Raw genomic sequence first — 56,676 nt, 5'->3', positions numbered from 1 at the left:
TCGGCCGACGCGAGCGACGCCTCGGCCGACCGGGGCGACGTCTCGGCGGGCGCTGGGGGAGCTGGTCTATGCGCGGTCCGGGGACAAGGGTGGCGATGCCAACCTCGGGCTCTGGGTTCCGCAAGGGAAGCCGGACGCGGCGGTCGAGTGGCTGCTGGACACCGTGAACCCGGAGTGGGTGCGGAAGCTGATCCCCGAGGCCGAAGAGCTCGCCATCGACATCACCCCGCTGCCGCACCTGCGCGGCGTGAACATCGTCATCCACGACCTGCTCGGGGAGGGCGTGGCCGCCTCGACGCGGTTCGACCCGCAGGCCAAGGGGCTGGGCGAGTGGGCGCGGAGCCGATTTGTCGACATGCCGACCGACTTCGTCCGGGAAGGACATCAGTGAGCAACGACCTTTTCGAGCTGGGCGCCGAGTTCGCCCGCCGTGAGGTCTTCCCCGACCTGCAGGTCTGGGAGGACAACCAGGAGATCCCGCGAGAGGTCCACAAGGCGGCCGCCAAGCAGGGCCTGCTCGGGATCGGGTTCCCGGAGGAGGCCGGCGGCGAGGGCGGCGGACTGGCCGACACGGTCGCGGTGACCGAGGGGATGATGTCCGAGGGCGCCTCGTCCGGCCTGCTCGCGGGCCTGTTCACCCACGGGATCGCGCTGCCGCACATCGCCAAGCACGGCTCGCCCCACCTCATCGAGACCTACGTGAAGCCCACCCTGGCCGGTGAGAAGATCGGCAGCCTCGCGATCACCGAGCCCGACGGCGGCTCCGACGTCTCCCACCTGCGCACCACCGCGGTCCGCGACGGCGACGAGTTCGTGGTCAACGGCGCCAAGACGTTCATCACCAGCGGCGTACGCGCCGACTTCGTCACCACTGCCGTCCGCACGGGCGGGAAGGGCGCCGGCGGCATCAGCCTGCTCGTGATCGACAAGGACACCCCCGGCTTCACGGTCACCCGCAAGCTGGCCAAGATGGGCTGGCACTGCTCCGACACCGCGGAGCTCGCCTTCGAGGATGTACGCGTCCCCGCCGCCAACCTCGTCGGCGACGAGAACGCCGGGTTCATCTACATCGCCGAGGCGTTCGTGACCGAGCGGATCGCGCTGGCCGTGCAGGGCTACGGCACCGCCGCCCGCTGCCTGGCGCTCACCGCCGACTTCTGCCGCCAGCGCGAGACCTTCGGTGAGCCCCTGATCAAGCGTCAGGTCGTACGTCACAAGCTGGTCGAGATGCACCGGCAGGTCGAGGTGGCCAAGGCCTACACCCACGCCGTGGTCGCGCGCTACGACCGCGAAGGGTCCACCCAGGCCACGATCGCCGAGGCGGCGCTGGCCAAGCAGACAGCGGTCGAGGCCTGCACCTGGGTCGTCGACCAGGCCGTCCAGCTTCACGGCGGGACGGGATACATGCACGGGACCGAGGTCGAGCGGCACTACCGCGACGCCCGGATCCTGCCGATCGGAGGAGGAGCCACCGAAGTGATGACGGACCTGGCCGCCAAGCTGTTGGGACTGGACCGATGAGCAACAGAGAAGCCCTCCTCGAGAAGATCGAGGCCCTGGACGCCGAGCACGCGAAGGCGGCGGCCGGCGGCGGCGAGAAGTACGTCGCCCGCCACAAGGCGCGCGGCAAGCTGCTCGCCCGCGAGCGGATCGAGCTGCTGCTGGACGAGGGCAGCCCGTTCCTGGAGACCCAGCCGCTGATCGGCTGGGGCAGCGACTTCCCGGTCGGTGGCTCGATCATCACCGGCATCGGTGTGGTCGAGGGCGTCGAGTGCATGATCGTCGCCAACGACCCAACGGTGAAGGGCGGGGCGCTCAACCCCTACTCCCTCAAGCGCTCCTTCCGGGCTGCGGAGATCGCGGAGAAGAACGGTCTCCCGACGATCAACCTGACCGAGTCCGGCGGTGCCGACCTGCCGACCCAGAAGGACATCTTCATCCCCGGCGGCAAGGGGTTCCGCGACCTGACACGTGCCTCCGCCCGCAAGCAGCCGACCATCTCGGTGGTCTTCGGCAACTCCACGGCCGGGGGTGCGTACGTCCCGGGCATGAGCGACTACGTGATCATGGTCAAGGAGGGCGCGAAGGTCTTCCTGGCCGGCCCGCCGCTGGTGAAGATGGCCACCGGCGAGGACACCGACGACGAGTCGCTGGGCGGTGCCGAGATGCACTCGCGCATCTCCGGCTCCTCCGACTTCCTCGCGGTCGACGAGCACGACGCCATCCGGCAGGCGCGACGCGTCGTGGCCCGGCTCAACTGGCGCAAGCGCGGTCCCGAGCCGAAGGCGAGCTACGAGCCCGAGCTCGACCCCGACGGCCTGCTCGACCTGATCCCGACCGACCTCAAGGAGCCCTTCGACCCGCGCGAGGCGATCCTGCGGATCGTGGACGGGACCGGCCCCGACAACGAGGTGGCCTTCGACGAGTTCAAGCCGCTCTACGGATCGAGCCTCTGCGTCGGCTGGGCGCGGCTGCACGGCTACGAGATCGGCATCCTCGCCAACGCCCGCGGCGTCCTGATGTCGGAAGAGGCCCAGAAGGCGGCGCAGTTCATCCAGCTCGCCAACCAGAAGGACACCCCGCTGCTGTTCCTGCACAACACGACCGGATACATGGTCGGCACGGAGTACGAGCAGGGCGGCATCATCAAGCACGGCGCCCTGATGATCAACGCGGTCTCCAACTCCACCGTCCCGCACCTGACCGTGATCATGGGTGCGAGCTACGGCGCGGGCAACTACGGCATGAACGGCCGTGCGTACGACCCCCGCTTCCTGTTCACGTGGCCCTCTGCCAAGTCCGCGGTCATGGGGCCGGCCCAGCTCGCCGGGGTGATGGAGATCGTCGCCCGCGAGTCGGCCGAGAAGAAGGGCGAGGTCTTCGACGCCGACGGGTTCAAGGGCGTCAAGGAGATGGTCGAGGGGATGGTCGAGGAGCAGTCGCTGCCGATGTTCCTCTCCGGCCTCGGCTACGACGACGGGGTCATCGACCCGCGCGACACCCGCACCGTCCTCGGCCTCTGCCTCTCTGCCATCGCCACCCGACCGATCGAGGGCGCCATGAACTTCGGCGTCTTCAGGATGTGAGTGCCATGACCATCAGTCGAATCCTCGTCGCCAATCGCGCCGAGATCGCCTCGCGCGTCTTCCGCACCGCCCGCAAGCTCGGCATCGAGACCGTGGCGGTGCACTCCGACGCCGACGCGGACCTGCCGTTCGTGGCGGAGGCGGATCATGCCGTACGCCTCCCGGGCAACGCCCCGGCCGAGACCTATCTCCGCGCCGACCTCGTCATCGAGGCGGCCAAGGTGGCCGGCGCCGACGCGATCCACCCGGGCTACGGGTTCCTGTCGGAGAACGCCGACTTCGCCCGCGCCGTCGAGGCGGCCGGTCTGGTCTGGATCGGGCCCGCGCCCGAGTCGATCGAGCAGATGGGCTCCAAGATCGAGGCCAAGAAGATCATGGCCGCCGCCGGGGTCCCGGTGCTGGAGGCGCCGGCCTCGCCGGTCGAGTCCGACCTGCCGCTGCTGGTCAAGGCCTCCGCCGGCGGGGGCGGCCGCGGGATGCGGATCGTCCGCTCGCTCGACGCTCTCGGCGCCGAGATCGCCAAGGCCGAGGCCGAGGCCGCGTCCGCCTTCGGGGACGGGACCGTCTTCGTGGAGCCGTACGTCGAGGCCGGCCGCCACGTCGAGGTCCAGGTCGTCGGCGACGGGTCCGGCAATGTGGCGGTCTTCGGTGAGCGCGACTGCTCGGTGCAGCGTCGCCACCAGAAGGTCGTCGAGGAGTCGCCGGCTCCGATGCTCCCGGACACCGTCCGGTCGGCGCTCCACGAGGCCGCCCGGAACGCCGCCGCGGCGATCGACTACCGCGGCGCCGGGACCGTCGAGTTCCTCTACGACGCCGCCTCGGAGCGGTTCTGGTTCCTGGAGATGAACACGCGCCTGCAGGTCGAGCACCCGGTGACCGAGCTGGTTCATGGGGTGGATCTGGTGGAGCTGCAGATCGCGGTGGCCGAGGGAGTTTCGGGGGTCTCGACAAGCTCGACCACCGATGTGACTGGGCATGCGGTGGAGGTACGGCTCTACGCCGAGGATCCGGCAGCGGACTATCAGCCGCAGTCGGGGACCCTGACGACGCTCGAGTTCCCCGGGGATGCGCGCGTCGATGCCGGCTACACGTCGGGCTCGGAGGTCAGCACCTTCTACGACGCGATGCTGGCGAAGGTGATCGTCCACGCCCCGACGCGTGATGCGGCGATCCGGCGGCTCGTCGGGGTGCTGCGTACGGCCAAGATCCATGGCCTGGTGACCAACCGGGAGCAGCTGATCGGGATCCTCGGGTCGGAGGCGTTCCGGTCCGGTGAGGTCAGCACCTCTCTTCTCGCGGAAGAAAAATTCCTTCCACGCGCGGAGGACCCCGGTGCCGCGGTCGCGGCAGCGGTCGCGTTGGCCGAGGCGACCCGCCGCCCGGGGCTCCCGGTCGCCTGGCGCAACGTCACGAGCCAGCCGCAGCGGACGGTCTTCGAGGATGACTCCGAGGATGGCCTCGTCGTGGAGTGGTACGGCACCCGTGATGGCTATCGCATCGACGGCTTCGAGGTCATCGATGCAGGTCAGAGCCGGGTTGTGCTGGAGCGGGACGGCCTGCGGACGGCGTACGAGATCGCCGTCGTCGGGGACCGGATCGACGTCGACTCCTCGTTCGGCCACACCGCGCTGCGGAAGCGTCCGAGGTTCACCGACCCCGCGACCCAGACCCAGCCCGGAAGCCTGCTGGCGCCGATGCCGGGATCGGTCATCAGCGTGCTCGCCGAGACCGGCAGTGACGTCACCGAGGGCCAGCCGCTGCTGGTTCTGGAGGCGATGAAGATGCAGCACACGGTGACCGCGCCCACCGACGGCGTACTCGCTCAGATCAACGTCAAACCAGGAACTCAGGTCGCCGCCGGTGAGGTGCTGGCCGTCGTAGAGGAGACAGCATGACCACCACTGCAACTGTGCCCAATCCGTTCGGCGAGCCCGAGGAGCGGATCGCGCTGCGGGAAGCGGTGGCGAAGCTGGCCGGCAAGTACGGTCACGACTTCGTCGCCAAGCAGGCCCGCGAGGGCGGCAAGATGACCGAGATGTGGCTCGAGATGGGCCGCAACGGGTTCCTCGGCGTGAACATCGCCGAGGAGTACGGCGGTGGTGGCGGTGGCATGAGCGACCTGGCCGCCGTGCTCGAGGAGGCTGCGACCGCCGGCGCTCCGCTGCTGATGATGGTCGTCAGCCCAGCGATCTGCGGCAGCATCATCGGCCGCTGCGGCACCGACGAGCAGAAGAAGCGCTGGCTGCCGGCGATCGCCGACGGCTCGCATCTGATGGCCTTCGGGATCACCGAGGCCGACGCCGGCTCGAACTCCCACAAGATCACGACGACGGCGAAGCGCGACGGCGACAGCTGGGTGCTCAACGGTCAGAAGACCTTCATCTCCGGTGTCGACGAGGCCCACTCGGTCCTCATCGTCGCGCGGACGGAGGACGCCAAGACCGGCAAGCTCAAGCCCGCCCTCTTCGTGGTCCCGACCGACTCCGAGGGCTTCACCAAGCAGGTCATCCCGATGGCCTGGGAGGCGCCGGAGAAGCAGTTCACCCTCTTCATCGACGACGTGCGTCTCCCCGCCGACGCGCTCGTCGGCGACGAGGACGGCGGCATCTGGCAGCTCTTCGCGGGCCTCAACCCCGAGCGGATCATGGGCGCCGCCCTCTCCTGCGGGATGGCGCGCTACGCGCTCGCCAAGGCGGTCGAGTACGCCGGTTCGAGGTCGGTCTGGAAGGACGCCCCGATCGGCTCCCACCAGGGCATCGCGCACCCGCTCGCGAAGGTCAAGATCGAGCTGGAGCAGGCCCGCCTGCTGTGGCAGAAGGCCGCCGCGCTCTACGACGCCGGCGACGACGCCGGTGCCGGGGAGTACGCCAACATGGCCAAGTACGCCGCCGGCGAGGTCGCCTGCAACGCCACCGATGCCGCGGTCCACACCCACGGTGGCAACGGCCTGACGGTCGAGTACGGCCTGGCCAACCAGCTCGTCGCCGCCCGGCTGGGCCGGATCGCCCCGGTCAGCCGGGAGATGATCCTCAACTACATCGCCATGCACACCCTGGGGCTCCCGAAGTCCTACTGATCACGGCGAAATGAGTACAGGGCCGGTCGCGTGAGCGACCGGCCCTGATGCGTACGTCTGTCTCTACTTCTTCGGCTCGATGATCACGATCGTGCTGAGGATCTTGTCGGCGAAGGTCTGACGCTTGTCGTCCCACAGCGGCCACAGGTAGCCGATGTAGCAGGCGAGCTGGTCGAGGTAGTGGACGAAGAAGCGCCCGATCGAGAACCAGGTGCCGAGGACCTGACCGTCGGCCTCCTTGACGACCTTGATGCCGAGGACGCCCTTGCCGATCGTGTAGCCCGTCTTGCCCTGCTTCAGGCCGTAGTTCCAGAACAGGAAGGCAAGGGACACGAGGAAGCCGATGAACATGAGCAGCCCGCCGATGGCCATGAGGGCCCCGTTGGGCTCGCCGGCGGATGTGTACATGCCGGTGTTCGGGTCGTACTCCGAGACACCGCCCGCGGCGGCGCCGCCGATGAGCAGGCCATAGCCGATCCAGAACGGGATCATGGCCACCGCGCCGACGAGTCCGTCGATGATGAAGGCACCCGCGCGTGCGCCCCAAGAGGCGTACGGCGGGGTCGGGGCCCCATAGCCGTACCCGGCCGGGGCGGCGCCGTAGCCGGGTGCGGCCGGAGCGGCGCCGTAGCCCGGCGCGGGCGGAGGCGGCGGAGCGCTGGGCTGACCGTAGGCCGGTGCGGGCGGCGGAGTCGGCGGCAGGGGCTGGCCGGAGGGGTCCTGCGGGGCGCCAGGAGGCGGGCCGTAGTTAGACATGCGCCGAGTATGGCCACATCTCTACGCAATTGTCAGCGCACACGCCTGAGCCCGCTGTGGCTATGACCGAGGCTCCACCACGACCAGCGTGCTGACGATCTTGTCGGCGAAGGTCTGCCGCTTGTCGTCCCACAGCGGCCACAGGTAGCCGATGAAGCAGAACGCGTCGAGGACGTGGAGCAGCTGCCGCCCCAGCGCCATCGGGACGCCGGTCGTCGCCTGTGACCCGGTGCGGACCAGCTTGATCCCGACGACGCTCTTGCCGATGGTGTGGCCGGTGCGGCCCTGCTTGAGGACGTGGTTCCAGACGGCGAAGCCGATGAACCCCAGCCAGCCGACCAGGGTGACCAGCAGGCCGAAGATGGTGACGAAGAAGCCGGACTCCTGCGACAACCCGCCTCCGACGCCGGCGACCAGATAGAACGGCACCAGCAGCGCCGCGTCGATCAGCGCACCGCCGGCGCGGCGACCCCAGGTCGCCAGCGGCGGGCCGGCGGGGACGTACGACTGCTGTGCCCACGGCGGGGCCTGGGGCTGCTCGCCCGGTCCATGAGTGGGGCCCTGCGGTGCGCCTGGCGGTGGCCCGGGCGGCGGGCCGAAGTTCGACATCTGGTGGGTCATCTCCTCGAGTGTGCTGGCCTGCTGACCTGACCGACGTTCAATCTATCGGGTCATACAGGGGTTAGCCTGACCCTTATGGCTGGAGCGGCGACGGCAATGGATCGGGCTCAGCGCCGGTTTCCGCCGGTCGCGTTCCCGCTGGCCGTCCTGTACAAGTTCTGGGACGACCAGGGCAACAACCTCGCCGCGATCATCACCTACTACGCCTTCGTGGCCGTCTTCCCGATCCTGCTGCTGGCCTCCTCGATCCTCGGCTTCGTGCTGGAGGGCAATCCGGGCCTGCAGGAGGCGGTGCTCGACACGGCGCTGGCGCAGTTCCCGATCATCGGTGACCAGCTCGGCCGCAAGGAGCTCACCGGCTCGTCCAGCGCGATCGTCATCGGTGGTCTCACCGCCCTCTACGGTGCGCTCGGCCTGGGCCTCTCGTTGCAGAACGCGGTCAACACAGCCTGGTCGGTGCCGCGCAACAGCCGCCCCAACCCGATCCTGCTGAGGGTGCGGTCGCTGCTCATGCTCGCCGCCGGGGGTCTGGCCATCCTCTCGGTGACCGCGCTGTCGCTGGTGCTGAGCCGCACCGACTTCCTCGGGTTCAAGGCGGTCGACATCGGCTACTGGCTGGTGATCCTCGGCACCGTCGTGATCGTCACCGGCATGCTCTGCGTCGTCTTCCGGATGGCCACCACGCGCGACCACGCCCTCGCCCACGCTCTCCCCGGAGCGCTCACCTTCGCGATGCTGTGGCAGGTGCTGCAGTACTTCGGTGCGGAGTTCGTCCAGCACGTGCTCGCCGCCACCCGTGGCATGAACCAGACCTTCGCGCTGGTCCTCGGTCTCGTCGGCTTCCTCTACATCGCGGCGCTGATGGTGGTGCTCTCGATCGAGGTCAACGTCGTCTACGCCCGTCACCTGTGGCCGCGCGCGCTGCTGACTCTCTTCACCGACGACGTCGAGCTGACCGAGGCCGACCGCCGCGCCTACGCGAGCTATGCCCTGATGCAGCGTCACAAGGGCTTCGAGACGGTCGCGGTCACGTTCGACGGCCCCGACGGCGACACCCACGAGATCGTCATGGACCCCTCCTGGCTCCGCAAGACCGCGAGGCGGATCCGTCGCCACGACGAGTTCAGCCGGCCGCTGCCGCCGACCAAGCCACCACCCCCGGTCCCGCCGGGCCAGCTGCGCGCGGTGCCGCATCCCGACGAGGGCGAGCCGGAGCAGCGTACGAGCTCCTAGGGCTTCCTCCGCAGCGGCACGAAGCGATACCAGCCGTGGCTGCTCAGTCGCGCCACGCCCGTCTCGTTCCGCTCCACCAGCATCATCAGCCCGGCCACCGGGACCACCATCCGCCCGGGCGAGGCGAGCTGGTCCATCAGCTCGCGCGGCAGAGCCTCGGCCTCGGCGGAGACGAGGATGCGATCGTACGCAGCCTGCCGAGGCCACCCGAGGACCCCGGGCTTCGCCTTCTCGATGCGGGCCCACGGCTGGTCGGTCGCGGCCAGGTTCCGGCGCCCGAACCGGACCAGCGCGGGCTCCAGCTCGACCCCGATGACGCTGCCCTCCGGGCCGGTCAGGTGGGCGAGCAGCGCGGTGGTCCAGCCCGACCCGGAGCCGACGTCGAGCACCTTGTCACCCGGTGCGACCTCGAGAAGGCGGAGCATGTCGGCCACCGTCCGCGGCTGCGAGTTGGTCTGTCCGTGGCCGATCGGAAGCGGCTCGTCGAAGGCCGCGAAGTCGCGCTCCTCGGGCGGGAGAAAGCCCTCCCGGGGGATGGCGGAGAATGCATGGCGGACCGGGTCCACACCTCCAGTCAAGCACCGTAAGGTCTGCCCCATGACTGAGTCGCCTGAAACCAACGCTGAGCTCGTCCACCTCGACGTCGCCGAGGGTGTCGCCACCATCACCCTCGACTCGCCGGCCAACCGCAACGCGCTCTCGCGCCAGCTGGTCACCGAGCTGTTCGAGGCGCTGCACGCGGCCGACAAGGACACCTCCGTCAAGGCCGTCGTGCTGCAGGCCACGGGCACCGTCTTCTGCTCCGGCGCCGACCTCTCCGAGGCCGCGACTGTGCCGATGGAGGAGGGCACCCGCGGGATCGTACGTCTCCAGCGCACCATCGTCGCCCTCACCAAGCCCGTCGTGGCGAAGGTCCAGGGACCGGTGCGGGCCGGTGGTCTCGGGCTCGTCGCTGCCGCAGACATCGCGATCGCCGCCGACACCGTCTCGTTCGCACTCACCGAGGTCCGGCTCGGCCTGGCCCCCGCCGCGATCTCCCTCTCGATCCTGCCCCGGATCGACGCCCGCGCCGCCTCCCGCTACTTCCTCACCGGCGACAAGTTCGACGCCGCCGAGGCGGCCCGCATCGGCATCCTGACCGCCGCCGTCCCCGCCGCCTCGCTCGACGACGAGGTCGCCGCCATCACCTCCTCCCTGCTGCAGGGCTCCCCCCAGGGACTGCGCGAGACCAAGCGCCTCATGGTCCGCGGCCTGGTCGAGCACATCGACGCCGGCGGCGAGGAGATGGCCGCCCTCTCCGCCCGCCTCTTCGGCTCCGACGAGGCCCGCGAGGCGATGACCGCGTTCCTGTCCCGCAAGCGGTAGCCGACTGGTGGCACCCGTGCTCGCATAACACCACGTCGGGGGTAGAGTTATCTCCTTGCCGTGCGCCATGGGGGGCGCACGGCGGGTGTGGATCTTTGTGACGGGGGAACATCCAGTTGAACGACAAGCTGGCTGAGCGCGAGATCGCTCAGGAGCAGGGGTTCGTAGATCGTGTCTACCTCCAGCTGGGAGAGTCGGCGCGCGCTGCGCAGGAGCTGGCCGCCGAGGGCCGCGACCGTGGGCGCCTGGGCCATGAAGGTGGTCTGGTCGAGCGCGACGCGTTCGCCTTCCAGGCGGCGCGACGCATCGCGCAGCTCGATGCCGCTCACGAGGGGCTGGTCTTCGGTCGCCTCGACCTCGACCCGTCGGTCGACCCCGAGCCGCGCTACGTCGGCCGGATCGGTCTGCGCGACGCGCAGCGTGACTCGCTGCTGATCGACTGGCGGGCGCCGGCGGCTGCGGTGTTCTACCAGGCCACGGCGGTCGAGCCCCGGTCGGTGATCCGGCGGCGGGTGCTCCGCTCCGAGGGGCAGAGCGTGATCGGTGTCGAGGACGAGCTGCTCGACGCCGAGGCGCTGGAGCGCTCCGGTGCCGACCTGCCGATCGTCGGCGAGGGCGCGCTGATCGCCCAGCTCAGCCGTGCCCGCGACCGCACGATGCACTCCATCGTCGCGACCATCCAGGCCGAGCAGGACAAGGCGATCCGCGCGCCTGGCAAGGGCGTCACGACCATCTCTGGCGGTCCGGGCGTGGGCAAGACCGTGGTGGCTCTCCACCGGGCCGCCTACCTGCTCTACACCGAGCGCCGCCGCTACGAGTCGGGCGGCGTGCTCATCGTCGGGCCGTCGGGCGTCTTCATGCGCTACATCGAACGCGTCCTGCCGAGCCTCGGTGAGACCGCGGTGGCGCTGCGCTCCCTGGGTGAGGTCGTGGACGGCGTACGCGCCACGTGGCACAACGACCCCGCCGTCGCCGACGTGAAGGGCTCGGTCCGGATGGCCGAGGTGCTGCGCCGCGCCTCACGCCAGCAGGCGCCGGGCTCCCCGCGCGAGTTCAAGGTCTTCTACCGCGACGACTCGCTGCGGCTGGACGGCAAGCGGCTCGGTGAGCTGCGGCGTCAGCTGATGAGCCAGGGCCGGCGCAACCAGCAGCTGCGTCGCGTACCTCAGATGCTTCTCGACATCCTCTGGCGGCAGGTACGCGGCGAGCGCGGCCGCGAGCGTGGTCGCGAGGTCTTCAACGACGAGATGCTCGACAACCCCGCCTTCCTCGAGTTCGCGGCCGCCTGGTGGCCGGCGCTGGAGGCGCGCGAGGTGCTCGGCTGGCTCCGCGAGCCGGAGTTCCTCGCCCGCGTCTCCGAGGGAATCCTGACGCACGACGAGCAGCAGCTGCTCCTCAAGTCGTGGGCCGGGCGCGGCCTGACCGACGCCGACCTGGCCATCGAGGACATCCCGCTGCTCGACGAGCTCCGCTACGCGATCGGCGACATCCCCGAGCAGGTCGCCGACGAGCGCGACGCCGACCAGAGCGGCATCGACATCGCCGAGCTGATGACCGCCTCCGACCGCGAGTTCGCCTCGGGTCGTGGCTGGCGCCCGCCGACGTATCGGATCGACGACGACCCGTTCGCTCACATCCTCATCGACGAGGCCCAGGACCTGACCCCGATGCAGTGGCGGATGGTCGGTCGCCGAGGACGTACGGCCTCGTGGACCATCGTCGGCGACCCCGCCCAGTCCTCGTGGCCGGTGGCGGAGGAGGCCGAGGCCGCCCGGGCCAAGGCGCTCGAGGGCAAGCCGGTCCACGCGTTCCACCTGTCCACGAACTACCGCAACTCGGCCGAGATCTACGACTTCGCCGCGGCCTACGCCGAGCGGGTCGGGCTCAACGCCGACCTGCCGACCGCGGTGCGCTCCACCGGTGTCGAGCCGCGGGTCATCGAGCACTCGGTCGACCTGGAGAATGCCACCCGGGAGGCGGTCGCCGAGATCGCGTCGCAGGTCGGGGGCACCGTCGGCATCGTGGTCCCGGTCGCGCGCCGCTCCGAGGTCAACTCGTGGCTCGCGTCCTGGTCGGAGTTCGCGGCCGACGCTCCTTCGGCTGCAGTGTCTGCCGCCGACCCGACGTCGGTGCCCTCCGGCGAGGACCGCATCGTCGTCCTCACCGGTCTGGACACCAAGGGCCTGGAGTTCGACGGCATCGTCGTGGTCGGCCCCGACGAGATCGAACGCGAGTCGGCCACCGGCCGCGCCACGCTCTACGTCGTCCTCACCCGCGCGACCCAGCTGCTGACCACCGTCTCCTAAAGGGCGGCGATCCAGGGGTGGTCTGGAAGGGTCTGCTCGAGCGCGCGCCGCAGCCAGCGACGCCGACGGTCGTCGAGCAGCGGCACGGTGTTGTCGAAGTCGAGACGATCCTTCGAGCGGAGCCCTGGGGCCTTGTAGAGGAGCTGGATCTCGGGCTGGAGGTAGCGGATCCCGTCGCGCTCCCAGACCGCCTCGGACATCGGCATCCGGATCGACTCCTCACGCCGGTAGACCCACTCATCGGCGGTGCCGGGGTTGAGCAGCAGGTCGTACTCCCAGGGATCCTGAGCGCTCCGCCGCGTCCAGACCTGACCCTCGGTCTCCCAGAGGAGATCGTCCGGGTCGCCATCGGGATCGTCGTCCGGAAGTAGCGGACGCAGCGCAGCGGTGCCGGCCGCCCATACGTCGAAGCGCCCCGCCAGATGTTTGCGCAGCACGGCGAGCTCGCTGCGGAGTACACAGGTGTCGGTGTCCTCGTGCTCACGACGTACGCCGGTGAACGCCTCGATCGCCCATCCGCCCGCGATCCACCAGGTGCCGGGATAGCCCTCGAAGAGCGCGGCCACGTCGGCCGGGGTGTGCGTTGCCCAGGGCCCGTAGAGGCGCTCGAACTCGTCGTTGCTCAGCTCGTTGACGCCCACCCACGCAGCCTAGCCGCGTGGGTGGGCGTCGGGAGGAGGGTCAGCCGACGGAAGGCTTGGCGTCGGCGGTGACCTCGACGCCCTCGGCGAACTCGACGAGCTGTTCGTCGGTGAGGTGGATGGTGTTCCACATCTGGATGACGACGGTGAAGTCGCGGTAGGCGTACTTGAGCATCGTCGCGCCGTCGGGGGTGGTGACGAGGGTGGCAGGCTGGCCGTCGACGGTGGTGTCGGTGGCGCCCTCGGCGGGCGACGAGGCTGACTCGAGGGTCACCACGATCTTGTCCCGGAAGTCGCTGATGGAGGACTTGTCGTCGGGGCGAGCGACGGCGAGGACGTACTGGTCGGATCCCTGCAGCACGAACCCCTCGGGCACCTTCGCCACGGTGTAACCGGGCATCTGGGCGCCGTCGTAGTCGACCAAGCGTACGTTGTCGGCGGCCTGGGAAATCGGTGCGACCTCGTCGCCGGAGGTCAGCGCGATCCCGCTGAAGGCGCCACCGACCGCGAGGGTCAGCGCGGCGCCGCCGAGCGCGGCGCGCTTGATCCGGCGCCGGGAGAGCGCCCGGTGGCCGCGGCGCAGGTCGGCGGTGGCGTCCTCGGTCGCCGCGGCGGACGGGGACGGGGTCAGGCGGGCGAGGCGGTCGATCACGTCGTTCATCGGGAGTCTCCTGTCAGTTGGGTGGGGGTGAGCAGCGCCCGGAGCTTGTCCAGGCCGCGTGCGGTCTGGGACTTCACGGTTCCGGTCGAGCAGCTGAGCGCGTCGGCGACCTCCTCGACCGAGAGGTCGTGGACATGGCGGAGCACGACGGCCGCGCGCTGCCGTGGCGGCAGCTCGGCCAGCGCTGCGACCAGCTCGGGATCGACCATCGCCGGATCCTCGACCGGTGCCTCGGGGAGCGTGACCGCGCCCTGCTCCCGCCGGAAGAACGGGCGCCTGCGGTGGTCGGTCAGGCAGTTGACCAGGGTCCGGCGAGCGTACGCAGCGGGGTGCTGGGACGCTCGCCCCCAGGCCAGGTAGACCTTGACCAGGGTCGACTGGACCAGATCCTCGGCCAGGTGGGCGTCGCCGGCGGTCAGCAGCCGTGCAGTGCCGACGAGCGGCGCTCGGTGGCGGCGTACGAAGGCCTCGAATTCGGCGTCTTGGGAACGTCTCACGCACTGTCAACGGATTCGGGGCACCGCGGGGTTGCACGGCCCACCATCCGAATCGAATGGGTCACGCGTCAGCGCGCGGATTAGGCTCATCCCATGACGACCAACAGCCCTGCCAAGACCGCGATCGAGGAGATCACGGGGCACGAGGCGTGGGCGATCATCCGGCGCTCCTCGCGGGCGGGTGACCGCGACACGGTCGGCATGCTGGCAGGCACGCGGTCCGTGGTCGAGTCGCTGCTCGACGTACCGCTCGAGGAAGGCACCCCGGAGCCGGGGAAGGTGGCAGACCGGCTGCTCGCGGTGCCGTTCCGGCAGGTCAGTGAGCGGGGCTTCGAGGCTCACGACGACGGCACCCCGCTGGTGGTCGTCGACGTGGAGCGCGAGTGGGAGTTCTCCGTCGCGGAGGTGATCGAGGCGCTCCCGGACGTGCCCGTCGAGTTCACCGACCGCGGTGGGTTCGACGTGGACGACGACACCTATGCCGACTTGGTCAAGACCGTCATCGAGGACGAGATCGGCCAGGGCGAGGGCGCCAACTTCGTGATCGGCCGCCACTACCGCGCCCAGCTCGACGACTGGAACCACGACCGCGCGCTCACCGTGCTGCGTCGTCTTCTGGAGCGCGAGCGCGGGGCGTACTGGACCTACTGCTTCTTCACCGGCGACCGCTACCTCATCGGCGCCTCGCCCGAGCGGCACGTGAGCGTCCACGGCGGCGACGTCCGGATGAACCCGATCTCCGGCACCTTCCGGCTGCCGCGCGACCTCGAGGGCAGCCCGGAGAAGATCGCCCACGACCTCAAGGGCCAGCTGACCGACTTCCTGAACGATCAGAAGGAGGTCTACGAGCTCTTCATGGTGGTCGACGAGGAGCTCAAGATGATGTGCGACATCTGCGACCAGGGCGGCCAGGTGCTCGGGCCGTTCCTGAAGCCGATGTCGCGGCTGATCCACACCGAGTATCTGCTGGCCGGCCGTTCGGCCCGCGACCCGCGCGAGATCCTGCGCGACACGATGTACGCAGCCACCGTCACCGGCTCTCCGGTGGAGAACGCCTGCCGGCTGATCAAGAAGTACGAGCCGGAGGGCCGTGGCTACTACGGCGCCGCCCTCGCGCTGCTCGGCCGTGACGAGTCCGGTGCCCCGACGGTCGATTCGCCGATCGTGATCCGCACCGCGGACGTGTCGCTCTCGGGTGAGCTCAAGGTGAGCGCCGGCGCGACGCTGGTGCGCGACTCCGACCCGACGTACGAGGTCGCCGAGACGCACGCCAAGGCCGGCGGGATCCTGTCGGCCTTTGGGCTGGTGCCGGCGGCGCCCGCGCTCGCCCAGGACGTCTCCGAGCTGGTCAACGACGAGGACCTGCTGCTGACCCTGGCCGCCCGCAACCGGCGGCTGTCGTCGTTCTGGCTCACCGACCAGGGCGACGAGGAGCCCTCGGCCCACCTCGCCGGCAAGCACGCGGTGATCCTTGATGGCGAGGACGATTTCGTACGCATGCTGCGCCACGTCCTGCGGGTGCTCGGCATGACCTCGTCGGTCGTGCGGCACGAGGACTACGAGGACGGCGCCTTCGCGGGTGCTGATCTCGTCATCGTCGGGCCCGGCCCGGGCGACCCGCGCGATGGCACCGATCCGAAGATGGCCAAGCTTCGCGCCGCCGTGGCATCGCTGCTCGAGACCGAGCAGCCGTTCCTGGCGGTCTGCCTCGGCCACCAGGCGCTGTGCCACCAGCTCGGGATCGGGCTGCACTACAAGGACATCGTCTTCCAGGGCACCCAGACCCGCGTCGGTCTCGGGTTCGGCGGACGGCCGCGTCGTGAGCGGGTCGGCTTCTACAACACGTTCGTCGGACGGGTGGGGTCGACGGAGCTGCCCGCTGGGGTGTCGGTGGATGCCGATCCGGAGACGGGCGACATCCATGCCATCTCCGGTCCGCACTACGCCGGGATCCAGTTCCACGCGGAGTCGGTCCTCACCGAGCGCGGCTACGACCTCATCCACGACGTCGTCAGCGATCTGCTCGCCCAATGACCAGAGTCGTCGTGGTCGACCACCACGACTCCTACGTGTGGAGCCTCGTCCACATGGTCGCGCAGGTCACCGGGGCTCTTCCGGATGTCGTGGAGCACGACGAGGTGAAGTTCGGCGACCTCGCCGGCTACACCCATGTGGTCCTCTCGCCCGGGCCCGGCCACCCGGCCGATCCGGCGGACTTCGCGGTAGGGCGGGACGTACTCCTGGACGCGGGGCGGCCCGTCCTCGGTGTCTGTCTGGGGATGCAGGGGCTGGTGACCGCCTACGGCGGTGTCGTCGACCGGATCGAGCCTGCCCACGGCGAGGTGGCCCGGGTGACTCATGACGGTCGCGGGGTCTTCGCGGGCATCCCGTCGCCGCTCGAGGCCGTCCGCTACCACTCCCTGGCGGCCGTCTCGGTCCCCGATGTCCTGGAGGTGACGGCCCGTTCCGAAGACGGGGTCGTGATGGGCGTACGGCACAGGGATCTGCCGCTGGAGGGCGTCCAGTTCCACCCGGAGTCGGTGCTCTCCCAGCACGGCGCGGCGATGGTCGCGAACTTCTTGAACCAGCAGAGCCTGGGCCGACCGGGGCCACGGTGAGCGTCGAGGACCTCTTCGCCGAGGTCGCCGCCGCGCACCCGCGCTGCGTCTGGCTCGATGGCGGTGGGGCGCGCGAGTGGTCCGGTACGCGGTCCCTGATCGGCTGGCTCGAGGACGACGACGTCTCGCTGACCTACTCCGCCGCTCGCCGCGAGGTGCTGCGCCACACCGGCGGGCGCTCCGAGGTCGTCGGGGACGACATCTGGCACGTCCTGGAGCGGGAGATCGGCGCCGGGGAGCAGTGGTTCGGCTACTTCGGCTACGCCTGCCGCGCGGACCTCCCGGCGACCCCGTCGGCGGACGTACCCGACGCCGTCTGGATGCGCCCGTCGCATGTGCGGATGTTCGACCATGTCGGGGTAGTCCGGGAGCGAACTGCCCCTATACCGGCGAGTAATAGGCAGTTCGCCCCCGGACTACCCCGAGATGCCGCCTACGCCGCCGCCTTCGACCAGGTCCAGGAGGCCCTTCGGGCCGGCGACACCTACGAGGCGAACCTGACCTACCGGACCACGGTCCACGCCGAGGCCGACCCCGTGGAGACCTACCTGCGGCTGAGGAGCATCAACCCCGCGCCGTACGCCGGGTTCCTCCAGCACGACGTGGCCGACCACGCGGCGTGGCTGCTGAGCTCGAGCCCGGAGCGGTACGCCCTGATCGACGCCGACCGCGTGATCGAGACGAGGCCGATCAAGGGCACGACCCCGAGGGGCGCGAACGCCGCGGAGGACGCGGCCCACGCGGAGCTGCTGCGTACCGATCCCAAGCTCCGCAGCGAGAACCTGATGATCACCGACCTGCTCCGCAACGACCTGGCGATGGTCTGCGAGCCGGGGACGGTGGAGGTGCCCGGCCTGATGCAGGTGGAGTCGTACGAGACCGTGCACCAGCTCGTCACGACGGTCAGGGGACACCTCAGCGACGGGATCTCCACGATCGAGGCGCTGCGCCGGCTCTTCCCCGCCGGATCGATGACCGGTGCGCCCAAGCTGCGCACGATGGAGGTCATCGAGCGGGCCGAGCGCGACCTGGGCGGGCCGAGGGCGGCGTACGCCGGCGCTTTCGGCTGGATCTCCGGCGACGGGCCGGCCGATCTGGGCGTCATCATCCGCACGCTGACGACCCATGACACCCGCACCTGGCAGATCGGCACGGGCGGCGGGATCACGGTCAGATCCGACGTCGCCGAGGAGGCCGCTGAGGCGCGGCTGAAGGCCGATCGGGTGCGCGCTTCCCTCGCCAGATGATCAAACAGGTGAAAAGACGGCGACACGTTGAGACGGCGGCCGTTGTCTATTGGATCGTTCATAAAACGGGGACTACCGTGGACTCATCATGGCGACCATCGACGACAAAGCCCTGCCACATGTGATCGTGCTCTTCGGTGCGACCGGTGATTTGGCGCGCCGCAAACTCCTGCCTGGCCTGCTCAGACTCAACGAGGCCGGGCTGATGACGGATGCTCAGATCGTCGGCACATCGCTGGAGGATCTGTCCGACGAGCAGTTCATCGAGTTCGCTCGCGAGGCGTGCGAGGAGTTCGGAAAGGGCGACATCACCGACGAGCGCTGGGCGGCGTTCGGGGGGATGCTCTCCTACGTCTCGACCAAGGAGGGCCCGCACGCGCTCGCCGACGCGGTGAAGCTGGCCGAGAAGAAGCTCCAGGGGCTCGGCAGCGACGTGCGCCGCCTCCACTACCTCAGCGTCCCGCCCAAGGCCGCTCAGGACGTGATCCGTCAGCTCGAGGAGGCCGACCTCGTCGAGCGAGCCCGGATCATCATGGAGAAGCCCTTCGGCACCGACCTCGAGTCGGCCAAGGAGCTCAACGCGAAGATCCACGAGGTCTTCAGCGAGGAGCAGATCTTCCGGATCGACCACTTCCTCGGCAAGGAGGCCGCGCAGAACATCCTGGCCTTCCGCTTCGCCAACGGACTCTTCGAGCCGATCTGGAACCGCAACTTCATCGATCACGTCCAGATCGACATCCCCGAGACGCTGGGCCTGGAGGGACGCACCGCGTTCTACGAGAGCACCGGCGCCTACCGCGACATGGTCGTGACCCACCTGATGCAGGTGCTGGCTTTCATGGCGATGGAGCCGCCGACCTCGCTCGCCCCCGACCCGATCGGCGAGGAGAAGAACAAGGTCTTCCGCTCGATCCGGCCGTTGGACCCGCGCAACGTGGTCCGTGGTCAATACTCCGGCTACCGCGGCAAGAACGAGGTCGCCGACGACTCCGACACCGAGACCTTCATCGCGATGAAGGTGATCATCGACAACTGGCGCTGGGCGGGCGTTCCGTTCTTCCTGCGCACCGGCAAGAAGCTGGCCGAGGGCGCGCGGATCATCTCGATCGCGTTCAAGGAGCCGCCGCTGACGATGTTCCCGGCCAACTCCGGCGCCGGCACCCAGGGTCCCGACCACCTGACGTTCGACCTCGCCGACCAGTCGAAGATGTCGCTGTCGTTCTACGGCAAGCGCCCCGGGCCCGGCATGAAGCTGGAGAAGCTCTCCATGCAGTTCGCCACCCAGGAGACGAGCTCATCGACCGGCGTCCTCGAGGCGTACGAACGCCTCATCCACGACGCCATGCGTGGCGACCACACGCTCTTCACCACCGCCGAGGGCATCGAGACGCTCTGGGAGATCTCCCAGCCGCTCCTCGACAACCCTCCGCCTGTACGCCTCTACGCCCCCGGCTCCTGGGGTCCCAACTCGATCCACCAGCTGATCGCTCCGCACGCCTGGCGTCTCCCCTTCGAGCGCTCCTGGCGCGAGACGAAGAAGCACTAGCCGAGACGGCGCGTACGTCGGCCGAGTCGGCACGAGCGTGACGTGTCGATCGATGCGGGTGACGTCTCGGTTATGGGGCGTTCGCGCTGAGCTGCTCGAGGAGGGCCTGGGCGGCGCGGTCCATGGCGTCGCCGTCGTACGGCTCCAGGTCGACGGAGTTGAAGCTCTGGATCAGGGTGCCGTTCTGGACGAAGCCGGTGACGGCGTACGAGCTGACGCCCTGCTGCTTGACCAGCCGAGCGTCCTCAGCGCCCTCGATCGCGGGCTCGCTGACGTCCCCGGACTTCACGTCCATGGTCTTCCACGCCTCTGCGAGGGTGCCCTTGAAGGGCAGGTAGTTCAGCTCGTACGCAGTTCCGCCCGACTTCTCGGGAAGCAACGCGCAGCGGGGTGCTTTCGAGGTGCCCTTCTCGACGCGGAGCTGGGCGCCGAGAGCCTTCTCCACGGGGGAGATGTCGAGCCCGTCGCACGGGTTGAACGTCTCCTTGGAGGCATGCTCCGGAGATGATGCGGAGGCGGAGGCCGACGAATCGGAAGGCTCCTCGGATCCGCAGGCAGCGACGGAGAGCAGCGCCACCAGACTGGGCGCCAGGACGGCGTATCTCAATGCTTCAACCCTCAATTGTTCAGCACCGCCGTGGGCGGTTCGGTCGGCCGGGGAGACGTCGAGCCGGGCAGGCGCATGGTCATCCGTGCGCCACCGTGCGGCGAGCGGGCCGCGGAGACCGACCCGCCGGTACGCTCGGCGACCTGCCGGACGATGGCGAGGCCGAGCCCCGACCCAGGCATCGAGCGGGCCTCGGTGGAGCGGTAGAACCGGTCGAAGACGTACGGGATGTCGTCCTCGGCGATGCCCGGCCCCTCGTCGTCGACGTTGAGCACGCCGTCGCGGAGCGAGATGTGGACCGTGCCCGACTCCGGCGACCACTTGGCGGCATTGTCGAGCAGGTTGGTGACCGCGCGCTCCAACGAGCTGGCGTCGCCCATGACCCACCACGGCGTCATCTCCTCGGTGAAGGTCACCGACGGCGCGCGCAGACGCACTCGGGAGAGCGCCCGGTCCGCCACCTCGGAGAGGTCCACGGTCTCCAGCGTCGGCTCGGCCGGCGCATCGCGGGCCAGCTCGACGAGGTCTCCGATCAGGTTGGTGAGCTCCTCGATCTGGGCGCGGATGTCGCCGAGCAGCTCGGCTCGCTGCTCGCCGGAGATCGAGGCGTCGGCCTGGGTGAGGAGCTCGACGTTGGTGCGGAGCGAGGTCAGCGGCGTACGCAGCTCGTGCGAGGCGTCCGCCACCAGCTGTCGCTGCCGATCCCGGGAGGCGGAGACGGCGGACAGCATCCGGTTGAACGACGTGGCCAGCCGCGCGATCTCGTCGTCGCCCTCGACCGGGAGCGGGGTGAGGTCCTCGGTGGTCGCGATCCGGTCGACCGACGCGGTCAACCGCCTCACCGGCCGCAGCCCGCCTGCCGCCACCACCCAACCGGCGAACGCCGCGGCGACGACGCCGGCCGCGCCGAAGAAGAGCACCACGAGCCCGAGCCGTTTGTACATCGCCTGCTGTGGCTCCAGCGACTGCGCCAGCATCAGCGCCTCGTCCGTGCCCGAGACCGGCACCGTGGCTGCGCGGAACACCTCGCCTTTGTCGGTGGTGATCGTGCGCACGGCGTAAGACGTCTTTCCCTGGGCTACTAACGCCTCCGGTGCGCCAGGAATCGGGAAGTCATCATCGGCCCGCTTCTGAGGATTCCAGTAGTCGCCGTTCTGGCTGACCGACATGAGCGCGATGTCGCCAGCGTTCAGAGCGAAGACCGGGAAATAGCTGCCATCCCGGGCATCGTGGATGTACTGCGGATTCGATGCAGCGGCGTGCGCCCGCTTCAGCAGTGACTCGTCCATGTTGGCCTGCAGTTGGATGCGTACGACGAAGTAGAGCCCGATCGCGATCAGCGCGATCGAGCCGGCGACCGCGAGGGTCGTCAGCATGGTGACCCGGCCCGCCAGAGAGCCGCGGTAGCGCGAGCTGGTTGCCGGCGTGGTCACGACGCTGCTCACGGCTCCTTCAGGACGTAGCCGATGCCGCGTACGGTGTGGATCAGCCGGGCCTCACCCTCTGCCTCGGTCTTGCGCCGCAGATAGCCGACGTAGACCTCCAGCGAGTTGGCCGTCGTCGGGAAGTCGTAGCCCCACACCTCTTCGAGGATGAAGGACCGATCGAGTACGCGGCGGGGCCGGCGCAGGAACATTTCCAGGAGCGTGAACTCGGTGCGGGTGAGCTCGATCGCGCGCTCGCCCCGGGTCACCTCGCGGGTGGTGGTGTTCATGGTCAGATCCGCGAAGTGCAACGTCTCCTCGTCGTCCTCTCCGACCGGGGCCGCGCGGCGCAGCAGCGCGCGCAGCCGGGCCAGCAGCTCCTCGAGGGCGAACGGCTTGGTGAGGTAGTCGTCGGCCCCGGCGTCCAGGCCGTCGACCCGGTCGCCGACGGCGTCGCGGGCGGTCAGCACCAGGATCGGCACGTCGTTGCCGGCGGCGCGGAGGGCCTTGGTGGCCTCGATGCCGTCGAGGCGGGGCATCATCACGTCCATCACGACCACGTCGGGGTCGTGGTTGGCGATGCCGGCCAGCGCCTCGGCGCCGTCGCCGGCCAGGGCGACCACGTAGCCGTTGAACTCCAACGACCGGCGCAGCGACTCACGCACGGCCTTGTCGTCGTCGACGACCAGCACGTGCGGCTTGTCGCCGGTGCTGTCGCTCGGGGTGGCAGGGCTGTTCACACTCCTACCTTGCCACCCGTCGCTGAGTCACCGCTGAGAGGACGCTGGTGTTTCCGCTAGATCGGCCGGGGTGCAGGGATATCCGGTTAACCGGGTATTCCTGCACTTCTCAGGCATTGCAACACCCGAGAAGTGCAGGAAACACCGGAGAAGTCAGGCGTTCTCCTTGCGGAACGTAGAGATGCCCCACCAGACCGCGAGACCGAACAGGGCGACGGTCCAGCCGAGGCCCCAGCCGATGTCGGCCATCCCGAGGTCACCGAAGAACGAGGCTCGCACCGCGTCGACGACGTGCTTGGTCGGGATGACGTCGGCCAGCGCCTCGAGCCACTGGGCGCCGAAGCTCATCGGCAGGAAGATGCCCGAGAGCAGCAGGATCGGCATCAGCAGCATGTTGGTCACCGGCGCCATCACGTCCTCGCTCTTGACGAGCAGCGCGAACGCGTTGGAGGCGGCGGCTCCGGCGCCACCGATCATGACGGTGATCGCGATCCCGACGAGGATCCCCACCGGCCTGAAGTCCATGCCCATCACCAAACCGAGAGCGACCAGGATGATCGCCTGCACCAGGATCTGCAGCAGGTCACGGTAGAGGCGGCCGAACAGCAGCGCGCCGCGCGAGGCCGGGGTGACCCGCTCCGCCTCGATGACGCCCTCGCGCCACTCGCCGATCAGCGAGAAGCCGGCGAACATGGCACCGAAGATGCCGAGCTGGACGAGCATGCCGGGGACGAACCAGTTGTAGGCGTTGCCGCCGAGCTCCTCGATGAGAGGCTCGAGCAGCGGGCCGAAGAGCACCAGGTAGAGGATCGGCTGCATCACGCCGATCAGCACCCAGGCAGGGTTGCGGAGGTTCATCCGCAGCTGGCGGTTGAAGACGACCATCGACTCCCGGAAGAAGCCGGACTTGAGGACGGGCTGCTGGAACTCGGTCATCACTTGGCCTCCTGGTTCTCTTCGTCGCCCTCGGGGGCACCTGCGTCGGCATCGCGCAGCGATCGTCCGGTCAGCGTCAGGAAGACGTCGTCCAGCGTGGGACGGGCGACCTCGATCGACTCGAGCGAGACGCCGTTGGACTCCAGGTCGCGCAGCAGGCCGGGGACGGCCTTCCCGGCCCGCGGCACCCGGCCGCTGACCAGTCGCTCGTCGACCTCGATGGTCTCCGAGATCGAGCTGAGCTTGTCACGGGCGATCGCCACCTGCTCGTCGGTGGCGACCTCCAGGGAGACCAGGTCGCCGGAGACGGCGGCCTTGAGGTTCTCCGGGGTGTCGTTGGCGACGATGCGGCCCTGGTCGATGACCATGACCCGGTCGGCGAGGGTGTCGGCCTCGTCGAGGTAGTGGGTGGTCAGGAAGACCGTGGCCCCATGGTCCGTACGCAGCGAGGCGATGTGGTCCCACAGGTTGGCCCGCGCCTGCGGGTCGAGGCCGGTGGTCGGCTCGTCGAGGAAGACCAGCTTGGGGGCGTGGATCAGCGCCATCGCGATGTCGAGGCGGCGCTTCTGCCCGCCGGACATGTTGCGGGGCTTGCGGCGCCACAGCCCTTCGAGTTGAAGCCTCTCGAAGAGCGCCTGGCCGTGCGCGACCGCGTCCTTCTTGGACATCCCGTAGAGCATCCCGTGGTCGACGACCTCGTCACCGGCGTACGCACCCGAGAAGGTCGACCCGACCTGGGAGCAGTAGCCGATGCTTCGCCGGACGTCGACGGACTGCTTGGCCACGTCGAAGCCCGCCACCGTGGCGGTGCCTGCCGTGGGCTTGAGGAGGGTGGTGAGGATGCGCAGGGTGGTCGTCTTGCCGGCGCCGTTCGGGCCCAGGAAGCCGACCACCTCGCCCTCTTCGACGTCGAGGTCGACTCCGTCGACCGCGACGACTTCTTTCTTCTGCTTGCCATGACCGGAGGCGAAGGTGTGCCTCAGGCCGCGTGCGTGAATCATGTGTCACTCCCTTGTGCGTGCAAGTCCCAGACAAGCACGGACGACCGACGACAATCACCCGATTTACCCGGGTGTTCAAACTTGAATATCCTGAGTGTTCAATTTTGATCCCGAGATGTCAAACCGATTCGAGCGAGATCCGCGTCGGCTCAGCCGCGCAGCATCTCCCGGTAGCGCTTCCGGTCGGCGTCCATCTGCCAGCCCGGGTCGTCCTCGGCCGGTGTCCAGCCGGGAGCCTCGCCGGCGAAGGCGAGCTTGCCGCTGCGTACGTCGTCCAGGAGCTCCACCAGCCACGCCCGCTCGGAGCGGAGCTTGTCGAGCTGGAGGCGCAGCGCGGCACCGGTGTGGGGCGGCGCGACGTGGGTGTTGGCCCGGATCGCGGCGTCGAGCTCCTTGTCGGTGCGCTCCAGGGCCTGCAGGCGGACGCTCAGCTGCTGGATGACGGCGGGGCGCTCCAGCAGAGGCGCCAGCGAGAACGCGGCGTAGAAGGAGACGCCGTTGTAGACGTCGACGACCTGCAGCGAGCGGGTGATCAGGCGCTCCAGCTCGGCCCGGCCACTGGCGCTGATCTCGTAGACCGCGACCGTACGCCCGTTGTCGACCAGATCGTGCCTGGTCAGATGGCCCTTCTCGGTCAGCGAGCTGAGCGCGTGGTAGATCGAGCCCGGGTTGATGTTGGCCCACAGGTCGACCTGCCACGACATCAGCTCGCGCCGGATCTGGTAGCCGTTGACGGGCTCGAACAGCGCCACTGCTCCCAGCAGCAGCATCCGTGTGTCGTCTCCGGCCATGGGGAGATTCTAGGGGCGGCACGACCGGACCTCAGCGGGACGTCAGCTGCCACAGGTGCCCGTCCGGGTCCGCGACGACCGCACGGTATTCACCCCACGGGGCCGACTCCGGCTCGATCATGCCGCGGCCGAGAGCCGTCGCGGCCGCATAGCGCGCGTCGACATCGTCGCGCGAGCCGAGCTCGATGGTGACCAGGCACTGCCTCGGGCCCTCCGGGAGGCTCGCCGCGTCCATCGGCTCGTCCGCGAGCTGGCCGGTGACCCATTTGAACCCGCCGGTGGGGATCATCATCACCTCGCAGGAGTCCGACAGCGTCGCGCGAAGCGGTTCGGGGACCCCGTCGTCGGCGAGCTCGCCGGGGGTCTCGAGGCCGAGGCCGTCGCGGAGGAAGACATGGGACCGCGAGCGGTCTCGGGTGGGCAGGGCGATCGTCGTACGCATCCGGAGCTCCTCAGTGACAGCAGTGGTCGGCGGTGGGGGCGGTGTCGGATCCGAGGTCGTCGTCGCGTCCGGCTGCGAGCCGCGACCACTGCGCCGTCGGGCGACCGCTCACGCCGGCGCGGTGGTTGGTCGTCGGCGACTCCTCGCTGCGGAACTGGCTGCCGTCGATGCCGGTGCGCCGCGGCCAGCCCTCGGGTGAGTCCTCCCAGGTCTCCTGCCGTCCGAAGACGGTCATGTCCAGGATCCCGTACGACGGCGACATCGGCTCCACGCCACGTCCGGTGGTGCGGTAGGTCTCGAAGACGCGATCGCCGTCGCGCAGATAGCAGACCTTGCCGCCGAAGAACCCGCGGGCGTCGAGGACGTCCCACGACTCCTCGGGCACGGAGTACCACGGCATCTCCCACCCCATGAAGTCCCGGTAGCGAGAGCTCTCCGGGTAGGGCCCCTGGCAGAAGACCGCGTACGTCACCCCGCGCGAGTGCAGGTAGCCGAGCTCGCTCACGCCGCCGCTGAAGAACGTGCACCCCTCGCACTGGTCGGCGGCGGCATGGCCGGTGTGCCACATGTGGTAGCTCGCGAAGAGCTGCGTACGCCCCTCGAAGGCATCCAGCAGGCTGACCCGCCCGGCGCTGCCGACGAGCGGTGCGGCCGCGTCGACCTCGGTCATCGGGAGCCGTCGGCGGGCCGCGGCGAGGGCATCGCCCGCGCGGGTGTGCTCCTTCTCGCGGTCGAGGAGCGCGTCGCGCTCGTGCAGATAGGTCGTCCGGTCGACGACGGGCGGCAGTGGGGTCGTGGTCATGATGACTACGTTAAACATAGTTGATACTCTTGTGAAGAGAGTTTGGAGGATCGATGCCGAAGAAGCAGACGTACGCCGACCTGGGTGATGCCTGCGCGACCGCGCACGCCATGGATGTCATCGGTGACCGGTGGAGCATGGTGATCGCGCGCGAGCTGGTGCTCGGTCCGCGCCGGTTCGCCGACCTGGCCTCGGCCGTCGTCGGGATCACGCCCGCTGTGCTCACCTCCAGGCTGAAGGCGCTGCGGGACAGCGGCGTCGTCGAGCAGGCCCAGCTCGACGACCTCGGACGGACCCGCGTCTACCGGCTCACCGAGTGGGGGCAGGGGCTGGAGGACGTGATGCGGTCGCTCGGTCACTGGGCGCAGCGCTCGCCCGGCTTCCCGGTGGCGGAGGGGAGCATGACCCCCGACGGGGTGATCGTGGCGATGCGCACCATGGCCCCCTACGCGACGATGGCCGACTGGGGCGACGGCCCCGTCCGGATCGCGATCGAGCTGCACGACGAGCGGCGTCCCGCCGCGGGCGTACGCCGCTACCGGCTGCACTGGAACCAGGACCGTTTCGAGCTGACCGAAGGTGCGGACGAAGAGCCCGCGACGACGGTCTCCGGCGACTCGTCGGCCTGGGCGGACGTCGTCTTCGCCGGGAGTCCGGTCGGCTCGATGGCCGTCGCAGGCGACCGGCGAGCGGTGGAGCGGGTGGCTGCTGCGTACGCCGCGATCGGGTAGCGCCCCGTCATCGGGGTCGGCATTTCGACGGCACGCCGGGACCTCTGGCACTGACGACCCGTAGTTCGGGCTCACTACGCTCGATGGGATCGAATGACTCGGAGAGGATCGACGTGACCCTGAACCTGACATACGGGGACCTGGGAGACGCGTGTGCGGCCGCGCACGCACTGGACCTGATCGGCGACCGGTGGAGCCTGATCGTGGTGCGCGAGCTGATGTTCGGACCGCGTACGGCACGTGATCTGGAGTCCTCCGTGATCGGGGTCAGCACCGACGAGCTCAAGGATCGGCTGCAGTTCCTCGAGCACGCCGGCGTCGTGGTCGAGACCGAGCTCGGCTACATCACCAAGACGACGGCCTACGCCCTCACCCCGTGGGGCCGCGAGCTCGAGACGATCCTCGGGGCGCTCGGACGCTGGGCCCACGGCTCGACCCGCTTCCCGATCATGTCCGCCGGGATGACGCCCAGCGGCGTGATGGTGGCGATGCGCACCATGGTGCCCGCCGGCAGCGCGACGACCCCCGAGCCGATCAGCGTCGCCTGGGAGCTGACCGACGCCCGCCGTCCGGATGCCGACCCGCAGCAGTTCCGGCTCGTGTGGAAGGGCAACCAGTTCGACCTCGCCGAGGGCACGCTCGAGGACGCCGACGTGACCATCGCGGGCGACTCGACGGCGTGGACCGGTGTCGTGTTCATGGGCTTCCCCGTGGACGCCGCGATCGCCGAGGCCGGGCTGAAGGTCGAGGGTGACCGGGCCGCGCTGGACCGCGTGCTCGGGCTCTTCGCGAGCACGCTCGCCGAGGCCAGCTGAGGTACGTCGCTCGGCTCCGCCTCCGCTAGGAGGCGGGGTCGGCGCAGAAGGCGATCAGCTCGCCGCGCGCCTTGCCCTGCTCGATCCGCTGGCCGACGTCGAGCGGGACGTGCTTCAGCTCGCCGAGCGGGGAGCGGATGATGGCGCTCTGCCGGCGCCAGGGCGCGATCGTCGGAGGAGCCACGCAGTGGTGCTGCTCGAGCATCGCGGCGAGCTCGGGCTGCTCCCGCTTCGCCAGCGACCGGGGCTCGGACGGCGTGGTGATGGCAACCAGACAGAAGGCCGCCAGCGCGGTCAGCGCGCATACCTTCATGGCGACGACGACCAGCGTCAGATGTCGCGGAGTGTCCGAGTGCACGTCCTTCACAACGACGGATGGGGCCGACGGTGACGGCTGCGTCGGGCACTATGACGAATGTCCCACCCGGACACCGGGAGCAGACCAGGAGCAGAGTCGCTAGTGTCGCGTCATGCCTTCGCGTACGTCTTCCTGGTTCTCCTCGCCCGCCGAGGCCGTCACCCGTATGGGAGACGTCGGCTACCTCGCGGACGACTCGACCGCGCTGACGACCTACCTCGCGGGGGCGCTGGAGAAGCCGGTGCTCGTCGAAGGACCGGCCGGTGTGGGCAAGACCGAGCTGGCCAAGGCGATCACCCGCGCGACCGGGGCCGAGCTGGTCAGGCTGCAGTGCTACGAGGGCCTGGACGAGGCCAGGGCGCTGTACGAGTGGAACTACAAGAAGCAGCTGCTCCGCATCCAGGCCGCCAACGACGGCCAGGCGTGGGAGGAGACCCACGACGACATCTTCTCCGAAGAGTTCCTGCTGACCCGGCCGCTGCTGACCGCGATCCGCCGTGAGGAGCCGACGGTGCTGCTCATCGACGAGGTCGACAAGACCGACGTCGAGGTCGAGGGGCTGCTGCTCGAGGTGCTCTCCGACTTCCAGGTGACCATCCCCGAGCTCGGCACGATGGCCTCGACCCGCCGTCCGCTGGTCGTGCTCACCTCCAACGCCACCCGCGAGCTCTCCGAGGCTCTCAAGCGACGCTGCCTCTACCTCCACCTCGACTACCCCGACGCCGACCGGGAGCGCGAGATCGTGCTCTCCCAGGTGCCCGGGCTCGACGGCAAGGTGGCGCGTCAGCTCGTCTCCGTGGTCGGCCGGCTGCGCGAGCTGGAGCTCAAGAAGTCGCCCTCGATCGCCGAGTCGGTCGACTGGGCGCGCACCCTGATCGCGCTGGAGATCACCGACCTCTCCGACAAGGCCGTCTCCGACACCCTTGGCGTCGTCCTCAAGCACTCCTCCGACGTCGACCGTGCGGTCCGAGAGCTGCGGTTGAAGAGGTGACTCTCCTCGACCGGCACATCGAGTTCCTCGAAGCGCTTCGGGGAGCCGGGCTGCCGGTGTCGCTCTCCGAAGGTCTCGACGCGGTCACCGCCCTCGGCCTGATCGGGTGGAACGACCGTCAGCAGGTCAAGGAGACGTACGCCGCGACCCTGGTCAAGCGCGCCAACCAGCGAGCCACCTTCGACGGGCTCTTCGAGCTCTACTTCCCGCGGATGGTCGGCTCGGGGATGGACGCCGAGGCCGAGGCCGCCGGTGTGGCGAAGGACGGGCCCGAGGCGCTCTCCGAGTTCACCTCGCGGCTGAGCGAGGCGCTCGAGGCCGACGACGTCGAGATGCTCCGGCAGCTGGCCGCCGAGGCGGTGGCGCGCTTCGGCGCGATGCCCGGTCGTGGGCCCGGGCTGAGCTCGTGGTCGTCCTACACCGCGCTACGCCGCCTCTCGACCGACGAGCTCACCTCGAGGCTCATCGAGGGACTCCAGCAGGGCGGCTGGACCGAGGAGGAGGCGGCACGCGTCGGGACCCGGCGCGTGGATCGGTTCAGCGGGCTCGTCGAGGCCGACGCCCGCCGCCGGATCGCGGAGGAGAAGGGCCCCGAGCAGATCGCCAAGATCGCCGTACGCCCCACCATCGAGAAGCTCGACTTCCTGCACGCGCGGCGGGCCGACCTCGAGGCGCTCCGACGCGAGATCTACCCGCTGGCGCGGCGGCTGGCGACGCGGCTCACCCAGGAGCATCACGCGCGCCGGCGAGGAGCGGTGGATCTGCGGCGTACGCTCCGGTCCTCGATGTCCACCGGCGGGGTCCCCGTCGACCTGCGCTTCCGGCCCAAGCGGCCGCACCGCACCGAGCTGGTGATCCTGTGCGACGTGTCGGGGTCGGTGTCCAACTTCGCGACCTTCACGCTGATGCTCGTCTTCGCGCTGCGCGAGCAGTTCGGCAAGGTGCGCGCGTTCACCTTCGTCGACGAGATCCACGAGGTCACGTCCTACTTCAAGCCCGGCGCCGACCTGGTCGACACGATGACCGAGCTGACGAAGGCGACCGAGCACGCGGCCCGGATGGGGCGCACCAACTACGGCCGGGCCTTCTCCCTCTTCCAGGAGCGGCACGCCGACGCGCTCAACCCCAAGTCGTCGCTGCTGATCCTCGGCGACGCCCGGTCCAACTACTCCGACCTCGCCGTCGACTCGCTGCGCGCGATGGCCGACGCGAGCAGACACGCCCACTGGCTCAACCCCGAGGTCCGTACGCAGTGGGACACCGGTGACTCCGAGGCGACGCGCTACGGCTCGATCATCGAGATGCGGGAGTGCCGCAACCTCACCCAGCTCTCCGAGTTCGTCCACGACCTGGCCTGAGGTCGGGCCATTTTCGGGGCCGGGCTCACTGCAGCTTGAGGTCGAGCCCGTAGACGATCCGGTCGGCGACGCCGACGGAGTCGGTCACGCACACGACCCGGTCGTCGGCGAGGAACCGGCGTCGGTCGGAGAGGACCGGGGTGCCGTCGGGGATCTGCAGGTCGAAGGTCTCCTGCGGCGTCGGCATCCGCGACTCGATGTCCATCGCCACCGTGGTGACCTTCACGCCGACCGTGGCAAGCAGGTCCGTGATCGGAGGCTGCGGCCACTCGTCGGACGGGGTGGCCAGCGGGGTGTCGATGACCAGCGGATAGGGGATGTAGGCCGTGGTGCGGTATTCGGCGGTGTCGTCGCCGCTGATGTAGAAGGTGAAGGTGGTGCTGAGCAGCTCGCTCCGGGGATCGATCTCGAAGGCCGCTCCCAGCTTCTCCCCGGCCGCGATCACCTCGTAGCTGTGCTCGACCGCGAGGCCGTCGTCCGGGCCGCGCGGAGGCTGGTTGTAGGCCGCGTCCGGCTTCGCCGGGTGGCTCCTGTCCGTGATCAGCATGCTCATCAGGTCGTAGCGGGTCTTGGTGGCGTCGCGTACGAAGACACCACGGCCCTGCTCGCTGGTGATCAGGCCTTCGTTGCGCAACACCGCCAGGCCCCGCCGGATCGTGGCGCGGTCGTAGGGGAAGGTGTCCATCAGCTCGGGCTCGGTCGGTAGACGCTCGCCGGGCTGGTAGGTGCCGTCGTCGATCTGGGCCCGCAGATAGTCGGCCACGTGAAGGTATTTCGGCAGGCCGCGCGGACGGGGGTTACTCATGGGAGAACACGTTACTGAGGCGTACAGATCCCGAATAGCCGCATAGCCCCACCCTTTCCGCCTTGACCCGTTGCAATGAGTGGACATATGGTCGAACGCGTCTCGGGGCGTTGGGCGGCATGGCCCAGCTGTGACACCGGCGTCTCGAGGCACTCAACGACGAGAACCATCGACATTCCTTGGGGGGAATTCGTGTTCGTAGACGACAGACTCAGCATGGGGCCCAGCGAGAGGCCGCCGGTCCTGTCCAAGGACCCGCTGGTCTACCGGACCGACCGTGGGAGCTTCTGGCACCTTCGCTCGGGCAAGAGGAGCAACGGGTACGTCATGACCGTGTGCGGCCGGCGGCTGGGGACGTGGCACGTGCTGCCGCCACGCAGGCTCAGCAAGGTCGCGCCCAACCAGGTCTGCGTCGGGTGCCTGCGCAAGACGCCGATCGGTGAGGTGAAGCGCCCGAGAGGGTCAGGCGACCTCGAGCAGGCTGAGGTCGGTGAGCCACTCGACCGGCGCGACGTCATCGGTGTAGACCGTCCCGCCCCGGATGCCCGGCTCGAGCCGGGCGGCGGAGTCGGTGAGGGTGTCGGCGAGGTCGGCGGGCTGCGACTCGGCGGTGGCGGTGAGGTTGGCGGCCGGATCGGCTTCCGGATCGACGGTCGCGATCAGGTGGGTGTTGGTCGGGCCGGAGTCCGACCGCCACACGGCCTCGCCGAACGAGGTCCGCAGCGTTGCGGTGAGGACCTTCTCCAGCGCTGTCGAGCCCTCCGGGTGGGCTGAGTTCACGACGAGCACCCCGCCCGGGTTCAGGTGGGACTTCGCCAACGCGAAGAACTCCTTCGTGGTCAGGTAGAACGGGATGTAGGGCTGGTGGTAGGCGTCGACCATGATCGCGTCGTACTTCCGGGTCTGCTTCTGCAGCCACGGGCGGGCGTCGGCGGTGTGGAGGTGGAGGTTCGGCTGGTCCTCGAGGTCGAAGAGCTTCTGGCCGACCTCGGTGATGTCCTCGTCGATCTCGACGGCGTCCACCCGGGTCTCGGGGGCGAAGTGACCGAACTGGCGCGCGGTCGTCCCGGCGGCCGAGCCCAGGATCGCCACCGACTTCGGGGCCTCCGCGCCGGCGTACGACAGCGAGAGCATCTCGTCCCAGTAGGCGCCGGTGAGCCACTCGCCCTTGTTGTAGACGGAGTGCACGGCGTGGCCCTCGTTGAGCTCGAGGTAGCGGCTGCCGTCGTCGTACTCGACCACGCGGGCGTACTGGTATTCCGTCTCCTTCTCCCAGATCACCTCGCCGCCGTTGCTGGTCAGCGTCTTGATCGAGCCGGTCGGCAGGGCGATCAGGGCGAGGATCACCGCCGGCACGACTGCGGCCGGCAGCCGGCGCTTGACCAGGTGCGGGATCGCGCAGATCGCCATCAGGAGAGCGAAGATCAGGAACGTACGCCGCGTCCCGACGACCGGAATGAGCAGCAGCGAGGCGGCGAAGGTGCCGACCAGGGAGCCGACCGTCGAGATCGCGTAGAGGCGCCCAGCAGCGTGGCCGGCGTCCTCGACGGCTTCGACGGTCAGCCGGACGGCGTACGGGCTGACGATGCCGAGCAGGAAGAGCGGGATCGCGAGCAGCACGCCGACCCCGACCAGCGAGCCGGCGAACGTCGCGATGCTGAGCTGGTCGACCGCCTTGACCGCGAGCGGGAGGAACGGGTCGGCGATGAACGGCACCGCGGCCAGCAGGGCGGCGGCCACGAGCACGATCTTGGCCAGGCCGGAGGGGTGCGGGTTCCGGTCGGCGATCCGGCCGCCGACGGAGTAGCCGATCGCGAGCGCGACCAGCACTGTGGCGATCGTGTTGGCCCACACGATGGTCGAGTCGCCGAACCACGGAGCGAGCAGCCGAGCCGCGGCCATCTCAGACCCCAAGGTGCCGGCACCGACGGTGAAGACGAGAAGCTCAAGCGCACGCGCACGCAGTTTCATGGAGGTGAACCTATCCGGCTGCTCCAACGTCTGCACACGAGGCCGGTTCTGGCCCGCGTCGGGCCTTGATCCGGTCGAGCACGGCGGGCTGTCCGAGGAGTACGCCACCGAGCACCAACGCCATCCCGAGCCCGCTGATCGGGGTGAGGTGTTCGCCCGCGAAGGCGAGTCCGATCAGGATCCCGGCGACCGGGTTGAGCAGCCCGGCCAGCGACACCGCGGCGGCGGGAAGGCGTCGGGCGCCGCGGAACCAGACGGCGTACGCGACGACCGTGCCGGCGATGCCGATGTAGGCGTAGCCCCCGACCGCCGGCAGGTCGATCGGCGGGGGCGGGCCCTCGACGAGGAGGGCCACCGGGGCGAGCGCGAGACCACCCAGGACGAGCTGCCAGGCGGTGAAGGTGAGCAGTCCGACCGGCGGCTGCCAGACCTTGACGAGGATGAAGCCGGTGGAGAAGACGGCGACCGAGGCGAAGGCGGCCAGGACGCCGATCAGGTCGAGGCTCGCGCCGCCACGGAGCACCAGCAGGGCCACGCCGATGGCGCCGACGACGCCGGCCGCGAGCGATCCGGCCCGCGGCCGCTCTCCGGCGAAGGCCCAGGCCAGCAGCATCACCACGATCGGCGAGACCGCGGTCAGGGTGGCGGCGAGGCCGCCGGGAAGCCGGTAGGCGGCGACGAAGACGAGGGCGAAGAACGCCCCGAAGTTGAGCAGCCCGAGTGCTGCCGTACGCCACCACCAGGAGCCATGGAGCAGGCCCGGCCGGAGCGCCAGGAGCAGCAGGCCGAAGGGCAGGGCCCGGACCACGGCTCCGAACAGCGGCCGGTCCGGCGGCAGGAACGTCGCGGTGACGAAGTAGCCCGACCCCCATGCCACCGGGGCGATCGCGGTCAGCGCGAGCGTCACGAATCTACTTTCCACGGAAGGAATAATGTCTTCCTCGTCAGATATATTCCACTGTCATGGCAGACCACGTCTCGACCGTGATGGCGCAGTGGGAGCGCGAGCGCCCCGACCTCGACGTCACCCCGCAGGCCGTCATCGCCCGGCTGCACCGCCTCGCACTGCGTCTCACCGACGAGCTGGTCAGCGTCTATGCCCAGCACGGACTGGGCGAGGGCGAGTTCGACGTCCTGGCGACGCTGCGACGGCAAGGCGCTCCGTACGCCCTGACTCCGAAGGAGCTCGGCGAGCAGACGATGGTCTCCTCGGGAGCGGTCACCAAGCGCGTCGACCGCTGCCTGGCTCAGGGCTGGGTCAGCCGGGACCGCCGGGACGAGGACGGTCGCGGGCGCCGGGTCGCGCTGACCGAGCGTGGGCGCGAGCTGATCGACGCGGCCTTCACCGACCACATCGCCAACGAGCACCGCCTGCTCGCCGTCTTCACCGCGGCCGAGCGGCGGTCGCTCGCCCGGCTGCTCGAGAAGTGGGCCGAGCAGACCGGGGCTTGAGGTTGCCCCAAGGGGAAGCACCAATCTGCTTCCTCCGGTGACCTTCACCGGGGAGGATGGTGACCATGAGCGAGCGTCAGCGAGCGACCACAAGGCTCAGGCGACCGCTCTCGTATGTTGGCGCTTGCGCCACGGGAGCGGTCGCATGAGCGGCCTGGAGGGGCTTGTGAACATCGGCGACTTCGCCCGGGCGACCGGGCTGACGCCGAAGGCGCTGAGGTTGTATGACGACCTCGGTCTGCTGCTTCCTGCCGAGGTCGACGCGGTCTCGGGCTACCGTCGCTACGGGCCTGACCAGGTGGAACGCGCACGTCTGGTGGCCGCGCTGCGCCTGGTCGGGATGCCGCTGGCTCGGATCCGGGAGGTCGTCGACATGCCCGCCGCGCTCGCGGCGGTCGAGGTCGAGACGTACTGGCGCCAGGTCGAGGCCGACACGTCCACGCGCCGCAGAATGGTCTCCGTCCTCGTCCACCGATTGAGGAGCGAGGCACGTCAGATGACTACTTCAACCGAGACCCTGAACGTCGAGTTCGGCGTCAGCCACGAGACAGGTGGCCGATCCAGCCAGCAGGACGCCGTCCTGGTCACCCCCGAGCTGATCGCCGTCGCGGACGGATTTGGTGAGCGCGACGATCTCGCCGGGGCGACCCTGACGGCGTACGCCGCCGGCGGGCTGCGGTCGGCCATCCAGGAGGTGTTCGCGGAGGTGCCGAAGTCGGGCACCACCCTGACCGCCGTCGATCTGCACGGCTCGACCGCGCGGATCACCCACATCGGCGATGCCCGGGTCTTCCTGGTGCGGGACGGAGACGTACGCCAGGTGACCCACGACCACACGGTCGTCGCCGCCATGGTCGAGGCCGGCCAGCTGACCGCCGACGAGGCTCGCTCCCACGAGCACCGGGCCCTGCTCAACCGCGCCTTGGTTCCCGGCGTCGTCGCCGACGAGATGTCGCTCGAGCTGCTGCCCGGGGACCGGCTGGTGCTGACCACCGACGGCGTCCACTCCTACGTGGACGACCTGACTCCGCTGATCACCGCCGAGGCCGGTCCGCAGGCGGTCGCCGACGCCGTGGCCGCCGCTGTCGTCGCCGCCGGAGAGCCGGACAACCACACCATCGTGGCCGCCGACCTGACCTGACTTCTCAGGTTCTTCCTGCACTTCTCTGGCAATGCAACGCCTGAGAAGTGCAGGGATACCCGGTTAACCGGGTATCCCGACCCCCGGGCGCCCGCTCAGAACCACCGCGACCACCAGCGCCGCCGCGCCGCCGGCGCCTCGTCCAGCTCGGCGGCAGCGGCGGCGAACGAGTCGCGCAGGGAGGGGTAGACGAGCTCGATCTCGGGGTGCTCGACGAGCGTCTGGGCGATCCGGCGGGTGAGCCGCTTGCCGACGGTGGCGATGTGGCGTACGACGGCGTCGACCTCGTCGTCGGTGAGCTGTTGCGGGTGGAAGGGCTTCGGCGGCTTCTCCCGCAGCAGCTCCCGCATGGGCTCGAGGGAGTCGATGTCGTACCTCAGTGCCAGAGCGTGCAGCTCGTCGTCGGCGATCTTCCGGAGCCGCTCGTGGTCGGCGGGAGGCACCAGGGTGTAGGTCGTCGGCCCGAGGGGGCAGGACTGCAGGTGCACGTCGAGCCGCTCCTGCAGCTGCGGCCCGAGCGGGAGGACGTTGAGCGCACGCTTGATCTCGAGCGCGTGCAGCGAGTAGGAGAGGTTGACCTGCCTCAAGGACAGGTCGCCGAGCTCGGCGGTGTCGATGGCGGCGGTGTCGAGCAGGTCGGTGAGCAGGTTGCCGCCGACGAAGAGCTCGGGCAGGTAGGGCCGGAGGACGAGCCGGGAGCGCACCGCCTCGGAGCCGAGCGCGTTGTAGAGGTGCTGGTGACCCAGCCAGCCGCCGTACGCCTCAGGCGACGCCACGAACGGCTCGACGTGCCCGAGCCGCTTGACCCGCTGGTTGTAGTCGGACTCCAGGAACGCGAGGGGATCGCGGACGTACAGGACGAACCGGGCCTGCGGCGGCAGCAGCTCGGCGATCCCGGGCAGCTCGGGGAGGAACGCCTCGGAGGAGAGCAGCAGGGTGTGGCATCCGCTGTCCTCGAACTGCTCGAGCGTCCTGGCGATCTCGTGGGACGAGGCCACGAAGAGGTGGCCCGAGCGCTCCATGAGGGAGCCGGCGTTGCCGGCGCTGATGCCGTTCCTGTCGATGGTGTGCTGTGGGTAGAAGATGCCGGCCTTCGCGAGCTTCTCCGTGTTGGCATGGAAGAACGCCTGGACCGCGGACGTGCCCGTCTTGGGGAGGCCGGCATGGACGACGATGGACTTCACAAGGACCGATCAGGTAGGCGTCAGAGTGCCCTCCGCGATCGACTGGCCGTGTCCGAGGACAGGTGTGGTCGGGGATGGTGCCGAGGGCGACCTACACCGTATCGATTCACGTCATCGAGGCAAGCCCACAGCTCAGCCGAGGTATCCCAGACTGCGGATCCGTCCGATCTCGTCACGGAGCTCGCCGTGGGCGGCGTTGTCCGCAGCCCGCCCGCCGGCGACGTAGTGGCTCTCCTCTGCCGTGGTGCCGTCGTAGACGACCGTGAAACGGTGTCCGACCCCCGCGTTGATGAGCCCGCCGAGGAGCGCGACCGGGTCGGAGCGGTCCTCCAGCGACAGCACTCGCGTGGACTCCGGAACCCGCGGCGCTGCCGCGCCAGGAGCACCCACGGTGACCACCTGGTCCACGACGTACGCACCCCCGGCCGCCGCCGCGATCGCGGCCGCCGCGGTGCCTCCGGCCGCGGCGCCGACGAGCATCACGTGGGAGTCGGCCTCGACCGCCGCCTCGATGGTCCTCGACGCAGTGGCGATGTAGTCGGAGAGGTCACCGGAGACGAGCCGCAGGCGCCGGCTGCCGGCGTACGGACCCGGCAGGTAGGCGATGTAGCGGCCCGGTGCCGTCTTCTGGACCGCGACACCGGTCTCGGTGGCTTCGAGGGTGCGGATCAGCTCCTCGATGCTGGCCGGGGTGGCGGCGTTGACGTCGCCGGCCGCGGTGTCCTCCTCGGTGGAGGCCAGCGCGCCACCGATGTCGCGCAGTGCGTGCCCGGCGTCGGTCGAGAACGCGTCGATCCCGGCGGCGCGCAGCGCGCCCGCGGTGGCCGCCCCGGCGTCGTCCCCGCGCGGGAAGTCGGCGGTGAGCAGCGAGCGCAGCTCGAGCGACTCGAGCAGCCCGCCGCCGGTGGCGATGTGGTCCATCAGCTCGGGATGACCCTGGGCGAGCTCGCCGAGATAGGCGGTGACGCCCTCACGGTCGAGCGCGTCGGTCTCGATCAGGCCGGCGGACAGCAGCGACCCACCGAGCTCGACCTCGGGGGCGAGGTAGTCGAGCGCGTTGGCCGCGATGGCGCCCAGCTTGCTGCGGGCAGCGGCCTGGAGCTCGTCGATCCAGCGGTAGGTCTGTACGGTCGCCCGCACCGAGAGCGCATCGGCCTCGAGCGCCTGGCCGAGTCCGAGGACGCCACCCTTCTCGGAGGTTGCGGCCCGGATCTCCTCCTCGGCCGGCTCCCAGGTCTTCGCGGAGAGCTCGGCGGAGGAGGTGACATCGTCGTCGGCCAGGATCGCATGCCCGAGCTCGGCCCACTCGCGCAGCTGCGCGCCGGCATCGCCGATGGAGCCGGCCAGGCCGAGGATCTGCTCGTACTTGTCCTCCGGGCCCGCGGGCGGCGGCACCGAGTCGGGGGCGCCACCCGGGAGCGGTCCCAGGCGGTTGATCGGATCGTTGGACGAAGGACTCATCGAGCCACCTCCGCGAGAACAGGGGCAAGGTCTGCGGCGAGCTCGGACGGCTCGACACTGGTGATCAGCAGGGTCAGCTCCCCATCGAGCGACACCGTACGCATCGAACGCCAGCCGTCGTTGACCAGCGTCCAGGAGACCGTGCCGATCAGCGGGTTCTCCGGGTCGGCGGTGGTCGCGACGATGGCGCGCAGCCGGCCGTGGGCCTCGTTGGACAGCGCCTCGAGGGCCCGCGAGACGACGACGTCGCCCTCGGTCAGCACCGGCACCAGGTCGCCACGCCCGGTGCGCAGCGCCTCGAAGACAGCGTCCGCGGTCGCGAACGGGACCTCCAGCTGCTCGGGCACCGCCGAGGCCAGCAGGGCGGTGTCACTCGGCAGCGTCGCGGTGCGGCCGAGCTCGGTCGACCAGGCCGCCGAGGGATACCAGGAGAGCTCGAAGACGAGCCCGTCCACGGTGGCCAGTGAGGCGGCTGCCTCACCCTTCTGCCGGTGCCAGGCGCGGCCACGGAGGCCGTCGACGACGACATCGAGGTCGATGACCACCTCCGGGGTCGCCAGCAGCCCCAGCGCGCCGGCGATCCCGGCGTCGAGGGTCCTGTCGGCGTCGAGGAGATCGCGGCGCTGCAGCGAGGTGCTGCCCTCGCCGAAGCCGGCGACGGCGCGGGCCAGGGCCTCGGCCTCGGCAGCCGAGCGGGTCTGCCCCAAGCGGGCGTCGAGCCCGTCATCGCGGTGCGTCGCGACCTCGAACGGGAGCGGGGCCCCGATGGTCTCGCAGGCATGGGTCAGCTCGGGCAGGGTCAGGCCGACGCGGCGGGGCACACCCGCCCACGGCTCTGTCGGCGCCGCCGGAGCGGGGCCTAGGTCGATCGTGGTCATCGGAAGGTGACCTCCAGCCAGTCCTTGTGGCCCGGCTCAGGGGCCTCGAATCCGTCGAGCTTGTCCTCGGCGAGCAACGCCTCGGCGCGTGCCTCTGCCTCGGCGATCTGCTCCTTGAACAGGTCGACCTGATTGAGGTGCTTGGCCAGGGCGTCGGCTGCCCGATCATGCTTCTCGGCCGAGCTCCGCAGCGCGGTGGCACGCTCCTTCATCCGCCCACGGAGGGACTCGGCAGCCCGGCCGTGCCAAGGCACCGCCTCGGCCTGCACCACCAGCTTGTCGGCACTCGCGCGGATGTCGCCCGCCTGCTCTCGCAGACTGCTCACCCGACGACGGATCACGTCGCTGTCGCCGTACATATCCCTCCTCGGACAGGTCTCTGTGATGGTCCTACCCCGCTGGAGCGGTTCTAAACGTAAAATCGTGAACTTTCTCAAATTCGCTCGCGACGCCCTATCGCAGGACGGTGGAGAGGCGGTCGAGGCCCTGCTCGATCTCGGCGGCGGAGCCGGCGAAGGAGAGACGTACGAAGCGGTGTCCGTCGACCGGGTCGAAGTCGACGCCGGGAGCCATCGCGACGCCCGTGCGGTCGAGGATCTGGTGGCACCAGGCCATGGTGTCGTCGGTCCAGCGGCTGACGTCGGCGTAGACGTAGAAGGCGCCGTCGGCCGGGGCCATCTCGGTGACCCCGAGGGAACGGAGGCCGTCGAGGAGCACCCCGCGGTTGGTCGCGTAGCGGGTCACGTGACCGTCGAGCTCGGCGTACGCGTCCGGGGTGAACGCCGCCACCGCGGCATGCTGGGCGAGGGTCGGCGGGCAGATGGTGAAGTTGCCGACCAGGACGTCGATCGCGCGTCGCAGGTGGGCGGGCGCGAGCAGCCAGCCGATGCGCCAGCCCGTCATCGAGAAGTACTTCGAGAACGAGCCGAACACGACCGCGTCGCGCGAGGTCTCCCAGGCGCTGCGGCCCCGGCTGCCGTCCCCGCCGTAGGTCAGCCCGTGGTAGATCTCGTCCGAGATCAGCTGGATCCCGGCCTCCTCGCAGTAGCGAGCCAGCGCGGCCAGCTCCTCGGGCAGCAGCATCGTGCCGGTCGGGTTGGCCGGACTGGCGACCACGAGCCCCTTCAGCCCGACGCGCTCGTGCAGCTCCCGCACCTGCTCCACGGTCGGCTGGAAGCGCTCGGCCGCACCTGTCGGGATCTCCACGACCTCGCACCCGAGTGCCGCGAGCACGTTGCGGTAGCAGGGATAGGACGGCCGGGCCATGGCCACCCGGTCCCCGGTGTCGAACGCAGCCAGGAACGACGCCAGGAAGCCGCCGCTCGCGCCCGTGGTCACGATGACGTCCTCGGGGGAGACGTCGATCCCGTGCCATGCCCGATGGTGCCCCGCGATCGCCTGGCGCAGCTCGAGGATCCCCGTCGCCGGCGTATAGCCCAGCGGGTCACCGCTCTGCAGCAGCCGCACCGCCTCGGCGCTGACCGCCTGCGGCGCTCCTGTGGAGGGCTGCCCCGAGGTGAGCGAGATGAGATCGCCGTACGTCCGCTGCCGCTGCGCCGCTCGCTCGAGCATGTCCATCACGTGAAAAGGAGGCACGTTCGCGCGTTGGGCGACAGTCAGACGGTCCATGGGAGCAAACATTAGGATGCAGATCCATAGGTCGGAGGGGGGCCCGGCACACATGAGTTTCGACGTCCACCAGTTCGACCTGTTCGTGCTGATCGGCTCGCTGGTCACGCTCCTGGCGATCCTCGCGGTGCGGATGTCGACGAAGGCGGGGCTCCCGTCGCTGCTGATCTACCTGCTGATGGGCGTCCTGCTCGGTGAGTCGGTGCTCGGGATCCGGTTCGACGATGCCGCGCTCGCGCACGCCGTCGGCTTCGGAGCGTTGGCGCTGATCCTGGCCGAAGGTGGTCTGACGACGTCGTGGAAGGACGTACGTCCCGCCTTCGGGCTCGGGCTGATGCTGGCCACGGTCGGGGTGGTGATCTCGATCGGGATCGTCGCGGTGGGCGCGCACTACCTGCTCGGGCTCTCCTGGCAGCTGGCGTTCCTGCTGGGGGCGGTGACCTCGCCGACCGACGCGGCGGCGGTGTTCTCGGTGCTGCGGGTGGTGCCCCTGCCCAAGAGGCTGACCGGTGTCCTCGAGGCGGAGTCGGGGCTCAACGACGCCCCGACCGTGGTGATCGTGACGCTGATTGCCAGTGGGGCGATCGCTGAGCACCATCCGGTCGTGGTGGCCGGGATCGTGGTCGGCGAGCTGCTGCTGGGCATCGTGGTCGGCCTGCTCGTCGGGTTCGGTGGAGCGTGGCTGATGCGGAGGGCCGCGCTGCCCTCCGCCGGTCTCTATCCGCTGGCGGTGATGACGCTGGCCTTCCTGGCCTACGGCGGAGCGGCGTGGCTGCACGGGTCAGGCTTCGCGGCGATCTACGTGGCCGCACTCCTGCTCGGCAACTCCGACCTGCCCCACCGCGGCGCCACCCGGTCCTTCGCCGAGGGGGTCGCCTGGCTGGCCCAGATCGGGCTCTTCGTGATGCTCGGTCTGCTGTTGTCCCCGGGACGTATCGACCTCCAGACGATCGGCCTCGCGCTCGCCGCCGGCCTGATCCTGACCTTCATCGCGCGGCCCACATCCGTGCTGGTCAGCACGGTGGTCTCCCGGATGACGTGGCGGGAGACCGTGTTCGTCTCCTGGGCGGGGTTGCGTGGCGCGGTGCCGGTCGTGCTCACCACCATCCCCCTGGCCGCGGGTGTCGACGGCGCCGAGGACCTCTTCGACCTGGTCTTCGTGATGGTCGTCGTCTACACGCTGCTGACCGGCCCGACGCTGCCGTGGGTCGCCCGCGTGCTCGGGGTCGCTCGCCCCAACGACCCGCGCTCGCTTGACCTCGACGTGGCGCCGCTGGAGCAGATCGCGGCGGACCTGATCCAGCTCCGGATCCCGCCCGAGTCGCGCCTGCACGGCGTCGAGGTCAGCGAGCTCCGGCTGCCCACGGGGTCGTCGGTGTCGCTGCTGATCCGCGACGGACGGACCCTGGTTCCGGAGGAGACCACGGTCCTCCGTGCCCGTGACGTCGTCCTGGTCGTCGTGCCCCGCCACCAGCGTGAGCTCGCGGAACGGCGCCTCGAGATGGTCAGCCGGAAGGGCCGGCTCGCGGGCTGGCTGCGCTGAGCTGCGGTACGACTTATTCGACCGGAGGGCTGCAGATCGTGGCGTCCGCCTTGGCGGTGACGGTCTTGTCGCCGCCGGTGACCTTGGGGAAGTTCTCGCCGGTCACGACCACGATGCCCGGGATGTCCGACTTGGTCTCCACGATCTTCGCGTCACCGAGCCAGCTCGCGACGAGCGCGGCCGAGGGAGCGTTCTTGTCGGGCGTCCACACCTCGACGGTCTTCAGCTTCGTGCCGCTGGGCGCGTTGCCGGTCCGACCCTTGACGAAGCCCTCATCGACGAGGTCTGTCATCGCCCGGGTGGCGAGACCCGCCCGGGTGCTCGCGTTGAGCACGGTCACGACCACCTGCGACGGATAGACCTCGGAGCCCTTCTTGACCGGGGTGTCGACGCACGGCCCGACTTCGACCTTCTGCGGGAAGGGTGCGGTCATCGCCTTCCATCCCCAGGCGCCGGCCAGAGCGACCGCGGCCGCGAGGACGGCGAGGATGATGAACGTACGAACTCCCGTGAGGGCCGAATCGAGCATGACGCCGAGCCTAACCGCTCGGAACGCGCTAACCGAGGCTGTGCACGCGGGCGTGCAGCACGTTGCGCTGCTGGAGCGCCGCGCGGAGCGCCCGGTGGAGCCCGTCCTCGAGGTAGAGCTCGCCGTTCCACTCCACCACGTGGGCGAAGAGGTCGCCGAAGAACGTCGAGTCCTCGTTGAGCAGAGCCACCAGCTGGAGGGTGTCCTTCGTGGTCACCAGCTCGTCGAGGCGGACCGTCCGAGGAGGCAGCGCAGCCCACCCCTTGGTCGTCAGACCATGGTCAGGGTAGGGGCGAGAATCGCCGACACGCTTGAAGATCACCCTCGTGACTGTATCGCCCCCCGACCAAATCCCAACATAGAGTCCTGGTCATGACGGATGCTGCTGCTCTCTCAGAAGCGGTCGGGCCCGGCTACCAATTCGAGGGTTCCGCCCTCGAGCTCGGGGGCCTGATGGCGGACGCTGAGACGTTGTTGGAGACGCCGATTCGCATTCCTTTGGGGATGCTGAACCGGCATGGGCTGGTCGCCGGGGCGACCGGCACGGGCAAGACGAAGACCCTGCAGCTGCTCGCCGAGCAGCTCTCCGCAGCCGGGGTCCCGGTGTTCGCAGCCGATATCAAAGGCGACCTCTCCGGTCTGTCCGTGCCGGGCGAGTCCAGCGAGAAGCTGACCGCACGGGCGGCATCGGTCGGGCAGGCGTGGCAGGCGCGCGGGTTCCCGGTCGAGTTCTTCGCGCTCGGCGGCGAGGGCACCGGCATCCCGGTCCGGGTCACGGTCGACGCCTTCGGTCCGACGCTCCTCTCCAAGGTCCTCGATCTCAACGAGACCCAGGAGTCCTCGCTCGGTCTGGTCTTCCACTACGCCGAGAAGGCCGGACTGAAGCTGGTCGGCCTCGACGACCTGCGGGCGGTGCTGCAGTGGCTGGTCTCCGACGAGGGCAAGGCCGATCTCAAGGGCCTGGGCGGCCTCTCGTCGGCGACGACGGGGGTGATCCTGCGTACGCTCATCGCGTTCGCCGACCAGGGCGCGGACGAGTTCTTCGGTGAGCCGGCCTTCGCCGTCACGGATTTCGTACGCAACGACGGGGACGCCGGGATCATCTCGCTGTTGGAGCTGCCCAACCTGCAGGACCGGCCGGCGATCTTCTCGACCTTCCTGATGTGGCTGCTCGCCGAGCTCTTCCGGGCGCTGCCCGAGGTCGGTGACGTCGACAAGCCCAAGCTGGTCTTCTTCTTCGACGAGGCGCACCTGCTCTTCAACGACGCCTCCGACGCGTTCCTCGACCAGATCACCAACACGGTCCGGCTGATCCGCTCCAAGGGTGTCGGTGTCTTCTTCGTGACCCAGAAGCCGACCGACGTCCCCGACGACGTGCTCGGTCAGCTCGGCTCGCGCATCCAGCACCAGCTGCGGGTCGCCACGCCCAACGACGCCAAGGCCCTCAAGGCCAGCGTCAACACCTATCCGACCTCCTCCTACGACGACCTCGGCGCGGTCATCCAGACGCTCGGCATCGGCGAGGCGATCGTGACCGTCATGAACGAGCGCGGCGCACCGACGCCGGTCGCCTGGACGCGGCTGCGCGCCCCCGAGTCGCTGATGGCGCCTGCGGACGCCGCCGCGATGGAAGCCGCCGTCGCGGCGTCGCCGCTGGCGGCGAAGTACACCGCGTCCGTCGAGGTCGAGTCGGCCGCCGACCAGCTCAAGGCGAAGACGGACGCGGCAGCGGCCGCACGCGCGGCCGAGGCGGAGGAGAAGGCGGCCAAGAAGACCGCCCCGAAGAAGTCCTCCGGGTCCCGATCGCGGTCGCGTGACGACGACGACTCGATGATCGAGACGGTGGTGAAGTCGACCGCCTTCAAGCAGGCCGCGCGCACCGCCGCGAGGGAGCTCGTCAGGGGAATCTTCAAACGCCGCTGAGGCTCCTCGGTATCTGATTGGCTCGAGCATGGGCAGACTCCTTATCGTCTGCTCATGCCCGACCTTCTCCTCCGGAACGTACGTATCGTTCCGCTCTCACCCCAGGCGACCGTGCCTGCCGGGGTGGTTGACGTTCTCGTCGCCGACGGTGTCGTGTCGGCGGTCGGAGAAGGCCTGTCCCGACCGGACGGTGTCGAGGCGTACGACGCCGGTGGGCGCTGGCTCGTGCCGGGTCTGTGGGACGCCCACACCCACCTCGGCCAGTGGACGCTGAAGGCCAGCAGGCTGGACCTGCACGGCACCCGTTCGCCCGCCGAGGCGCTGGCGCGGGTCGCCGCGGCCGCGCGCGAGGTCGGGCCGGGTGAGGCGATCGTCGGGATGGGGCACTCGGCCGGCACCTGGGACCGCTGGGGCACCGTCTCCGAGCTCGACTCGGTCACCGGTGGCATCCCCGCGATCCTGGTCAACCACGACTTCCATCACGCCTGGCTGAACACCGCCGCGCTCGACGCCGTGGACCTGCCGCGCCGGGAGGACATGGTGGAGGAGACGGAGTGGTTCGAGACGTACCCGCGGGTTGCGGAGCTCTTCGAGTCCAACGGGAGCACACCGGCCGCCTACCGCCGGATGCTGGCCCGGACCGCCGCACTCGGGGTGGTCGGGATGACCGACTTCGAGGTCGGCATCCGGCTCGACGACTGGCGCTCGCGGTGGGCGGCCGGCTGCGACCTGCTGCGGATCCGGGTCGCGACGTACGCCGACCAGCTCGACGAGGCGATCGCCGAGGGGCTGCGTACGGGGGACCGGCTGCTCCCCGGCGAGGACCGGCTGACGATGGGACCGCTCAAGATCATCAGCGACGGCTCCCTGGGCACGCGCACGGCGTGGTGCTGCGACCCGTACGCCGACGACCCCGACAGCTGCGGAGCGCCGAACCAGTCACTGGACGAGCTGCAGGGACTCCTTGGGAAGGCGCACGCTGCCGGTCTCGAGGTGGCCACGCACGCGATCGGTGACCGAGCGGTGTCGGAGGCACTGGCGGCGTACGCGACGACGGGGGCGCGCGGAAGCATCGAGCACGCCCAGCTCGTACGTCGCGAGGATCTGCCGCTGATGGCTCGGCTCGGGATTACCGCATCGGTGCAGCCGGCGCACATCCTCGACGACCGCGAGATGACCGAGGACGTCTGGCCGGGGCGGGAGGACCGCTGCTTCGCGACCCGCTGGATGCTCGACGAAGGAGTGCGGGTCGCGCTCGGGTCGGATGCTCCGGTCGCGCCGCTCGATCCGTGGCTGGCCATCGCGGCCGCCGTCGGCCGCTCGCGGGACGGCAAGCAGCCGTGGCACCCGGAGCAGGCACTCACCGTCCAGGAGGCGTTGGCGGCGTCGGTCGACGGTCAGCCCACGGTCGCTCCCGGATCACGCGGCGACCTGGCCGTGCTCGACATCGACCCGCTCCGAGCCTCGGTCGGGGATCTCGCCGCGATCGCTCACGGTGGGGTCGTGCTGACCACGGTCAGCGGCCGGATCGTCCACCGCAGCTCCTAGCCGAACGCCCGGAAATGAGCGAAGGCCCGGCCGTCGTCGGCCGGGCCTTGCGCAACGGGATCTTGGATCCCCCGTTCAGCTGCTGGTCACGCGGACCAGCGCACCGAGTCGTCGACGAAGTCGGCGAACACGTGAACACCGCGCAGGTCCTGGCGCTCGTCCATGAGCTTCGTCAGGGCACTGGCATGACGGAACTTGAGGCTGTGCTGCTTCGCAGCACCGTTGGCCTCAGGCTGGGTGGCGGTGAGTGTTTCCATCGAGGTCCCCCCTACAACGGATAGATGGTGTGCATCGTGGTTTGTCCTGCGCATCAAGCATCCCGCCCGCACGTCGCAAGCAGGTTGTTTGAACGTTACAAGCCGGTTTCGGTAAAAGAAATGGCTGGCGATGCCTGTCGCGGTATCTGCCGAGCGATAGGGCCGAATCTCGCTAGACAAAGACGATGGAGCCTCAGTCGGCGGTGGATCTGAGCGTGTCGACGGCCTGGCGTGCCTGCTCGAGGAGCCGCAGCGCGGCGCTCGCGTCGGGAAGGTTCGGCTCCGGCGACCAGAGCTGGTCGGCATCGCTGATCGGGTCGGCGCCGTCGATGATCGGGTCGAGGTCGGTCACCAGCGCGCCCTTCGACGGGTCGCCGGCGAGCGAGGCGCGGATCGCCTCGCCGTCGATCGGGGCCGCCGAGGCGATCAGCGTGGCATTGCCGAACCTCGCTCCCGCGAGCGCGGATCCCTGCACGATCATCGCGACATGCCCGAAGACCGTACGCAACGTCGCGAGCTCACGACGGGTGAAGAGCAGCTCGGGGCCGGCGACGGAGTTCAGCACGAGCCGACCGTCCTCGCGCAGCGCGTCGCGTGCCGCGGTCATGCACTCGCGCGAGGTGAAGGCCGGCGGGATCCGGTTGCCGACGAAGATGTCGATGACGATGGCATCGTGCTCCGAACCCGGGTGAGCCTCGAGCCATGAGCGTGCCTCGGCGGTCGCCATGGTGATCCCCGGCGGAAGCGGGAACCGCGACCTGGTCAGCTCGACCAGCGCGGGCTCGATCTCCACGACCGTCTGCGTGGTCGCGGGCCATCGGTGGGCGACCGCACGGGGGAGGGCGAGCAGCGCCCCACCCAGGTGGGCCACGCTGCCGGGTGCGCGGTCCCCGAGCGCAGCCAGCATCCACCGGATCGAGGCGAGCTTCGGCGGCTGAGCCGGGTCCTCCCCGAGGTGGGACTGAGCGACGCCGTCGATCTGGATCGCCCAGCCGTCCTCCTTGCGTACGAGATCGGCGGTGCTGCCGTCCGAGAAGACGATGCGCTCGAGGCTCGCTGATGGCCCGGAGGGTGTTGACATACGTCGATCCTGCCAGACACCATCGCGCCCGAGCCGGGACATTCCGGTAGCCTTCTGGCGTTGTTGGTCAGCGCCGAAAATACTCGGACATCGGGCGTGAGGGAGTTCTTGCGGTGGAGATATGGGAGGTCGCCGAAAATGACGACCGGATCGAGGGTCTCACCGCCGACGGAAAGCCGGATCCGGCCTACGCCGCCTCGCTCGGTCTGAAGGACGCGCCGCTGGGCCGTCGTGCGGTCGCGGCCGCCGTCGACATCGTCTGCTACCTGCTCCTGCAGGTCCCCTACCTGGTCTTCACGCTCCCGCTGCTGCTGAAGCTCGCCCAGGGCAAGTTCGGCTTCGCCCGGTTCCTGAGCCACCCCGACTTCATGCTGGCGGCGATCGCGGGCGGCGCCACCGTGCTGCTGAGCCTGATCTTCGTCATCGTCCAGATCGTCTTCCACGGCCGTCGCGGGGTCACGCTGGGCAAGTCCGTCGCCGGAGTCCGCTCGATCAACGTCAAGACGCTCGAGCGGCCGGGCGTCGGCCGCGCCTTCCTCCGCGCGCTGGTGCTCTGGGGCTCCGGGATCATCCCGATCGCGCCGATCGTCTTCCTCGCCTCGCCGCTGTTCGACAAGGAGCAGCGGAGCCGCGGCTGGCACGACAAGGTCGCCGAGACCTGGATGGTCGACGTACGCGAGGGCCTCGACCCCTACGACGAGAAGCGGATGCGCATCGCCCGCAAGACGGTCGCGGCCGCGCCCGTCGCACAGCGGAAGTCGCTGCCTTCACTCACCACCCCCAGCGACGACGACTCCGGCAGCTACCGGCCCTCGGGGCGGGTCAGCGCCGGCGTGCTCGGCGTCTCCCGCCCGAAGCCGAGGCACGACGAGGCGGGTGCCTCTCCTGGTGGCGCGCTCGCGACCCCGCCGTCGGGCCCCGTGGCCCCGAAGCCGGTGACCCCGGCGATCCCGCCCTCGCGCGCGGTGACCCCCAACCAGAGCCAGGCGGTGCCCCCGCCGCCTCCGACGCCGACCCCCACGCCGTACCCGACTCCGGCTCCGACGCCGGCTCCGACGCCGACGCCGCACCCGACCCCTACGCCGTACCCGACTCCGGCCCCGACGCCGCACGTGACCCCGGCTCCGACGCCGCACCCGACCCCTCAGCCCACGTCCGGCGGTCAGCCGCCGCGCGAGCGGGGCATCATGCTCAAGGTCGACTCCGGCGAGCGGATCCCGGTGACCGGCCTGGTGCTCGTCGGCCGCGACCCGGCTCTGACGGAGAACACGCTGGGCGCGCGTACGGTCTCGATCATCGACGTGTCGGTCTCGAAGACCCACCTCTCGCTGCGCCCCAGCGGTGACGGCGTCGAGGTCACCGACCGTGGCTCGACCAACGGCACCGTGGTGATCCACGAGGGTGCCACCCGACGGCTGAACGCGTGGGAGCCGGTTCTGGCACCGGTCGGCGCGATGATCCGGTTCGGCGACCGCTCGGCCCTGGTGCGTCGCGGGTGACCGCCGCCCCACCGGCGGCATCTGGCTGCATTGACTTTTGGCACGTTGACGAGGGGAACGAAGGATGAAGGTCAAGCTCACTCTGCACCGGCCGGGTGTCGCGCCTGCGGATGTGATCGTCACCGCCGACTCCACGGCCACCGCTGGTGACGTCGCTCGGCACATCGCCGACGCGGACCCGGCGCGCTCCGTGATCGCCGGTGAGCAGGACATCTTGACCTTGGCCGTCGCCCCGCCGACCGCCGACCGGATGGAGCCGCTCGAGCCCGACGTACCCATCGGCGATGCGCCGATCGGGTCCGGGTTCGCGGCCGCAGTCGTCAACCTGGGCCCCGACAACGAGCAGACCGGCTCCCGGCGCAAGAGCGTCGGTGTGCTCCGGGCGATCGACGGTCCGGTGCGGGGACAGGCGTTCCCGCTCACCACCGGCCACGCCTCGATCGGCCGCGGTCCCGAGAACGAGATCGTGCTCGCCGACCCGATGGTCTCCAAGCGTCACGCCCGCATCGAGGTGGACCGCTCGGTCGAGCTCGTCGACCTCAACTCGGCCAACGGCGTCGTCGTCGACGGCACCCAGGTCTCCCGCGTACGTCTGGCGCCGGACACGCCGGTCGTCATCGGTGGCACCACGCTGGTCATGCAGCTCTCGGCCGACTTCCTCTCCGCCGTCGAGGACCCGGTGCTCGAGCGCGGTGGCGGCCTGCTCTTCAACCGCAGCCCGCGGGTCGACGTCCGCTACCCCGGCACCGAGCACCCGCCGCCGTGGATGCCCACGGAGATGCAGAAGAAGCTGTTCCCGTGGTTCGTGCTGATCGCGCCGATCATCATGGCGCTCTCGATCTACGCGATGACCGGCCGTGCCCGCGCGCTGCTGCTGGTCGTGATGACCCCGATGATGGCGGTCGGCAACTACATCAACCAGCACCGCCAGGCCGGCGCGAAGCAAGACCACGAGATCGAGCTCTTCGAGCGGCAGTTCGAGAAGCTGGAAGAGGTCTTCTACCGCAGCAAGCCCGAGGAGGAGCTCGCTCGCAACGAGGAGGTCCCGGCGGTCGCCGAGGTCTTCGAGCAGGCGATGCAGCTCGGTCCGCGGCTGTGGACCCGGCGCCCCGAGCACTGGAACTTCCTGGCCGTACGTCTCGGCACCACTCGCGCGCTGTCGCGCAACTCGATCGCGGAGCGTGACACCCAGAACGGTCTGCCCGAGTTCATCGAGCGGATCGACAGGCTGAAGGAGCGCTACAAGTACGTCGACGACGTACCGCTGCTGGAGTCGCTCCCCGCGGTGGGCTCTGTCGGTGTCGCCGGCCCGGCCGGCCCGGCCGCCGACGCGATGCGCGGACTCGCGGTGCAGCTCTTCGGTCTGCACGCGCCCAACGAGGTCGTCACCGTCGCCTTCGCCGACCCGGACTGGGTCGAGGAGTTCGAGTGGCTCAAGTGGCTGCCGCACACCACCTCGGAGACCAACCGGTTCAAGGACATGCCGCTGGCCGACTCCGCGCCGACGGCCAACGCCCTGCTCAGCGCGCTGGAGGAATACATCATGCGCGCCGGCCGGACCGCTGAGCACCGCGGCCCGTTCCCGGAGAAGTGGAACCCGATGCAGTTCGGGACCGACGTCGCGCGGGCCGGGGAGGAGACCAACGCGCGGGTGCAGGTCTCCATCATCGTCTTCGTCACCAACGACGCTCCGGTCGACCGGGCCCGTCTGGTCCAGGTCCTCGAGCGCGGTGCCGATGTCGGCGTACACGCGGTCTTCATGTCCTCCACCGTCGAGGCTCTGCCGGCGGTGTGCCGCAGCTTCCTGGACGTGAGCAACGGCCTGGAGCGCGCCACCGTCGGGCTCGTCCGCAACGGCGACCTCTACGAGGGCGTGACCGTCGAGGGTGTCTCCAACGCCTACATGGACATGTTCGCCAAGCGGCTCGCGCCGGTGGTGGACGCCAGCACCGTCGTCCACGACTCCTCCGACCTCCCCAACTCGGTCGGCTTCCTGTCGCTGGTCGGCAACGAGGTGGCCGAGGACCCGCACTCCGTGGTGGAGCGTTGGCGTCAGAACAACTCGATCATCGACCGCTCCGACCGGCCGCGGCCGCGGCTGAAGAAGGCGGGCAACCTGCGCGCCATCATCGGCCAGGGAGCCTCGGACGCGATGACGCTGGACCTGCGTACGCAGGGCCCGCACGCCCTCGTCGGCGGCACCACCGGTGCCGGTAAGTCCGAGTTCCTGCAGGCGTGGGTGCTCGGGATCGCCTCGGCACACTCGCCCGACCGGGTGACGTTCCTCTTCGTCGACTACAAGGGCGGCTCGGCCTTCGCCGACTGCATCGAGCTGCCGCACTGCGTCGGTCTGGTGACCGACCTGAGCCCCCACCTCGTACGCCGGGCGCTGACCAGCCTCAAGGCCGAGCTGCACTACCGCGAGCACCTGTTCAACCGGAAGAAGGCCAAGGACCTCCTCGAGCTGGAGAAGCGACAGGACCCGGAGTGCCCGCCCGCACTGGTGCTCGTCATCGACGAGTTCGCGGCACTCGCCGGTGAGGTGCCGGAGTTCGTCGACGGTGTCGTCGACATCGCCCAGCGAGGTCGTTCGCTGGGTATCCACCTGATCATGGCGACCCAGCGCCCGGCGGGTGTCATCAAGGACAACCTGCGGGCCAACACCAACCTCCGCGTCGCCCTGCGTATGGCCGACGAGACCGACTCCAAGGACGTCGTCGACGACCCGATCGCCGGGACCTTCCCGCCGTCCCTGCCGGGCCGTGGGATCGCGAAGACCGGACCGGGTCGACTGACCCCGTTCCAGTCCGCGTACGCCGGCGGCTGGACGCGCAACGACGAGGTCGTCACCGCCGACGTGAAGGTGGCCGAGCTCAAGTTCGGTTCGATCACGGAGTGGGAGCCGGAGCGCCCGCCGGAGAGCGACTCGCACGACGAGGACCTCGGCCCCAACGACCAGAAGCGGATCGTGGCCAACCTGATCAAGGCCTCTGCCACCGCTGGGCTGATGACTCCGCGGCGGCCGTGGCTCGATGACCTGGCGTCCGTGGTCGACATGCGCGACCTGCCGCTGGAGGGTGACGGACAGATCCTGCTGGGTCTTGCCGACCTCCCGGAGCGCCAGCAGCAGAACGCGATCTACTTCGCCCCCGACCGCGACGGCTCTCTGCTCATCTTCGGCTCGTCCGGGTCGGGTAAGTCGACCCTGCTGAAGACGATCGCGACCGCCGCCGGCGCCCGTCCGGAGCTCGGCCGGGTCCAGGTCTACGGCCTCGACTTCGCCTCCGGCGCGCTGGGCGCGATCGAGCGTCTCCCGCACGTCGGCTCGATCATCGACGGCGACGACGCCGAGCGTCTGCAGCGGCTGATGCGCACGCTCGAGCGGGAGATGGACCGCCGCTCGGAGCTGTTCTCCAAGGCCGCGGCCGCCAACCTCACCGAATACCGTGAGATCGCCGACCAGTCGATGCCGCGCATCCTGCTCCTGATCGACAACTACCCCGAGTTCAAGAAGGAGTGGGAGATCGCCGCCGGTCGGGCGCCGTTCTACCAGTCCTTCATGCGGGTCCTCGGCGAGGGCCGCCCGCTCGGCATCCACGCGGTGATCACCGCCGACCGGTCCGGGTCCGTCCCGACGGCCGTCTTCGCGAACATCCCGCGCCGTGTCGTCATGCGGCTCTCCGACCCGAGCCAGTACGTCCTGGTCGGAGCACCCAAGGACGTACTCAACGAGCAGTCGGTGCCCGGCCGCGCCGTCGTCGACAAGGCCGAGGTGCAGCTCGCCGTTCTCGGTGGGACGACCAACGTCGCCGAGCAGACCAAGGCCCTCGACGAGCTGGTCTCGCAGCTGCGTGCCCTGGGTGTTCCCGAGGTCGGCGAGATCGGTGCCCTGCCGACGAAGATCTCCAGCCGGTCGCTTCCCGCGCAGGTCAACGGTCAGCCCGTCTTCGGTATCGCCGACGACACCCTCGCGCCGAGGGGCTTCGACCCGATCGGCTCGTTCATCGTCACCGGCCCGCCGCAGTCGGGCAAGACCAACGTACTCAAGGCGCTCGTCGAGTCCATGGAACGCTTCGACCCCGAGGTGAAGCTGTTCCACCTCGGCAGCCGTCGTGCCATGCTCAGCGACTTCCGTCCCTGGGTACGCAGCGCCACCCGCCCCGACGACGAGAAGGCGCTCGTCACCGAGCTCGCCGAGATCGTCGCCGACGAGTCCTTCCCCGGCCGCATCATGATCGTCGCCGAGGACATGACCCACCTGGCCGACGGTCCCGCCGACCGCCCGATGCGCGCCCTGCTGCAGGCGATCAACAACTCCGACCACCTCTTCGTCGGCGACGCCGACGTCACTCGAGCCGGCGGCGGCTCGGGCGTCATGGGTGAGTGGAAGGCCGCTCGCCAGGGCATCGTGCTCAAGCCGGACACCTACGACGGCGACACGCTGTTCAAGGTTCCGTTCGGCAAGCTCAAGCGCACCGACTTCCCCGCAGGCCGCGGAATCTTCGTCCAAGCAGGTCGCACGGTGACCATGCAGATGCCTCTCGCGAGCGACGCCGAGGGCTCTGCATGAACGTCTGCATAAATCGGACAACGAAGCTGCTTTTACCCTTCACAACCGTGTGAAGGGTGGCCTACGGTGGCCAGCGGCGTTTGACGCCGCCATCTGATGAAATCGCGGGAGAGGGCAAAGATCGATGACTGATTTCGGGGCAACCTACGACGAGATGACCGGCACTGCCGACAAGCTCGACCAGGGCAAGGACACGATCGAGTCGGCGCTTGACGAGTGCCAGGGCTACGTCGACGAGCTCGTGCAGGACGGGTTCAAGACGGAGAAGGCGTCGGGCAAGTTCCAGGACGGCTACACCGAGATGACCACCGGCCTCAAGGACGCCATCGCTGGTGTCGAGGACATGGCTCAGGCTCTGCGTGACATGGCGACCGCCATTCAGGACCTGGACTCGCAGCTCGCGGGCGGCTGAGCCGCAGCGTTGGTCAACATGGTGGGCCGGCATCTATCGGCCCACCATTACCTGTCTCGGTCAGGGGCCGCGGTGTCGGCTCCCGCCAGGTGTGCTGCTGCCACCGCCTAAACCGGGATGAGCTGAAACTTTACTTTCGGAGATGTTTAGAACCAGCCGTAGCGGGTAGGACTACCGCGACGACGTTGATTGCCTGGATCTCGGACCACCACGCTCGGGATGACGGTGTCGGCTCGTCGGTTCACGCATCACGACAGTGTGGTGCGTGAGTGATGGTGACGAACGGCGCCGCAATCGGGTGTCGTGTAATGAAAATTGCGGGAAAGGCAATGATCGATGAGTGACTTCGGGGCAACATACGACGAGATGACCGGCACCGCCGACAAGCTCGACCAGGGCAAGGACACGATCGAGTCGGCGCTTGACGAGTGCCAGGGCTACGTCGACGAGCTCGTGCAGGACGGGTTCAAGACGGAGAAGGCGTCGGGCAAGTTCCAGGACGGCTACACCGAGATGACCACCGGCCTCAAGGACGCCATCGCTGGTGTCGAGGACATGGCCCAGGCCCTGCGTGACATGGCGACCGCCATCCAGGACCTGGACTCGCAGCTCGCCGGCGGCTGATTCACAAGTCTTGCCAGATGGTGGGCTGGCGTCTGCTGGCCCACCATCTCCCATTCTCGGTCACGCGCTACGGTGACAACTCCCGTCGGCGCGCTTCTGAAATCACGTGAAAGGTGCGCGCCATGGCGGACATTTTGATCAAGATCTCCGAGCTGGAAACAGTCAGGACTTCATTGAACGCGATTGTCGAGGAGTTCGAGAACGCCACCGACAGCTCTGAGGACCTCGAGGCTGACATTGGCGACCCGTTCGACAGAAGCGAGCTGCGCGACAAGGCTTGTGAGTTCGAAGAGCGTTGGGACGACAAACGCGATGAACTCAAAGAGAGCTTGAAGAAGGTCAGCGAGCACATCAAGGGCGTCATCGACGGGGTTGAGAACTGGGATAGCGAGACTGCCCTGCAGTTCGAGCCCAAGAAGAAGTAGTTCAACCCAAGCTCGCAATCACCCTGGCGAAAGGAAAGAACAATGTTCGGTGGCATGCCGGATTCCCCGAGGGGACGCGAGATCAAAACGGTCGAGGGATCTCCGTCCGGAATCATCACGCGAGGCAAACAGATCGAGCGCCTCGGAAAGATGATGGACACCTCGGCCGATACGCTGCGGGACATCAAAGAGAACAGCTTTGCCGGAGGACAGCAAGAGGGTAAGGCGATCGAGAAGCTTCAGGAAACCATCGGCGAATCCTATAAGACTCTCGAAGAGGCCGCTGACCTCTACAAGCCTGTAGGGCCCGTGCTGGTCAAGTACGGAGAGATGCTCGAGACCTACAAGCCGCAGATTGACAGCACGGCACGGAACTGCAGCGACCTGTGGGATGCCTACGAAAGCCTTCCGGGCGACAAGGACGACAGCACCACGGAAGACGACGGTGGCATCCTCGGTATCGGCGACACAGATAAGGAAGAGGCCGCCGAGAACAAGGCCAAGAAGGAAGCGTACGAAGCCTGGGAGGAAGAGGCCGAGCAGTTCGACACTTGGTATGGCGTGTGGGAGGAAGCATTTGATGAGGCGGTTACAGGGATCTCAGACGGCCTCTCCGGCTCCATCGAGGACGGCTTCTGGGATAATTGGGGCGACGTTATTGAAGTGCTCACTGAGATCCTTAGTTGGGCGGCCCTCATCGTCGGTGTTGTCGCACTCTTCTGTGGCGGCTGGATCGTCGCGCTTGCCGTCGGCTTGGCAATTGCCGCCTTTTTGCTCACCGGCATCAAGTATCTCAATGGCAAGGCGTCAGGACTCGATCTCCTGCTCGCGGGGCTTGCGATTTTCCCTGTAGGAAAACTAACGAGCCTGACGAAGTTCGCGCAGTTCCCCAAGCTTGCCAAGGCGGGCGGGATGATGAATGCAATCAATCGGACGTGGAAGGCTACGGGCGGCGGTCCACTCCGTGAGTTGGCGAAGAACTACAACAAGCCGATCAAGCTTCTCAGCAAGTCCGAGATCGGTGAGAAGTTGCTTGGGCAGGGTGTCAAGTCCATCCGAAAGGGAAACATCGGTCTCTACATCGGGAATCGAACG

54 protein-coding genes (2 of these 54 running past the window's edge) are annotated in these 56,676 nt (G+C 69.2%); 27 read left to right on the top strand and 27 right to left on the bottom strand.

All coding sequences use genetic code 11. The features are described from left to right. The 5 genes in view from ACW14X_RS13200 to ACW14X_RS13180 are tightly spaced (at most 5 nt apart) and all read left to right on the top strand, a layout consistent with a single transcriptional unit that may run on beyond the window. A protein-coding gene (locus ACW14X_RS13200; protein WP_457165870.1) for an acyclic terpene utilization AtuA family protein crosses the window boundary here: on the top strand, positions 1-391 show its 3' end. The gene continues 1,343 nt to the left of window position 1, outside the view; 391 of the gene's 1,734 nt are visible here — the last part of the coding sequence; its start codon lies beyond the left edge, outside the window; it ends in the stop codon at positions 389-391. Continuing rightward, positions 388-1,521: an acyl-CoA dehydrogenase family protein gene (locus ACW14X_RS13195; protein ID WP_457165869.1), complete on the top strand. Its 1,134-nt coding sequence runs from the start codon at positions 388-390 to the stop codon at positions 1,519-1,521. The genes ACW14X_RS13200 and ACW14X_RS13195 overlap by 4 nt, the downstream gene beginning before the upstream one ends. Then, positions 1,518-3,086 carry an acyl-CoA carboxylase subunit beta gene (locus ACW14X_RS13190; RefSeq protein ID WP_457165868.1) on the top strand — a complete coding sequence of 523 codons (1,569 nt, stop codon included), beginning with the start codon at positions 1,518-1,520 and terminating at the stop codon, positions 3,084-3,086. The genes ACW14X_RS13195 and ACW14X_RS13190 overlap by 4 nt, the downstream gene beginning before the upstream one ends. A gap of 5 nt (positions 3,087-3,091) precedes the next feature. Next, positions 3,092-4,981, top strand: a complete 1,890-nt coding sequence (locus ACW14X_RS13185) for an ATP-binding protein (protein WP_457165867.1) — start codon at positions 3,092-3,094, stop codon at positions 4,979-4,981. Beyond that, positions 4,978-6,162, top strand: coding sequence for an acyl-CoA dehydrogenase family protein (locus tag ACW14X_RS13180; RefSeq protein ID WP_457165866.1), 1,185 nt, complete (start codon positions 4,978-4,980; stop codon positions 6,160-6,162). Before ACW14X_RS13185 ends, ACW14X_RS13180 begins: the two co-directional genes overlap by 4 nt. A 63-nt stretch (positions 6,163-6,225) precedes the next feature. Here ACW14X_RS13180 and ACW14X_RS13175 read toward each other — a convergent pair whose 3' ends face one another. Beyond that, positions 6,226-6,918, bottom strand: a complete 693-nt coding sequence (locus ACW14X_RS13175; protein WP_160025856.1) for an RDD family protein — start codon at positions 6,916-6,918, stop codon at positions 6,226-6,228. Between the two features lie 60 nt (positions 6,919-6,978). Further along, positions 6,979-7,539 (bottom strand): RDD family protein, encoded by a 561-nt coding sequence (locus ACW14X_RS13170; RefSeq protein ID WP_457165865.1) that lies wholly within the window; start codon positions 7,537-7,539, stop codon positions 6,979-6,981. Between the two features lie 96 nt (positions 7,540-7,635). On the opposite strand from ACW14X_RS13170, the gene ACW14X_RS13165 reads away from it, so the two are divergent. Further along, a complete protein-coding gene (locus ACW14X_RS13165) occupies positions 7,636-8,772 on the top strand; it encodes a YihY/virulence factor BrkB family protein (protein ID WP_160025854.1) in 1,137 nt (378 codons plus the stop codon). On the opposite strand, the gene ACW14X_RS13160 is transcribed toward ACW14X_RS13165, so the two are convergent. Further along, positions 8,769-9,338, bottom strand: coding sequence for a protein-L-isoaspartate O-methyltransferase family protein (locus tag ACW14X_RS13160; protein ID WP_457165864.1), 570 nt, complete (start codon positions 9,336-9,338; stop codon positions 8,769-8,771). The genes ACW14X_RS13165 and ACW14X_RS13160 overlap by 4 nt on opposite strands. A gap of 31 nt (positions 9,339-9,369) precedes the next feature. On the opposite strand from ACW14X_RS13160, the gene ACW14X_RS13155 reads away from it, so the two are divergent. Then, entirely contained in the window at positions 9,370-10,137 is a 768-nt protein-coding gene (locus ACW14X_RS13155; protein ID WP_457165863.1) for an enoyl-CoA hydratase family protein, read from the top strand. Between the two features lie 116 nt (positions 10,138-10,253). Continuing rightward, entirely contained in the window at positions 10,254-12,443 is a 2,190-nt protein-coding gene (locus ACW14X_RS13150) for a HelD family protein (RefSeq protein WP_457165862.1), read from the top strand. Here ACW14X_RS13150 and ACW14X_RS13145 read toward each other — a convergent pair. From ACW14X_RS13145 to ACW14X_RS13135, 3 genes are read right to left on the bottom strand one after another with little or no spacing between them, the layout of a single operon-like run. Next, positions 12,440-13,084 carry a hypothetical protein gene (locus tag ACW14X_RS13145; RefSeq protein ID WP_457165861.1) on the bottom strand — a complete coding sequence of 215 codons (645 nt, stop codon included), beginning with the start codon at positions 13,082-13,084 and terminating at the stop codon, positions 12,440-12,442. The genes ACW14X_RS13150 and ACW14X_RS13145 overlap by 4 nt on opposite strands. A gap of 40 nt (positions 13,085-13,124) precedes the next feature. Next, the gene (locus ACW14X_RS13140; RefSeq protein WP_457165860.1) at positions 13,125-13,745 is read right to left on the bottom strand and encodes a hypothetical protein; all 621 of its coding nucleotides are present in this window, start codon (positions 13,743-13,745) and stop codon (positions 13,125-13,127) included. Beyond that, entirely contained in the window at positions 13,742-14,242 is a 501-nt protein-coding gene (locus ACW14X_RS13135; RefSeq protein ID WP_355230913.1) for a SigE family RNA polymerase sigma factor, read from the bottom strand. The genes ACW14X_RS13140 and ACW14X_RS13135 overlap by 4 nt, the downstream gene beginning before the upstream one ends. Before the next feature lie 93 nt (positions 14,243-14,335). Between ACW14X_RS13135 and ACW14X_RS13130 the strand changes: the two genes are divergently transcribed. The 4 genes from ACW14X_RS13130 to zwf all read left to right on the top strand — a co-directional run bounded on the left by ACW14X_RS13130 (position 14,336) and on the right by zwf (position 19,653). After that, a complete protein-coding gene (locus ACW14X_RS13130) occupies positions 14,336-16,276 on the top strand; it encodes an anthranilate synthase family protein (RefSeq protein ID WP_457165859.1) in 1,941 nt (646 codons plus the stop codon). Continuing rightward, positions 16,273-16,860 (top strand): anthranilate synthase component II, encoded by a 588-nt coding sequence (locus ACW14X_RS13125; RefSeq protein ID WP_350719268.1) that lies wholly within the window; start codon positions 16,273-16,275, stop codon positions 16,858-16,860. Before ACW14X_RS13130 ends, ACW14X_RS13125 begins: the two co-directional genes overlap by 4 nt. Further along, the gene (locus ACW14X_RS13120; protein WP_457165858.1) at positions 16,857-18,107 is read left to right on the top strand and encodes an anthranilate synthase component I family protein; all 1,251 of its coding nucleotides are present in this window, start codon (positions 16,857-16,859) and stop codon (positions 18,105-18,107) included. The genes ACW14X_RS13125 and ACW14X_RS13120 overlap by 4 nt, the downstream gene beginning before the upstream one ends. A gap of 88 nt (positions 18,108-18,195) precedes the next feature. Further along, positions 18,196-19,653, top strand: coding sequence for a glucose-6-phosphate dehydrogenase (gene zwf / locus ACW14X_RS13115; RefSeq protein WP_160025843.1), 1,458 nt, complete (start codon positions 18,196-18,198; stop codon positions 19,651-19,653). Between the two features lie 70 nt (positions 19,654-19,723). On the opposite strand, the gene ACW14X_RS13110 is transcribed toward zwf, so the two are convergent. From ACW14X_RS13110 to ACW14X_RS13075, 8 genes are all read right to left on the bottom strand, one after another. After that, positions 19,724-20,260: a hypothetical protein gene (locus ACW14X_RS13110; protein ID WP_457165857.1), complete on the bottom strand. Its 537-nt coding sequence runs from the start codon at positions 20,258-20,260 to the stop codon at positions 19,724-19,726. An 11-nt stretch (positions 20,261-20,271) separates the two neighbouring features. Continuing rightward, the gene (locus ACW14X_RS13105; RefSeq protein WP_457165856.1) at positions 20,272-21,705 is read right to left on the bottom strand and encodes a sensor histidine kinase; all 1,434 of its coding nucleotides are present in this window, start codon (positions 21,703-21,705) and stop codon (positions 20,272-20,274) included. After that, positions 21,702-22,424, bottom strand: a complete 723-nt coding sequence (locus ACW14X_RS13100; protein ID WP_457165855.1) for a response regulator transcription factor — start codon at positions 22,422-22,424, stop codon at positions 21,702-21,704. The genes ACW14X_RS13105 and ACW14X_RS13100 overlap by 4 nt, the downstream gene beginning before the upstream one ends. 153 nt (positions 22,425-22,577) lie before the next feature. Next, positions 22,578-23,360, bottom strand: a complete 783-nt coding sequence (locus tag ACW14X_RS13095; RefSeq protein ID WP_350719258.1) for an ABC transporter permease — start codon at positions 23,358-23,360, stop codon at positions 22,578-22,580. After that, positions 23,360-24,361: an ATP-binding cassette domain-containing protein gene (locus ACW14X_RS13090; protein WP_160025840.1), complete on the bottom strand. Its 1,002-nt coding sequence runs from the start codon at positions 24,359-24,361 to the stop codon at positions 23,360-23,362. Before ACW14X_RS13090 ends, ACW14X_RS13095 begins: the two co-directional genes overlap by 1 nt. Before the next feature lie 149 nt (positions 24,362-24,510). Further along, complete coding sequence (locus ACW14X_RS13085; protein WP_350719256.1) at positions 24,511-25,152, bottom strand: PadR family transcriptional regulator; 642 nt, start codon at positions 25,150-25,152, stop codon at positions 24,511-24,513. Positions 25,153-25,183: 31 nt separating this feature from the next. Beyond that, on the bottom strand, positions 25,184-25,594 hold the full coding sequence (locus ACW14X_RS13080; RefSeq protein ID WP_160025839.1) for a VOC family protein: 411 nt from the start codon (positions 25,592-25,594) through the stop codon (positions 25,184-25,186). Between the two features lie 10 nt (positions 25,595-25,604). Next, the gene (locus ACW14X_RS13075) at positions 25,605-26,396 is read right to left on the bottom strand and encodes a DUF899 family protein (protein WP_457165854.1); all 792 of its coding nucleotides are present in this window, start codon (positions 26,394-26,396) and stop codon (positions 25,605-25,607) included. Between the two features lie 53 nt (positions 26,397-26,449). Between ACW14X_RS13075 and ACW14X_RS13070 the strand changes: the two genes are divergently transcribed. Beyond that, positions 26,450-27,127, top strand: coding sequence for a winged helix-turn-helix transcriptional regulator (locus tag ACW14X_RS13070; protein ID WP_457165853.1), 678 nt, complete (start codon positions 26,450-26,452; stop codon positions 27,125-27,127). 113 nt (positions 27,128-27,240) lie between these two features. Beyond that, positions 27,241-27,942, top strand: a complete 702-nt coding sequence (locus tag ACW14X_RS13065) for a winged helix-turn-helix transcriptional regulator (RefSeq protein ID WP_160025836.1) — start codon at positions 27,241-27,243, stop codon at positions 27,940-27,942. Positions 27,943-27,967: 25 nt separating this feature from the next. On the opposite strand, the gene ACW14X_RS13060 is transcribed toward ACW14X_RS13065, so the two are convergent. Next, the gene (locus ACW14X_RS13060; protein WP_160025835.1) at positions 27,968-28,300 is read right to left on the bottom strand and encodes a hypothetical protein; all 333 of its coding nucleotides are present in this window, start codon (positions 28,298-28,300) and stop codon (positions 27,968-27,970) included. Between the two features lie 112 nt (positions 28,301-28,412). Between ACW14X_RS13060 and ACW14X_RS13055 the strand changes: the two genes are divergently transcribed. After that, positions 28,413-29,291, top strand: coding sequence for an AAA family ATPase (locus ACW14X_RS13055; RefSeq protein WP_160025834.1), 879 nt, complete (start codon positions 28,413-28,415; stop codon positions 29,289-29,291). After that, positions 29,288-30,649, top strand: a complete 1,362-nt coding sequence (locus tag ACW14X_RS13050) for a vWA domain-containing protein (protein WP_457165852.1) — start codon at positions 29,288-29,290, stop codon at positions 30,647-30,649. The genes ACW14X_RS13055 and ACW14X_RS13050 overlap by 4 nt, the downstream gene beginning before the upstream one ends. Before the next feature lie 25 nt (positions 30,650-30,674). Here ACW14X_RS13050 and ACW14X_RS13045 read toward each other — a convergent pair whose 3' ends face one another. The 3 genes from ACW14X_RS13045 to ACW14X_RS13035 form a co-directional block, all read right to left on the bottom strand. Then, a complete protein-coding gene (locus tag ACW14X_RS13045; RefSeq protein WP_160025832.1) occupies positions 30,675-31,454 on the bottom strand; it encodes a GntR family transcriptional regulator in 780 nt (259 codons plus the stop codon). A gap of 462 nt (positions 31,455-31,916) precedes the next feature. Beyond that, positions 31,917-33,425, bottom strand: a complete 1,509-nt coding sequence (locus ACW14X_RS13040) for a spermidine synthase (protein ID WP_350843398.1) — start codon at positions 33,423-33,425, stop codon at positions 31,917-31,919. 10 nt (positions 33,426-33,435) lie between these two features. Further along, the gene (locus ACW14X_RS13035) at positions 33,436-34,332 is read right to left on the bottom strand and encodes a DMT family transporter (protein ID WP_457165851.1); all 897 of its coding nucleotides are present in this window, start codon (positions 34,330-34,332) and stop codon (positions 33,436-33,438) included. Positions 34,333-34,388: 56 nt separating this feature from the next. On the opposite strand from ACW14X_RS13035, the gene ACW14X_RS13030 reads away from it, so the two are divergent. Continuing rightward, complete coding sequence (locus ACW14X_RS13030) at positions 34,389-34,877, top strand: MarR family winged helix-turn-helix transcriptional regulator (protein ID WP_160025830.1); 489 nt, start codon at positions 34,389-34,391, stop codon at positions 34,875-34,877. A 145-nt stretch (positions 34,878-35,022) separates the two neighbouring features. After that, complete coding sequence (locus ACW14X_RS13025; RefSeq protein WP_457165850.1) at positions 35,023-36,018, top strand: MerR family transcriptional regulator; 996 nt, start codon at positions 35,023-35,025, stop codon at positions 36,016-36,018. A 95-nt stretch (positions 36,019-36,113) separates the two neighbouring features. Here ACW14X_RS13025 and ACW14X_RS13020 read toward each other — a convergent pair whose 3' ends face one another. The 5 genes from ACW14X_RS13020 to ACW14X_RS13000 all read right to left on the bottom strand — a co-directional run bounded on the left by ACW14X_RS13020 (position 36,114) and on the right by ACW14X_RS13000 (position 41,170). Continuing rightward, positions 36,114-37,202 (bottom strand): hypothetical protein, encoded by a 1,089-nt coding sequence (locus ACW14X_RS13020; RefSeq protein ID WP_457165849.1) that lies wholly within the window; start codon positions 37,200-37,202, stop codon positions 36,114-36,116. Between the two features lie 132 nt (positions 37,203-37,334). After that, positions 37,335-38,663 (bottom strand): hypothetical protein, encoded by a 1,329-nt coding sequence (locus ACW14X_RS13015; protein ID WP_457165848.1) that lies wholly within the window; start codon positions 38,661-38,663, stop codon positions 37,335-37,337. Beyond that, entirely contained in the window at positions 38,660-39,541 is an 882-nt protein-coding gene (locus ACW14X_RS13010; RefSeq protein WP_457165847.1) for a hypothetical protein, read from the bottom strand. Before ACW14X_RS13010 ends, ACW14X_RS13015 begins: the two co-directional genes overlap by 4 nt. After that, positions 39,538-39,867, bottom strand: a complete 330-nt coding sequence (locus ACW14X_RS13005; protein WP_350843389.1) for a hypothetical protein — start codon at positions 39,865-39,867, stop codon at positions 39,538-39,540. Before ACW14X_RS13005 ends, ACW14X_RS13010 begins: the two co-directional genes overlap by 4 nt. A 127-nt stretch (positions 39,868-39,994) precedes the next feature. Next, on the bottom strand, positions 39,995-41,170 hold the full coding sequence (locus ACW14X_RS13000; protein WP_350843387.1) for a pyridoxal phosphate-dependent aminotransferase: 1,176 nt from the start codon (positions 41,168-41,170) through the stop codon (positions 39,995-39,997). Between the two features lie 52 nt (positions 41,171-41,222). On the opposite strand from ACW14X_RS13000, the gene ACW14X_RS12995 reads away from it, so the two are divergent. Then, complete coding sequence (locus ACW14X_RS12995; RefSeq protein ID WP_201451162.1) at positions 41,223-42,713, top strand: potassium/proton antiporter; 1,491 nt, start codon at positions 41,223-41,225, stop codon at positions 42,711-42,713. Between the two features lie 13 nt (positions 42,714-42,726). On the opposite strand, the gene ACW14X_RS12990 is transcribed toward ACW14X_RS12995, so the two are convergent. Both ACW14X_RS12990 and ACW14X_RS12985 read right to left on the bottom strand, forming a co-directional pair. Further along, entirely contained in the window at positions 42,727-43,242 is a 516-nt protein-coding gene (locus tag ACW14X_RS12990) for a LytR C-terminal domain-containing protein (RefSeq protein WP_160025822.1), read from the bottom strand. A gap of 28 nt (positions 43,243-43,270) precedes the next feature. Further along, entirely contained in the window at positions 43,271-43,564 is a 294-nt protein-coding gene (locus ACW14X_RS12985; protein WP_045551249.1) for a type II toxin-antitoxin system VapB family antitoxin, read from the bottom strand. A 50-nt stretch (positions 43,565-43,614) separates the two neighbouring features. Here ACW14X_RS12985 and ACW14X_RS12980 point away from each other — a divergent pair, with 50 nt between their 5' ends. Together ACW14X_RS12980 and ACW14X_RS12975 are read left to right on the top strand one after the other, a co-directional pair. Further along, positions 43,615-45,165 carry a helicase HerA-like domain-containing protein gene (locus ACW14X_RS12980; protein WP_457165846.1) on the top strand — a complete coding sequence of 517 codons (1,551 nt, stop codon included), beginning with the start codon at positions 43,615-43,617 and terminating at the stop codon, positions 45,163-45,165. Positions 45,166-45,219: 54 nt separating this feature from the next. Further along, the gene (locus tag ACW14X_RS12975) at positions 45,220-46,713 is read left to right on the top strand and encodes an amidohydrolase (RefSeq protein WP_457165845.1); all 1,494 of its coding nucleotides are present in this window, start codon (positions 45,220-45,222) and stop codon (positions 46,711-46,713) included. Between the two features lie 86 nt (positions 46,714-46,799). Here ACW14X_RS12975 and ACW14X_RS12970 read toward each other — a convergent pair whose 3' ends face one another. Together ACW14X_RS12970 and ACW14X_RS12965 are read right to left on the bottom strand one after the other, a co-directional pair. Then, positions 46,800-46,970: a hypothetical protein gene (locus ACW14X_RS12970; protein ID WP_201451161.1), complete on the bottom strand. Its 171-nt coding sequence runs from the start codon at positions 46,968-46,970 to the stop codon at positions 46,800-46,802. Between the two features lie 193 nt (positions 46,971-47,163). Then, positions 47,164-48,051 (bottom strand): spermidine synthase, encoded by an 888-nt coding sequence (locus ACW14X_RS12965; RefSeq protein ID WP_457165844.1) that lies wholly within the window; start codon positions 48,049-48,051, stop codon positions 47,164-47,166. A 113-nt stretch (positions 48,052-48,164) separates the two neighbouring features. On the opposite strand from ACW14X_RS12965, the gene ACW14X_RS12960 reads away from it, so the two are divergent. The 6 genes from ACW14X_RS12960 to ACW14X_RS12935 form a co-directional block, all read left to right on the top strand. Further along, positions 48,165-49,550, top strand: a complete 1,386-nt coding sequence (locus ACW14X_RS12960) for an RDD family protein (protein ID WP_457165843.1) — start codon at positions 48,165-48,167, stop codon at positions 49,548-49,550. Positions 49,551-49,614: 64 nt separating this feature from the next. Beyond that, positions 49,615-54,120, top strand: coding sequence for an FtsK/SpoIIIE domain-containing protein (locus tag ACW14X_RS12955; RefSeq protein ID WP_400468981.1), 4,506 nt, complete (start codon positions 49,615-49,617; stop codon positions 54,118-54,120). A 124-nt stretch (positions 54,121-54,244) separates the two neighbouring features. Further along, positions 54,245-54,532 carry a WXG100 family type VII secretion target gene (locus ACW14X_RS12950; protein WP_008356184.1) on the top strand — a complete coding sequence of 96 codons (288 nt, stop codon included), beginning with the start codon at positions 54,245-54,247 and terminating at the stop codon, positions 54,530-54,532. A 336-nt stretch (positions 54,533-54,868) separates the two neighbouring features. After that, the gene (locus ACW14X_RS12945; RefSeq protein ID WP_008356172.1) at positions 54,869-55,156 is read left to right on the top strand and encodes a WXG100 family type VII secretion target; all 288 of its coding nucleotides are present in this window, start codon (positions 54,869-54,871) and stop codon (positions 55,154-55,156) included. Positions 55,157-55,278: 122 nt separating this feature from the next. Continuing rightward, positions 55,279-55,581 carry a flagellar protein FlgN gene (locus tag ACW14X_RS12940; protein WP_457165842.1) on the top strand — a complete coding sequence of 101 codons (303 nt, stop codon included), beginning with the start codon at positions 55,279-55,281 and terminating at the stop codon, positions 55,579-55,581. A gap of 42 nt (positions 55,582-55,623) precedes the next feature. Beyond that, on the top strand, positions 55,624-56,676 hold the 5' portion of the coding sequence (locus ACW14X_RS12935) for a hypothetical protein (protein ID WP_457165841.1). 165 nt of this gene lie beyond the right edge of the window; only the first 1,053 of its 1,218 coding nucleotides appear in the window; the start codon lies at positions 55,624-55,626; the stop codon falls past the right edge of the window.

The organism is Nocardioides sp. YJ-D4 (genome assembly GCF_054031495.1).
The sequence above is the reverse complement of the archived record's forward strand: the minus strand, read 5'-3'. Positions and strand labels throughout refer to the sequence as shown.

Coding starts and splice junctions, on each gene's coding strand:
- ACW14X_RS13030 (WP_160025830.1), top strand. CDS start 34,389: ATGGCAGACCACGTCTCGACCGTGATGGCGCAGTGGGAGCGCGAGCGC.
- ACW14X_RS13040 (WP_350843398.1), bottom strand. CDS start 33,425: ATGAAACTGCGTGCGCGTGCGCTTGAGCTTCTCGTCTTCACCGTCGGT.
- ACW14X_RS12995 (WP_201451162.1), top strand. CDS start 41,223: ATGAGTTTCGACGTCCACCAGTTCGACCTGTTCGTGCTGATCGGCTCG.
- ACW14X_RS12955 (WP_400468981.1), top strand. CDS start 49,615: ATGAAGGTCAAGCTCACTCTGCACCGGCCGGGTGTCGCGCCTGCGGAT.
- ACW14X_RS13010 (WP_457165847.1), bottom strand. CDS start 39,541: ATGACCACGATCGACCTAGGCCCCGCTCCGGCGGCGCCGACAGAGCCG.
- ACW14X_RS13155 (WP_457165863.1), top strand. CDS start 9,370: ATGACTGAGTCGCCTGAAACCAACGCTGAGCTCGTCCACCTCGACGTC.
- ACW14X_RS13165 (WP_160025854.1), top strand. CDS start 7,636: ATGGATCGGGCTCAGCGCCGGTTTCCGCCGGTCGCGTTCCCGCTGGCC.
- ACW14X_RS13170 (WP_457165865.1), bottom strand. CDS start 7,539: ATGACCCACCAGATGTCGAACTTCGGCCCGCCGCCCGGGCCACCGCCA.
- ACW14X_RS12950 (WP_008356184.1), top strand. CDS start 54,245: ATGACTGATTTCGGGGCAACCTACGACGAGATGACCGGCACTGCCGAC.
- ACW14X_RS12970 (WP_201451161.1), bottom strand. CDS start 46,970: ATGGAAACACTCACCGCCACCCAGCCTGAGGCCAACGGTGCTGCGAAG.
- ACW14X_RS13190 (WP_457165868.1), top strand. CDS start 1,518: ATGAGCAACAGAGAAGCCCTCCTCGAGAAGATCGAGGCCCTGGACGCC.
- ACW14X_RS12990 (WP_160025822.1), bottom strand. CDS start 43,242: ATGCTCGATTCGGCCCTCACGGGAGTTCGTACGTTCATCATCCTCGCC.
- ACW14X_RS13080 (WP_160025839.1), bottom strand. CDS start 25,594: ATGCGTACGACGATCGCCCTGCCCACCCGAGACCGCTCGCGGTCCCAT.
- ACW14X_RS13000 (WP_350843387.1), bottom strand. CDS start 41,170: ATGGACCGTCTGACTGTCGCCCAACGCGCGAACGTGCCTCCTTTTCAC.
- ACW14X_RS13075 (WP_457165854.1), bottom strand. CDS start 26,396: ATGACCACGACCCCACTGCCGCCCGTCGTCGACCGGACGACCTATCTG.
- ACW14X_RS13085 (WP_350719256.1), bottom strand. CDS start 25,152: ATGGCCGGAGACGACACACGGATGCTGCTGCTGGGAGCAGTGGCGCTG.
- ACW14X_RS13015 (WP_457165848.1), bottom strand. CDS start 38,663: ATGAGTCCTTCGTCCAACGATCCGATCAACCGCCTGGGACCGCTCCCG.
- ACW14X_RS13045 (WP_160025832.1), bottom strand. CDS start 31,454: ATGAGTAACCCCCGTCCGCGCGGCCTGCCGAAATACCTTCACGTGGCC.
- ACW14X_RS13095 (WP_350719258.1), bottom strand. CDS start 23,360: ATGACCGAGTTCCAGCAGCCCGTCCTCAAGTCCGGCTTCTTCCGGGAG.
- ACW14X_RS13090 (WP_160025840.1), bottom strand. CDS start 24,361: ATGATTCACGCACGCGGCCTGAGGCACACCTTCGCCTCCGGTCATGGC.
- ACW14X_RS13070 (WP_457165853.1), top strand. CDS start 26,450: ATGCCGAAGAAGCAGACGTACGCCGACCTGGGTGATGCCTGCGCGACC.
- ACW14X_RS13185 (WP_457165867.1), top strand. CDS start 3,092: ATGACCATCAGTCGAATCCTCGTCGCCAATCGCGCCGAGATCGCCTCG.
- zwf (WP_160025843.1), top strand. CDS start 18,196: ATGGCGACCATCGACGACAAAGCCCTGCCACATGTGATCGTGCTCTTC.
- ACW14X_RS13180 (WP_457165866.1), top strand. CDS start 4,978: ATGACCACCACTGCAACTGTGCCCAATCCGTTCGGCGAGCCCGAGGAG.
- ACW14X_RS13025 (WP_457165850.1), top strand. CDS start 35,023: ATGAGCGGCCTGGAGGGGCTTGTGAACATCGGCGACTTCGCCCGGGCG.
- ACW14X_RS12980 (WP_457165846.1), top strand. CDS start 43,615: ATGACGGATGCTGCTGCTCTCTCAGAAGCGGTCGGGCCCGGCTACCAA.
- ACW14X_RS13140 (WP_457165860.1), bottom strand. CDS start 13,745: ATGAACGACGTGATCGACCGCCTCGCCCGCCTGACCCCGTCCCCGTCC.
- ACW14X_RS13175 (WP_160025856.1), bottom strand. CDS start 6,918: ATGTCTAACTACGGCCCGCCTCCTGGCGCCCCGCAGGACCCCTCCGGC.
- ACW14X_RS12945 (WP_008356172.1), top strand. CDS start 54,869: ATGAGTGACTTCGGGGCAACATACGACGAGATGACCGGCACCGCCGAC.
- ACW14X_RS12965 (WP_457165844.1), bottom strand. CDS start 48,051: ATGTCAACACCCTCCGGGCCATCAGCGAGCCTCGAGCGCATCGTCTTC.
- ACW14X_RS12940 (WP_457165842.1), top strand. CDS start 55,279: ATGGCGGACATTTTGATCAAGATCTCCGAGCTGGAAACAGTCAGGACT.
- ACW14X_RS12975 (WP_457165845.1), top strand. CDS start 45,220: ATGCCCGACCTTCTCCTCCGGAACGTACGTATCGTTCCGCTCTCACCC.
- ACW14X_RS13125 (WP_350719268.1), top strand. CDS start 16,273: ATGACCAGAGTCGTCGTGGTCGACCACCACGACTCCTACGTGTGGAGC.
- ACW14X_RS13055 (WP_160025834.1), top strand. CDS start 28,413: ATGCCTTCGCGTACGTCTTCCTGGTTCTCCTCGCCCGCCGAGGCCGTC.
- ACW14X_RS13130 (WP_457165859.1), top strand. CDS start 14,336: ATGACGACCAACAGCCCTGCCAAGACCGCGATCGAGGAGATCACGGGG.